Source organism: Mycobacterium sp. (assembly GCF_002863225.1).
Classification (GTDB): domain Bacteria; phylum Actinomycetota; class Actinomycetes; order Mycobacteriales; family Mycobacteriaceae; genus Mycobacterium.
Genome location: NZ_PKEK01000063.1, coordinates 1 through 57,671, shown reverse-complemented (window position 1 = coordinate 57,671; position 57,671 = coordinate 1). Strand labels below are relative to the sequence as shown.

The 57,671-nt window shown below is 67.0% G+C and carries 49 protein-coding genes and 1 pseudogene (1 of these 50 running past the window's edge); 24 read left to right on the top strand and 26 right to left on the bottom strand.

Features of this window, described 5'->3' with window-relative positions; genetic code table 11:
- On the bottom strand, positions 1 to 3,118 hold the 5' portion of the coding sequence (locus CYU59_RS20115) for a bifunctional nitrate reductase/sulfite reductase flavoprotein subunit alpha (RefSeq protein ID WP_293001933.1). The gene continues 902 nt to the left of window position 1, outside the view; only the first 3,118 of its 4,020 coding nucleotides appear in the window; its start codon is at positions 3,116 to 3,118; its stop codon lies off the left edge, out of view.
- A gap of 134 nt (positions 3,119 to 3,252) precedes the next feature.
- Positions 3,253 to 3,654, bottom strand: a complete 402-nt coding sequence (locus CYU59_RS20110; protein WP_293001931.1) for a pyridoxamine 5'-phosphate oxidase family protein — start codon at positions 3,652 to 3,654, stop codon at positions 3,253 to 3,255.
- Positions 3,655 to 3,816: 162 nt separating this feature from the next.
- Between CYU59_RS20110 and moaA the strand changes: the two genes are divergently transcribed.
- Together moaA and CYU59_RS20100 are read left to right on the top strand one after the other, a co-directional pair.
- Complete coding sequence (gene moaA, locus CYU59_RS20105; protein ID WP_293002000.1) at positions 3,817 to 4,827, top strand: GTP 3',8-cyclase MoaA; 1,011 nt, start codon at positions 3,817 to 3,819, stop codon at positions 4,825 to 4,827.
- Between the two features lies 1 nt (position 4,828).
- Positions 4,829 to 5,101, top strand: a complete 273-nt coding sequence (locus CYU59_RS20100) for a MoaD/ThiS family protein (RefSeq protein WP_293001929.1) — start codon at positions 4,829 to 4,831, stop codon at positions 5,099 to 5,101.
- A gap of 1 nt (position 5,102) precedes the next feature.
- Here the strand turns inward: CYU59_RS20100 and CYU59_RS20095 are convergent, their stop codons facing one another.
- The gene (locus tag CYU59_RS20095) at positions 5,103 to 5,528 is read right to left on the bottom strand and encodes a molybdenum cofactor biosynthesis protein MoaE (protein ID WP_293001926.1); all 426 of its coding nucleotides are present in this window, start codon (positions 5,526 to 5,528) and stop codon (positions 5,103 to 5,105) included.
- Positions 5,529 to 5,588: 60 nt separating this feature from the next.
- Here CYU59_RS20095 and glp point away from each other — a divergent pair, with 60 nt between their 5' ends.
- From glp to CYU59_RS20080, 3 genes are all read left to right on the top strand, one after another.
- Entirely contained in the window at positions 5,589 to 6,794 is a 1,206-nt protein-coding gene (gene glp, locus CYU59_RS20090) for a gephyrin-like molybdotransferase Glp (protein ID WP_293001997.1), read from the top strand.
- Between the two features lie 93 nt (positions 6,795 to 6,887).
- Positions 6,888 to 7,313: a cyclic pyranopterin monophosphate synthase MoaC gene (moaC, locus tag CYU59_RS20085; RefSeq protein ID WP_293001994.1), complete on the top strand. Its 426-nt coding sequence runs from the start codon at positions 6,888 to 6,890 to the stop codon at positions 7,311 to 7,313.
- The gene (locus CYU59_RS20080; RefSeq protein ID WP_293001924.1) at positions 7,313 to 7,792 is read left to right on the top strand and encodes a MogA/MoaB family molybdenum cofactor biosynthesis protein; all 480 of its coding nucleotides are present in this window, start codon (positions 7,313 to 7,315) and stop codon (positions 7,790 to 7,792) included. The genes moaC and CYU59_RS20080 overlap by 1 nt, the downstream gene beginning before the upstream one ends.
- Here the strand turns inward: CYU59_RS20080 and CYU59_RS20075 are convergent.
- The gene (locus CYU59_RS20075) at positions 7,783 to 8,964 is read right to left on the bottom strand and encodes a putative sulfate/molybdate transporter (protein WP_293001922.1); all 1,182 of its coding nucleotides are present in this window, start codon (positions 8,962 to 8,964) and stop codon (positions 7,783 to 7,785) included. The two genes, CYU59_RS20080 and CYU59_RS20075, sit on opposite strands and share 10 nt — an antisense overlap.
- Positions 8,965 to 9,127: 163 nt before the next feature.
- Here CYU59_RS20075 and CYU59_RS20070 point away from each other — a divergent pair, with 163 nt between their 5' ends.
- Positions 9,128 to 10,507: a nitrate/nitrite transporter gene (locus tag CYU59_RS20070; RefSeq protein ID WP_293001920.1), complete on the top strand. Its 1,380-nt coding sequence runs from the start codon at positions 9,128 to 9,130 to the stop codon at positions 10,505 to 10,507.
- Here the strand turns inward: CYU59_RS20070 and CYU59_RS20065 are convergent.
- Positions 10,504 to 11,244, bottom strand: a complete 741-nt coding sequence (locus tag CYU59_RS20065; RefSeq protein ID WP_293001918.1) for a DUF732 domain-containing protein — start codon at positions 11,242 to 11,244, stop codon at positions 10,504 to 10,506. The genes CYU59_RS20070 and CYU59_RS20065 overlap by 4 nt on opposite strands.
- Positions 11,245 to 11,434: 190 nt before the next feature.
- Positions 11,435 to 11,842, bottom strand: a complete 408-nt coding sequence (locus CYU59_RS20060) for a group 1 truncated hemoglobin (protein ID WP_293001915.1) — start codon at positions 11,840 to 11,842, stop codon at positions 11,435 to 11,437.
- Between the two features lie 162 nt (positions 11,843 to 12,004).
- Here CYU59_RS20060 and CYU59_RS20055 point away from each other — a divergent pair, with 162 nt between their 5' ends.
- The 5 genes from CYU59_RS20055 to dnaE all read left to right on the top strand — a co-directional run bounded on the left by CYU59_RS20055 (position 12,005) and on the right by dnaE (position 20,907).
- Positions 12,005 to 13,021, top strand: a complete 1,017-nt coding sequence (locus CYU59_RS20055) for an SDR family NAD(P)-dependent oxidoreductase (RefSeq protein WP_293001912.1) — start codon at positions 12,005 to 12,007, stop codon at positions 13,019 to 13,021.
- 7 nt (positions 13,022 to 13,028) lie between these two features.
- Complete coding sequence (locus tag CYU59_RS20050; protein ID WP_293001910.1) at positions 13,029 to 13,832, top strand: SDR family oxidoreductase; 804 nt, start codon at positions 13,029 to 13,031, stop codon at positions 13,830 to 13,832.
- On the top strand, positions 13,832 to 14,263 hold the full coding sequence (locus CYU59_RS20045) for an SRPBCC family protein (protein WP_293001908.1): 432 nt from the start codon (positions 13,832 to 13,834) through the stop codon (positions 14,261 to 14,263). The genes CYU59_RS20050 and CYU59_RS20045 overlap by 1 nt, the downstream gene beginning before the upstream one ends.
- 146 nt (positions 14,264 to 14,409) lie before the next feature.
- Entirely contained in the window at positions 14,410 to 17,292 is a 2,883-nt protein-coding gene (locus CYU59_RS20040) for an RND family transporter (protein WP_293001906.1), read from the top strand.
- Positions 17,293 to 17,367: 75 nt separating this feature from the next.
- Positions 17,368 to 20,907: a DNA polymerase III subunit alpha gene (gene dnaE / locus CYU59_RS20035; RefSeq protein ID WP_293001904.1), complete on the top strand. Its 3,540-nt coding sequence runs from the start codon at positions 17,368 to 17,370 to the stop codon at positions 20,905 to 20,907.
- 86 nt (positions 20,908 to 20,993) lie between these two features.
- Here dnaE and CYU59_RS20030 read toward each other — a convergent pair whose 3' ends face one another.
- A complete protein-coding gene (locus CYU59_RS20030) occupies positions 20,994 to 22,247 on the bottom strand; it encodes an amidohydrolase family protein (RefSeq protein WP_293001902.1) in 1,254 nt (417 codons plus the stop codon).
- Between the two features lie 12 nt (positions 22,248 to 22,259).
- Positions 22,260 to 23,081, bottom strand: a complete 822-nt coding sequence (locus CYU59_RS20025; protein WP_293001900.1) for a class I SAM-dependent methyltransferase — start codon at positions 23,079 to 23,081, stop codon at positions 22,260 to 22,262.
- A 34-nt stretch (positions 23,082 to 23,115) separates the two neighbouring features.
- Between CYU59_RS20025 and fadD11 the strand changes: the two genes are divergently transcribed.
- Positions 23,116 to 24,954, top strand: coding sequence for a fatty acid--CoA ligase FadD11 (gene fadD11 / locus CYU59_RS20020; RefSeq protein ID WP_293001898.1), 1,839 nt, complete (start codon positions 23,116 to 23,118; stop codon positions 24,952 to 24,954).
- Here fadD11 and CYU59_RS20015 read toward each other — a convergent pair.
- Positions 24,942 to 26,186, bottom strand: coding sequence for an acyl-CoA desaturase (locus tag CYU59_RS20015; RefSeq protein WP_293001895.1), 1,245 nt, complete (start codon positions 26,184 to 26,186; stop codon positions 24,942 to 24,944). The genes fadD11 and CYU59_RS20015 overlap by 13 nt on opposite strands.
- A 245-nt stretch (positions 26,187 to 26,431) precedes the next feature.
- Here CYU59_RS20015 and CYU59_RS20010 point away from each other — a divergent pair, with 245 nt between their 5' ends.
- Together CYU59_RS20010 and ilvA are read left to right on the top strand one after the other, a co-directional pair.
- A complete protein-coding gene (locus CYU59_RS20010) occupies positions 26,432 to 26,869 on the top strand; it encodes a nitroreductase family deazaflavin-dependent oxidoreductase (RefSeq protein WP_293001893.1) in 438 nt (145 codons plus the stop codon).
- 28 nt (positions 26,870 to 26,897) lie between these two features.
- Positions 26,898 to 28,202, top strand: a complete 1,305-nt coding sequence (gene ilvA, locus CYU59_RS20005; protein WP_293001891.1) for a threonine ammonia-lyase — start codon at positions 26,898 to 26,900, stop codon at positions 28,200 to 28,202.
- A 12-nt stretch (positions 28,203 to 28,214) separates the two neighbouring features.
- On the opposite strand, the gene CYU59_RS20000 is transcribed toward ilvA, so the two are convergent.
- The 9 genes from CYU59_RS20000 to CYU59_RS19960 all read right to left on the bottom strand — a co-directional run bounded on the left by CYU59_RS20000 (position 28,215) and on the right by CYU59_RS19960 (position 39,363).
- Positions 28,215 to 28,895: a GAF and ANTAR domain-containing protein gene (locus tag CYU59_RS20000; protein WP_293001889.1), complete on the bottom strand. Its 681-nt coding sequence runs from the start codon at positions 28,893 to 28,895 to the stop codon at positions 28,215 to 28,217.
- A 49-nt stretch (positions 28,896 to 28,944) separates the two neighbouring features.
- Positions 28,945 to 29,178 (bottom strand): hypothetical protein, encoded by a 234-nt coding sequence (locus tag CYU59_RS19995; RefSeq protein ID WP_293001887.1) that lies wholly within the window; start codon positions 29,176 to 29,178, stop codon positions 28,945 to 28,947.
- Entirely contained in the window at positions 29,171 to 29,632 is a 462-nt protein-coding gene (locus CYU59_RS19990; protein WP_293001885.1) for a hypothetical protein, read from the bottom strand. Before CYU59_RS19990 ends, CYU59_RS19995 begins: the two co-directional genes overlap by 8 nt.
- Positions 29,633 to 29,668: 36 nt before the next feature.
- Complete coding sequence (gene treZ, locus CYU59_RS19985) at positions 29,669 to 31,402, bottom strand: malto-oligosyltrehalose trehalohydrolase (protein WP_293001883.1); 1,734 nt, start codon at positions 31,400 to 31,402, stop codon at positions 29,669 to 29,671.
- Positions 31,395 to 33,689 carry a malto-oligosyltrehalose synthase gene (gene treY / locus CYU59_RS19980; protein ID WP_293001881.1) on the bottom strand — a complete coding sequence of 765 codons (2,295 nt, stop codon included), beginning with the start codon at positions 33,687 to 33,689 and terminating at the stop codon, positions 31,395 to 31,397. Before treY ends, treZ begins: the two co-directional genes overlap by 8 nt.
- 3 nt (positions 33,690 to 33,692) lie before the next feature.
- Positions 33,693 to 35,864, bottom strand: a complete 2,172-nt coding sequence (gene glgX, locus CYU59_RS19975; RefSeq protein ID WP_293001879.1) for a glycogen debranching protein GlgX — start codon at positions 35,862 to 35,864, stop codon at positions 33,693 to 33,695.
- A gap of 40 nt (positions 35,865 to 35,904) precedes the next feature.
- On the bottom strand, positions 35,905 to 38,058 hold the full coding sequence (locus CYU59_RS19970; protein ID WP_293001877.1) for an acyltransferase family protein: 2,154 nt from the start codon (positions 38,056 to 38,058) through the stop codon (positions 35,905 to 35,907).
- Positions 38,059 to 38,127: 69 nt separating this feature from the next.
- A complete protein-coding gene (ripD, locus tag CYU59_RS19965; RefSeq protein WP_293001875.1) occupies positions 38,128 to 38,634 on the bottom strand; it encodes an NlpC/P60 family peptidoglycan-binding protein RipD in 507 nt (168 codons plus the stop codon).
- A 285-nt stretch (positions 38,635 to 38,919) separates the two neighbouring features.
- Complete coding sequence (locus CYU59_RS19960; protein ID WP_293001873.1) at positions 38,920 to 39,363, bottom strand: hypothetical protein; 444 nt, start codon at positions 39,361 to 39,363, stop codon at positions 38,920 to 38,922.
- A 90-nt stretch (positions 39,364 to 39,453) separates the two neighbouring features.
- Between CYU59_RS19960 and CYU59_RS19955 the strand changes: the two genes are divergently transcribed.
- From CYU59_RS19955 to CYU59_RS19940, 4 genes are read left to right on the top strand one after another with little or no spacing between them, the layout of a single operon-like run.
- Positions 39,454 to 40,791 carry an adenosylmethionine--8-amino-7-oxononanoate transaminase gene (locus tag CYU59_RS19955; protein ID WP_293001871.1) on the top strand — a complete coding sequence of 446 codons (1,338 nt, stop codon included), beginning with the start codon at positions 39,454 to 39,456 and terminating at the stop codon, positions 40,789 to 40,791.
- 4 nt (positions 40,792 to 40,795) lie between these two features.
- On the top strand, positions 40,796 to 41,944 hold the full coding sequence (locus CYU59_RS19950; protein ID WP_293001869.1) for an 8-amino-7-oxononanoate synthase: 1,149 nt from the start codon (positions 40,796 to 40,798) through the stop codon (positions 41,942 to 41,944).
- Positions 41,941 to 42,621 (top strand): dethiobiotin synthase, encoded by a 681-nt coding sequence (bioD, locus tag CYU59_RS19945; RefSeq protein ID WP_293001867.1) that lies wholly within the window; start codon positions 41,941 to 41,943, stop codon positions 42,619 to 42,621. The genes CYU59_RS19950 and bioD overlap by 4 nt, the downstream gene beginning before the upstream one ends.
- Positions 42,621 to 43,130 (top strand): 2'-5' RNA ligase family protein, encoded by a 510-nt coding sequence (locus CYU59_RS19940; protein ID WP_293001865.1) that lies wholly within the window; start codon positions 42,621 to 42,623, stop codon positions 43,128 to 43,130. Before bioD ends, CYU59_RS19940 begins: the two co-directional genes overlap by 1 nt.
- A gap of 1 nt (position 43,131) precedes the next feature.
- On the opposite strand, the gene CYU59_RS19935 is transcribed toward CYU59_RS19940, so the two are convergent.
- Positions 43,132 to 44,319 carry an NAD-dependent formate dehydrogenase gene (locus CYU59_RS19935; protein WP_293001863.1) on the bottom strand — a complete coding sequence of 396 codons (1,188 nt, stop codon included), beginning with the start codon at positions 44,317 to 44,319 and terminating at the stop codon, positions 43,132 to 43,134.
- 67 nt (positions 44,320 to 44,386) lie between these two features.
- Entirely contained in the window at positions 44,387 to 46,672 is a 2,286-nt protein-coding gene (locus tag CYU59_RS19930) for an FdhF/YdeP family oxidoreductase (protein WP_293001861.1), read from the bottom strand.
- Positions 46,673 to 46,737: 65 nt separating this feature from the next.
- On the opposite strand from CYU59_RS19930, the gene fdhD reads away from it, so the two are divergent.
- From fdhD to alsS, 3 genes are read left to right on the top strand one after another with little or no spacing between them, the layout of a single operon-like run.
- Positions 46,738 to 47,568 (top strand): formate dehydrogenase accessory sulfurtransferase FdhD, encoded by an 831-nt coding sequence (gene fdhD / locus CYU59_RS19925; RefSeq protein ID WP_293001859.1) that lies wholly within the window; start codon positions 46,738 to 46,740, stop codon positions 47,566 to 47,568.
- Positions 47,558 to 48,322, top strand: a complete 765-nt coding sequence (gene budA / locus CYU59_RS19920) for an acetolactate decarboxylase (protein WP_293001857.1) — start codon at positions 47,558 to 47,560, stop codon at positions 48,320 to 48,322. Before fdhD ends, budA begins: the two co-directional genes overlap by 11 nt.
- A gap of 4 nt (positions 48,323 to 48,326) precedes the next feature.
- Positions 48,327 to 49,997: an acetolactate synthase AlsS gene (gene alsS, locus CYU59_RS19915; protein WP_293001855.1), complete on the top strand. Its 1,671-nt coding sequence runs from the start codon at positions 48,327 to 48,329 to the stop codon at positions 49,995 to 49,997.
- Positions 49,998 to 50,001: 4 nt separating this feature from the next.
- On the opposite strand, the gene CYU59_RS19910 is transcribed toward alsS, so the two are convergent.
- The 4 genes from CYU59_RS19910 to CYU59_RS19895 all read right to left on the bottom strand — a co-directional run bounded on the left by CYU59_RS19910 (position 50,002) and on the right by CYU59_RS19895 (position 53,872).
- Complete coding sequence (locus CYU59_RS19910; protein ID WP_293001853.1) at positions 50,002 to 51,348, bottom strand: hypothetical protein; 1,347 nt, start codon at positions 51,346 to 51,348, stop codon at positions 50,002 to 50,004.
- Positions 51,345 to 51,710, bottom strand: a complete 366-nt coding sequence (locus CYU59_RS19905; protein ID WP_293001851.1) for a hypothetical protein — start codon at positions 51,708 to 51,710, stop codon at positions 51,345 to 51,347. The genes CYU59_RS19910 and CYU59_RS19905 overlap by 4 nt, the downstream gene beginning before the upstream one ends.
- 5 nt (positions 51,711 to 51,715) lie before the next feature.
- On the bottom strand, positions 51,716 to 53,608 hold the full coding sequence (locus CYU59_RS19900; RefSeq protein ID WP_293001849.1) for a hypothetical protein: 1,893 nt from the start codon (positions 53,606 to 53,608) through the stop codon (positions 51,716 to 51,718).
- An 84-nt stretch (positions 53,609 to 53,692) separates the two neighbouring features.
- On the bottom strand, positions 53,693 to 53,872 hold the full coding sequence (locus CYU59_RS19895; RefSeq protein WP_293001847.1) for a hypothetical protein: 180 nt from the start codon (positions 53,870 to 53,872) through the stop codon (positions 53,693 to 53,695).
- A 195-nt stretch (positions 53,873 to 54,067) separates the two neighbouring features.
- Between CYU59_RS19895 and bioB the strand changes: the two genes are divergently transcribed.
- From bioB to CYU59_RS19880, 3 genes are read left to right on the top strand one after another with little or no spacing between them, the layout of a single operon-like run.
- On the top strand, positions 54,068 to 55,102 hold the full coding sequence (gene bioB / locus CYU59_RS19890) for a biotin synthase BioB (RefSeq protein ID WP_293001845.1): 1,035 nt from the start codon (positions 54,068 to 54,070) through the stop codon (positions 55,100 to 55,102).
- Between the two features lie 6 nt (positions 55,103 to 55,108).
- Positions 55,109 to 55,342, top strand: a complete 234-nt coding sequence (locus CYU59_RS19885) for a hypothetical protein (RefSeq protein WP_293001991.1) — start codon at positions 55,109 to 55,111, stop codon at positions 55,340 to 55,342.
- Between the two features lie 11 nt (positions 55,343 to 55,353).
- Positions 55,354 to 55,968 (top strand): DUF2567 domain-containing protein, encoded by a 615-nt coding sequence (locus tag CYU59_RS19880; protein ID WP_293001989.1) that lies wholly within the window; start codon positions 55,354 to 55,356, stop codon positions 55,966 to 55,968.
- On the opposite strand, the gene CYU59_RS19875 is transcribed toward CYU59_RS19880, so the two are convergent.
- Both CYU59_RS19875 and CYU59_RS19870 read right to left on the bottom strand, forming a co-directional pair.
- Positions 55,963 to 57,309 carry a lipase family protein gene (locus CYU59_RS19875; RefSeq protein ID WP_293001986.1) on the bottom strand — a complete coding sequence of 449 codons (1,347 nt, stop codon included), beginning with the start codon at positions 57,307 to 57,309 and terminating at the stop codon, positions 55,963 to 55,965. The two genes, CYU59_RS19880 and CYU59_RS19875, sit on opposite strands and share 6 nt — an antisense overlap.
- A 59-nt stretch (positions 57,310 to 57,368) precedes the next feature.
- A pseudogene (locus tag CYU59_RS19870) lies at positions 57,369 to 57,671 on the bottom strand (NUDIX hydrolase); the annotation flags it as partial.

Here is a 57,671-nt window from a genome sequence, read left to right as displayed (position 1 = left end):
GTGCCCCGTCGAGAGTGGTGAGCTCAAGAAACTCGCTGACGGTTTCGCGCCGGTTCTTCGGCCACACCCCGAGCGCGTCGCCCGCTTTGTAGTGCAGCGTGTTCACCGGTAGGTGCACGCCGATGTCGCGCACGTCCTTGTCTGACCCGGCACCGCACAGTGCAGTATTGCCGGCGATCGTGGTGCGCAACGGATTCTTGCGCGAGTAACCCTGTTCGACAGGTCTTTTCGCAGCGGCCGGATTCGGCAGCGGTTGGCGAATCGCGGCAACGGCACGGTCGGTCCAGGCCTGGGCGGTGGACTCGAAGTCCGGCTCGCACGAGCCCCGGTCGCAGATGCGCCGCGCTCCGAGGTGCTCGAGCCGGGCGTCGAGCTTGCGCGCGAAACCGCAGAAGTCGTTGTAGGACGAGTCGCCGAAACCCAGCACCGAGAAGGCGAGGCTGTCGACGTCGCCCGGCTCGGCAGCGGCCAGCGCGTCCCACAGCGCAATACCGTTGTCCGGGGGATCGCCGTCGCCGGTCGTGGCGACGACGAACAGCACCGTGCCGGTCAATTCGGCGACCGAAACTTCCTCCGCGCCGCGAAGCCGTGCCGCGATGCCGTTGCCGTTCAAGTGCTCGACGCAGGTGGCGGCGTAGTCCTCGGCCGTACCGGTTTGTGACGCCCACACCACGGTGACCGACGGACCGGCTGCCGCGACCGGTGCTGAATCATCGGTGCGGCAGAAGATTCCGGCCAGCAGGCCGTCTACCCACATCCGGTTCTGCGGTGACAACGGCGATGCCGGCGGCAGCGCAGGCATCGTTCCCACCGGCGGATTCGCGCGAATGCCGGCCAGCAAACCCGACAGGAACACCCGCTCGGCGGCGGTGAACTCCGGCGAGGAGGGCAGTGCCCCGAGGGCCGCGGCAAAGGCGTCCACCGGCGACTTGGTCGGCTGCGCCGCGGGTTCTGTTGGCGCAGAACGTGGTTCGATCGGGGTGACCGACACCGCGCACACCTTGAACTCGGGCTGCAACGAGTCGGCGTCGACCGCGTCATTGGTGACCGCGTTCACCGCTGCATCCACGCCGAACGCGTCAGCCCAGTGCATCGGTGCGAAACACACGCCGGGGCGTACCGCGTCGTCCACCGCGGCCGGCAGCACCGCGCGGCCCCGGCGCGACCGTATCTCGACCCGATCGCCGTCGCGCACGCCGAGGCGGCCGGCGTCGTCGGGATGCAACTGGAGAAAGGGTTCCGGGTTGAGCTTGTTGAGCTTGGCGACCCGGCCGGTCTTGGTCATCGTGTGCCACTGGTGCGCCAGCCGCCCGGTGGTGAACACCAGTGGGAACTCGTCGTCGGGCAGTTCGGCGGCCGGCAGATGAGGCCGCGGCAGAAACCGGGCCCGGCGGCTCGGGGTCGGAAAGGCAAGGGCCGGAGCGGTTCCGGTGTCGTCGGTGTGGAGGTCTTGACTGACGCCGTCGTTGCGGTAGCGGATCGGATTGCGATCGCCGCTGCCGGGCGCGGCCGGCCATTGCACGGGACCGCGGCGCAGCCGGTCGTAGTCGACGCCGCGCAGGTCCCAGCCGGTCCGGGGATTGTGGAACGCGGCGAGCTCAGCGAAAACCTCAGCGGCGGAATTGAACTCGAGACCCGGATAGCCCATGGCGGTCGCCACCCGGCAGATCAGCTGCCAGTCCGGCATCGCGTCGCCGGGCGGCGGCATCGCGGCCCCGCAATGGGTCAGCGTGCGTTCGCTGTTGACCATGACACCCTCCGCCTCGGACCACAGCGCGGCGGGCAACACGACGTCGGCGTACTCGGCGGTTTCGACGCCGGTGAACGCGTCTTGCACTACCACCAGCTCCGCCTGCTGCAGACCGGCGATCACCGAGGCCCGATTGGCCACCGAGGCAACGGGATTGGTGCAGATGATCCAGGCGGCCTTGATGTCGCCGTCAGCCATCCGGCGATACATGTCGATCGTTCCGGTGCCGGCCTCGGCGCGTATCGTCCCCGGATCCAGGCCCCAGCGGTTTTCGACGAATGCGCGGTCGGCGGCGTCCAGCGTGGAGCGCTGCCCGGGCAGACCTGGACCCAGGTAGCCCATTTCGCGTCCCCCCATCGCGTTGGGCTGACCCGTCAGCGAGAACGGGCCCGCGCCCGGCCGGCAGATCGCCCCGGTCGCCAGGTGCAAGTTGCACAGCGCGTTGGTGTTCCAGGTGCCGTGGGTGGATTGGTTGAGGCCCATCGTCCACAGGCTCACCCAGTTCCTGGTCCCACCGATCAGTTCGGCGACCGCGCGGAGATCCGTCTCCGGCACACCGGTGACGGCGGCAACGGTGTCGGGCGGATACTCGTCGAGCATCGCGTCCAGCGCATCCCAACCCTCGGTGTAGGCAGTGACGAAGTCGTGGTCGACGCCGCCCGCGTCGCGCACCAGACGCAGCAGCCCGTTCAGCAACGCCAGATCAGTGCCGGGGCGCACCGGCAGGTAGATGTCGGCTTTGGCCGCGGTGGCCGTACGGCGTGGGTCGACGACAACCAGCTTCGCGCCGGCGCGGACCCGGTCCATCATCCGCAGATACAGGATCGGATGGCAGTCGGCCATGTTGGCGCCGATCACCACGAACAGGTCCGCGGTGTCCAGGTCGTCGTAGCTGCCGGGCGGGCCGTCGGCGCCCAGCGACTGCTTGTAGCCGGTGCCGGCGCTGGCCATGCAGAGCCGGGAGTTGGACTCGATCCACTGCGTGCGCAGATACCCCTTGGCCAGCTTGTTGGCCAGATACTGGGCTTCGATGGTCATCTGCCCGGACACGTAGAGGGCGATGGCGTCGGGCCCATGCTGGTCGCGGATCGAACGCAATCGCTCGGCAACCGTGTCGATAGCGGCGTCGACCGGGGTGGGCACCGCTTCGGCATCGCGATCCGGGCGGATCAGGGCGGTGGTCAGGCGCCCACCGGCGCGCAGCATGTCCGCGGTGGTGTTGCCTTTGGTGCACAGCCGGCCCCGGTTGGCCGGATGCTCCGCGCGGCCGGTGGCCTTGGTCACCACGTCGCCGGTGACGTGCAGGTCCATGCCGCACCCCACGCCGCAGTACCCGCACACTGTGGCGACCTTTGCTGACGAAGCCATGCCACCTTCTCGCCCAGCGCCGCCACGGCGGCGACGATCGAACTCCATGGTGGCGTGGGCGTGTTTCCTGGCTCGTCGCTGCGGTTACGCCCCGATCAACACGACCTGTCGGCGGGGGAGACGCCGTTGTGAGGTTATGGCCGTGAGAACACCACGCAGTCGTGGCGGACGTCTCCACCCGCTGCGGGATCGGCTTTGCGATGTAGCAGTGCGCGAGTCGGCATCACCCGCAATGTCGCGGTGTCGGCAGATTCGCTCGTGTCGGTCAGCTGTGTGACGCCGTCGACGATCAGCGAATAGCCACCGCCTTCGGTCGGTGGCCACAGCAGGGTTACGGCACTGCGGTTTTCGACGTTGCGTCGGGTCTTGCCGCCGACCAGACCCACGACGATCAGCTGCCCGTCCAGTTCGGGCTCGACGTCGACGGTGTGCACGCGGTAGTCGTCGTCGACGGTCACGAGGTACGCGGCGTGATATCCGCTCAAGGCGTCGGCCAGCCGCTCGAAGTCGACTTTCTTGTCCGCCTTGGCACCCATCGGGCCAGCGTAGGCCTCGGCCGACGGGTGAGGCCCGCAGGCCAGTGGATAATGGCAGGCGTTGCTCCCGATGAGGATGAGGCCATGATCACGACGCTGGGTGTGCCGCTGGTGCGCGATCGCGCCGGCGGTCGTCCGGGCGGCCCCTCGGCTCAGGCCCCTATGGCAGGACCGCTGATCGACCGCTACGGTCGCGTCGCCACCGACCTTCGGGTGTCGCTGACCGATCGATGCAATCTGCGCTGCACCTATTGCATGCCCGCCGAGGGCTTGCAGTGGTCGGCGGCGCAGGAGTTGCTGCAACCCGACGAGATCGAGCGCCTGCTGCGGATCGGCGTCACCCGGTTGGGCATCACGAAGGTGCGGTTCACCGGCGGAGAACCGTTGTTGGCCAAGCACTTTGCGGATGTGATCGCCGCCGCCGCGAGATTGCGTCCCCGGCCGGAGCTCGCGTTGACCACCAATGGAGTGCTGCTGGCCAGGCACGCCGAGACGCTGGCGCGGATCGGGCTGGACCGGGTGAACGTCTCGCTGGACAGCATCGACGGCATGCGCTTCGCGGCGATCACCCGTCGCGATCGGCTCAGCGACGTGCTGGACGGCCTGGCTGCCGCGCACCAGGCCGGCCTGCGCCCGGTGAAAGTCAACGCCGTGCTCGACCCGCGGACCGGCCTCGACGACGCGGTGGCGTTGGTGCGGTTCTGCCTCGAACACCACTACCAGTTGCGGATCATCGAGCAGATGCCGCTCGACGCCGAGCACCAGTGGAGCCGGGCGGCCACCGTGACGGCCGGTCAGGTGCTGACCCAGCTGCGACGGCACTCGTTCACGCTGGAACCCGACCCCGCACCGCGTGATTCGGCGCCGGCCGAGCTGTGGCGGGTCACCGATCCGGCGACCGGACGCACCGGAAAGGTCGGCCTCATCGCGTCGGTGTCGCAACCGTTCTGCTCGACCTGCAACCGAACCCGGCTCACCGCCGACGGGCAGCTGCGCAGCTGCCTTTTCGCGACTGCGGAAACCGACCTGCGGGCGCTGCTTCGCGACGGCGCCGACGACGCCGGGATCGAGGCGGCATGGCGAAATGCCATGTGGGACAAGCCCGTCGGCCACGGCATCGACAACCCCGATTTCGTGCAGCCGGCACGGCCGATGAGCGCGATCGGCGGCTGAGATGACGGTCGAGACCGGTGAGCCGATCCGGGTGAGCGTGCGTTATTTCGCTGCCGCCCAGGCCGCCGCCGGATCGGAATCCGAGCAGCTGGATCTGAGTGGCGGCACGACGGTCGACGACCTGGTCGAGCAGCTCGGGGTGCGCAATCCCGCTCTGGCGAAGGTGCTGCCGCGGTGCTCGTTCCTGTACGACGGCGTGGCGGTTCGCGACCGGGCTCAGCCGCTGCAGCCGGGCATCACCATCGATGTGCTGCCACCGTTCGCCGGCGGCTGAGCTAACAGCAGTTCACCCACTCGTCGGTCCCGTCGGCGAACACCTGACGCTTCCAGACCGGCAGCCGCTCCTTGATGGCGTCGACCAGTTGCGCGCAGGTGGCGAACGCCGCCTGACGATGGTCGGCCGACACCGCGACGACCAGTGCGGCGTCGCCGATCCGCAAGACTCCGATCCGGTGGCTGGCCGCGACGGCGCGCGTTCCCGGCGATTGGGCGACGACGTCGGCGACCACCTCCGCGAGCACGTCGGCCGCCGACGGGTGAGCCGAGTATTCGAGCTCGGTGACCTGGCGCCCGTGGTCGTGATCGCGAATCTGGCCGACGAATCCGACCACCGCACCTGCGGCGTCACGGCTCACCAGGTCCTGGTGTTCGCCGAGGCTGATCGGCTGATCCGTCAGCGCGGCACGCACAACGAGCGTCATCGAGGTCCCACTATATTGAGGTCGTCGACGAAGCCGTGGTGGGAGGTGCAGGTCAAGCGCATGCGGTCGGTCGAGGAGCACCAACGGATCGTCGCGGAGCTGATCACCGCCCGCCCCGCTGTCAGCCTGGAACTGCGGCACGCCGAGCGACGGGTGCTGGCCGGGGACGTCACTGCGGCGTTGTCGTTGCCGGTGTTCGATAACTCCGCGATGGACGGATACGCGGTCCGCGCCGACGAGGTAGCCGGGGCCACGGCTGACCGGCCGGTGAAACTGCCGGTGCCCGAAGACATCCCGGCCGGCCGCACCGACCTGCCATCGCTCGAGCCGGGCACCGCGCATCGCATCATGACCGGTGCGCCGGTTCCGCCCGGTGCGACGGCGGTCGTGCCGGTCGAGGCCACCGACGGCCGCGTCGACGTCGTCAGCGTCACCGCTTCCGTTCCGGCGGGTAAGCACATCCGCCGGGCGGGTGAAGACGTGGAGGCGGGCAGCGTAGCGCTGCGGGCCGGCCAACTGGTCACGCCGGCGGTGATCGGGCTGGCGGCGGCGCTGGGATTGCCGGAGTTGACCGTCATTCCGCGCCAGCGCGTGTTGTTGATCTCCACCGGCTCGGAGTTGGTGGCGCCCGGCGCAGCGCTGCGGCCCGGGCAGATCTATGAGTCCAATGCACCCATGCTGGCCGCCGCAATCCGCGCAGCCGACGCCGAAGTGGTTGCGATCGCGACGGTCAGCGACGACGTCGCGCGGTTTGTCGAGGTGGTGGACCGGCACGCCGCCGAGTCCGACCTGATCATCACCAGCGGCGGCATCAGTGCCGGAGCCTACGAGGTGGTCAAGGACGCGTTCGGCCGATCCGGCGATCGGGGAGTGGAATTCGCGCGGGTGGCGATGCAACCCGGCATGCCGCAGGGCGCCGGCCGGGTGGCCGGCACACCCATCCTGACGCTGCCCGGAAACCCGGTCAGCGCGCTGGTGTGCTTCGAGGTCTTCATCCGCGGCCCGTTGCGTGCCGCGATGGGGCTGCCCGATGTCGACCGTCCGCGACGACCCGCGGTGCTGGCCGAGTCGTTGACCTCGCCGGCGGGCAAGCGCCAGTTTCGGCGTGGGGTGTTCGACCCCGGTGCCGGAACGGTGAGCAGTGAGGGCCCACCCGGCTCGCACCACCTGCGAGCGCTGGCTGCGGCGAACTGCCTGCTCGACATCCCGGCCGAGGTCACCGAGATGCCGGCCGGCGCCGCGGTGCAGGTCTGGGACCTGGCCTGATGAACTGTCAGAATGAGACCCGTGACGTCCGACGCCGCCGCTGACCCGCCGACCGGCGGGCTGTCGCACATCGATCACCGCGGAGCGGCCCACATGGTCGACGTCACCGACAAGGGGACGACCAAGCGGGTCGCGGTTGCCACCGGGTCGCTGCGCACCACCGCGGAGGTGGTGGGGCTGATCTCGGTAGGGGGACTGGCCAAGGGCGATGCGCTGGCCACCGCGCGAATAGCCGGAATCCAGGCCGCCAAACGCACCAGCGAGCTGATCCCGTTGTGCCACCAGTTGGCGCTCACCGGCGTCGACGTCGAATTCGGTGTCAGCGCAACCGATGTGGACGTCACCGCGACGGTGCGGAGCACCGACCGCACCGGGGTGGAGATGGAGGCGCTGACTGCGGTGTCGGTGGCCGCGCTGACGCTCTACGACATGATCAAAGCAGTGGATCCAGCCGCCCGGATCGACGACGTGAGGGTGCTGCGCAAGGACGGCGGCCGGCACGGAACCTGGGTGCGGTGATGACCGGGCGATCAGCGCGGGTGGTCATCGCCTCGAACCGGGCTTCGGCGGGCGTGTACGAGGATCGCTGCGGCCCGATGATCGCGGAATGGCTGGTGCAGCAGGGGTTTCCGCCGGTCACGCCGGTCGTTGTCGGCGACGGAGATCCGGTTGGCAGGGCACTGCGGGAGGCAGTCGCCGACCGCGTGGACGTGGTGATCACCTCTGGCGGCACCGGCATCTCGCCCACCGACGACACGCCCGCCCAGACCATCGCGGTGCTCGACTACGAGGTTCCCGGCCTGGCCGATGAGATCCGGCGCTCCGGTCTGCCGAAGGTGCCGACCTCGATATTGTCGCGCGGCGTCTGCGGGGTGGCCGGCCGCACGCTGATCGTCAACCTGCCCGGCTCGCCGGGCGGCGTGCGCGACGGCCTCGCGGTGTTGGGCAGCGTTCTCGAACACGCCCTCGATCAGCTTGCCGGCAAAGATCATTCGTGACGGGAGCGGCGCGAACGGATCGCGTGAACCGCCCACCACAACGCCAGCGCCCCGACCAGGGCCACCGCGAGGTTGCTCACGAACCCGGTGACGCCGACGGCGATCGCCAGCGCCCACTGCCAGCATCCCCGTAGGTCGCGCAACAACATGATGTGCAGCAGGCCCGCAACTGTCAGCAGACCGGCCAGGATCGGGACCGGGAACCCGGTCAGTGCCGCGGTGAGCGCGGCGCCCATCATCAGCGCGAGCGCGATCAGGATGCCGCCCAACATGATCGGGGCACCGCCGCTGCGCGCGCCGAAGGTGCGGTGCGCCGTCATACCGCCCGCGCCGTGGCAGACCGGCATGCCGCTGACGGCGCCGGCGAACAGATTTGCGATACCGATCGTGGTGGCCAATCGGCCCGGCCGGACCCGTCGGGCGGCGTCACCGAAGTAGGTGCGCGCGGTGTCGGCCGTGGCCAGGCAGGAATTGGCGAATGACAGCGGTACTTGTGGCAGCACGAGGGCCACCGCCGCCGCGGCGAACGCAGCCCGGCTCAGGTGTGGCACGTGCACTGCCGACGGGCCGAGCGTGAACGCGCCGTGGAAGGGCAGCACCATGGCCAGGACGGCAATCGCCAGGAACACCACGGTGATCTGACGCCGCCGCAGCAGCAGGGCAATGGCGATGACGGCCAGCGTCGCGCCACCCAACCACCAGATCGAATGCCGGTGATCGACGAAAGCCTTGGGAGTGGCCGACACCAGCCGCCAGGCAAGCTGACAGAACAGCAACCCCACCGACAGTTGTATCCCGCGAATGATCGGGAGCGGGAATACCCTTGCGACCCAATCCAACAGACCCGACGCGCCGAGCACCAGGAAGAGCAGGCCCATCAACACCGCGCCGGCTGCGATGTCGTCGGCACCGAAGCCGTGCGCAATGGCGATGGCTCCAAAGGCTTTCAACGGCTGCACCGGCACCGGCAGTCGATAGACCAGCCCGGCCGCCACATAGAGCAGACCCGAAGGCAGCAACACCGCAGTCGGCGTCAGTCCATTCTTGACGATCAGGGCCACCGCGATCGGAACCAGGACGCCCAGATCGCCTAGGGCTCCGGCGAATTCCGCCCGATCGAATCTGAACGGAGGCGAATCGGATTCGAGCTGCGAAGGTGCCGTGCCGACCATGCCAGCACTGTAATGCAGCGACTTCGGCACCGGCGGCCCGCTCACGACGTGCCGAGGCGGCGCGTGAGGGTGAATTCACGGCCGCGACACCAGGAGAAGCCGGGCGGCAACATCGCGCTCTTAGGTTCACCTCGAACGTATCGGAATCTCAGAGGAGAACGCGGTGGCGCGATCGCACACGATCACAGGATGGGACCCCGAGGATCGGGTCGCGTGGGATGCGGGTGGGAAGACCATCGCACGACGCAACTTGGTCTGGTCTGTCGCCGCCGAGCATGTCGGCTTCTCGGTGTGGTCGCTGTGGTCGGTGATGGTGCTGTTCATGCCGCAATCGGTGTACGGGCTGACGGCGGCGGACAAGTTCCTGATCGCGGCCACCGCCACGCTGGTCGGCGCGGTGTTACGGCTGCCCTACACCATGGCCACCGCCCGGTTCGGTGGGCGGAACTGGACGGTGTTCTCCGCGGTCGTTCTGCTGGTGCCGGTCCTGGCGACGGTCGCGGTGCTGGCGCAGCCGGGCCGACCGCTGGGGTTCTACCTGGTCTGCGCGGCGCTCTGCGGTCTCGGCGGCGGCAACTTCGCCTCGTCGATGACCAACATCAACGCGTTCTTCCCGCAGCGGCTCAAGGGGATCGCCTTGGGCGTCAACGCCGGCGGCGGCAACATCGGGGTGCCGGCGGTGCAGCTGATCGGCCTGCTCGTCATCGCCACCGCCGGAAACCGCCAACCGTATTGGGTGTGCGGGTTCTACGTTGCGGCGCTGGTGATCGCCGCGATCGGGGCGGCCCGCTACATGGACAACCTCGACGTGGTCTCGGTCGACGTCGCCGCCATGCGTGCGGCGGTACGCAGTCGCCACACCTGGCTGGTCAGCCTGCTCTACATCGGCACCTTCGGCTCGTTCATCGGCTTCTCGTTCGCGTTCGGCCAGGTGCTGCAGATCTCGTTCGCGGCCTCCGGTCAGAGTTCGGCGCAGGCGGCCCTGCACGCCGCCGAAATCGCTTTCGTCGGACCACTATTGGGCTCGATCGCCCGGATCTACGGCGGCCGGCTCGCCGACCGGATCGGTGGCGGAACGGTGACGCTGTGGGCCTTCGTCGGCATGATCGGCGGCGACACACTGTTGGCCGTCACGTCGATGTTCGCCGGCCGCCGGACCGGCGCGGTGACGATGGGCGCGTACGTGATCGGTTTCGTCGTGCTGTTCGTCCTCAGCGGGATCGGCAACGGCGCGGTCTACAAGATGATCCCGTCGATCTTCCACGCCGCGTCCCGCTCGCTCCAGGCCGACGAGCAGGCCCGGGCCGACTATTCGCGGTCGATGTCGGGTGCGGTGATCGGAATCACCGGTGCGATCGGCGGACTCGGTGGTGTGGCGATCAACCTGGCGCTGCGCACGTCCTACTTGGCCCACGGCACCGCTACCGCAGCGTTCTGGGACTTCGCGGTGTTCTATGTGGTCGCGGCGCTGATCACCTTCGGCGTCTACGTGCGACGCTCGTCGACCACCGCCGTCGCGCAACCGGCGTTGGCCGCCGCCTAGGGCGCAAGCCTGATGTGCCCCGGGGGCGAGGGCTGATCGGGCGTCGGAGGCGCCGGAGGCGCCGTGGCGCCGCCCCCCGCGCCACCGCCGGGTTCCACCGGGGCGGGAGCCTCGGGTTCGGGCGCCGGCGCCTGAGGTGGCTGCGGCTCCGTCCGCTGCGGCGGGACCTGCGACGGCGCGGACTGCACGCGGCGCGGAGGCGGTGCCGGGTCCTGCTTGGGCTGCGGCGCGATCTCCTGAGGCAGCACGGGCTGGGCGGGCACCGGCAACGGCTTTGTCGGCGCGATGTCGCCGGCGTGAATGGGCCCGGTTAGCGAAACCATCCGAATTCGTGGTCGCGTGCCATCGCCGGCGGCGATCGACGCGATCTTGCCCCTGTCGTACGGGCAATAAGCCTCGACCGATGCGTTGATGAATTGTGTGATGGTTCTCGTGATGCGGTCTTGAGGTTGCAGGCGGGCGAGGGGATTCTCGTTGAACCCGTTGTTGCGGATCAACTCGACCAAATCGCCGGCCGCCATGCCTTCGTCCAGTTTTGCGCAGACTTTTTTGGCGGTCCCGATCAAGCTGTTCGCATTGTCGACGGGCGGAATCTCCTTCTGGCCAAGGAGATCGAAGAACTTCTGGTCCTGATCGGGATCGGCCATCGCGGTCCGGCAGGGCGATATGGCGACCGTGGCCACGAGCGCGACAGCGGCGACCGCGGCGGGAACGTGTCGGATGATGGCGGAGAACATGGCCGAGTTTCTATCCTGCCGAGAATGCCGAAGAGCCTTGGTTCCCAATGTAACCTTCGCTGATCGATTCGGCAGGACGACTCAACCCGGTCCGAACCCGGCACGAAAAAGGTCCGCCGAGCGTGCTGCCACGCGATAAACCAGGCCGCTTGATCGCAGACCACGCACGCTCGGAGAAGTTCGAGAATTCTCAGACAACCGCCCTGGCGTCCTGAGCGGCGATCTCACCGGCGAGCGGCGCGATCGCGTGCAGGACGTCGGTGATCGTGTCGGGGTGCAGCCCGGCGGCGCACAGCGAGTCCGCCAGATGCGCGGCCACCATCGCGAAGTGATGCATGGTGATGCCGCGACCCTCGTGGACCTGTCGCATCGACGAACCGGTGTAAGGCCCGGGCCCGCCGAGCACGGCGCTGAGGAACTCGACCTGACGTGCCTTCACGCACCTCATGTCCGACCCGGCGTAGAACCCGGCCAGGTGATCGTCGTCCAGCACCCGGCAGTAGAAATCCTCGACGACGACCTCGAGGGCGTCGTGACCGCCGAGTTTCGCGTACAGCGACACCGTCCCAGGCCGGCGAAAGCGGGTGAGCATTCCCATGCCGGTCAGCAGAACACGGGGGAATTGCCCGACCGTTAGCGTGCCGTCACGACGCGATTACCCGGCGTAACAACCGGATTGCGGTAGAACCGCCTCAACTTCGCGGCGGTGTAGCAGACTCGGTGGAAGTCCAGGGCAGTCACCACGGAAAGCGTGACATTAATGAATTTGGGTGATCTGACCGGTTTCGTCGAGAAGCCGATCGCCGCTGTGTCCAACCTCGTCAACACCCCGAACGCGGCCGGCCGGTACCGACCCTTCTACCTGCGCAATCTGCTCGACGCGGTCCAGGGCCGCACCCTGCACGACGCCGTCGAGGGCACCATCACGCTCATCACCGGCGGGTCCTCGGGGATCGGCGAGGCCGCGGCCAAGAAGATCGCCGAGGCCGGCGGTGAGGTGGTGCTCGTCGCGCGAACCCGGGAAAACCTCGACAAGGTCGCCGACGACATTCGCAGCAGCGGCGGCACGGCGCACGTCTATCCCTGCGACCTGACCGACATGGACGCCATCGGGGCGATGGCCGACAAAGTGCTGGCCGACCTCGGCGGTGTCGACATGCTGATCAACAACGCCGGACGGTCGATCCGCCGTTCGCTGGAGCTGTCCTACGACCGCATCCACGACTACCAGCGCACCATGCAGCTGAACTATCTCGGCGCGGTGCAGCTGATCCTGAAATTCATCCCGGGCATGCGGGAGCGGGGATTCGGCCAGATCATCAACGTGTCCTCGGTCGGCGTGCAGACCCGGGCGCCGCGGTTCGGCGCCTACATCGCCAGCAAAGCCGCCCTCGACAGCCTCTGCGACGCGCTGCAGGCCGAGGTGATCGACGAGGACATCAAGTTCACCACAGTGCACATGGCGCTGGTCCGGACGCCGATGATCAGCCCCACGAAGATGTACGACAAGTTCCCGGCGCTGACTCCGGACCAGGCGGCCGGCGTGATCACCGATGCGATCGTGCAGCGTCCCCGGCGGGCCAGCTCGCCGCTCGGACAGTTGGCCGCCGTCGCCGATGCCGTCAACCCGGCCGTGATGGACCGGGTCCGTAATCGGGCCTTCAGCATGTTCGGCGACTCGTCGGCCGCAAAGGGTGATGAATCCAGCCGCAGCTCAACAACTTTCGATGGCAGAAGCGAGACCTTCGTGCGGGCCACCCGCGGAATCCACTGGTGAGGCGAACATGAGTCTTCCTAAACCGACCAATCAGGCGCCCATCGTCATCACCGGCGCCTCCTCGGGTATCGGCACCGAGCTGGCCCGCGGGCTGGCCCGCCGCGGCTACCCCCTGGTGCTGGTGGCGCGCCGCAAGGAGCGACTGGACGAGCTCGCCGACGAGCTGGGTTCGCAATTCTCGGTCGGCGCCGAGGTGCTGCCCCTCGACTTGTCCGATGCCGATGCGCGCCAACCGCTTTCCGAACGCCTGCGTGGTGAGTCGATCGCCGGCCTGTGCAACAGCGCCGGATTCGGCACCAGCGGAGTCTTCCAAGACCTGCCGGTCGAGCGGGAAAGCGAAGAAGTGGTACTGAATTCGCTGACCCTGATGGAGCTCACCCATGCCGCATTGCCCGGCATGGTCGAGCGGGGAGCCGGAGCGGTGCTCAACATCGCCTCGATCGCCGGCTTCCAGCCCATGCCGTACATGGCGGTCTACTCGGCGACCAAGGCTTTCGTGCAGACCTTCTCGGAGGCGGTACACGAAGAGCTGAGCGGAACGGGTGTGTCGGTGACGGTGCTGTGCCCCGGACCTGTGCCGACCGAGTGGGGCGAGATCGCCAACGCGGAGCGCTTCAGCATCCCGATCGCCCAGGTGTCGCCGCACGACGTCGCGGAGGCGGCCATCGCCGGAATGGTCGAGGGCAAGCGCAGCGTGGTTCCCGGCCTGGTGCCCAAAGCCGTCAGCATCGGTGGCCGGTACATGCCGCGCACCCTGCTGCTGCCCGGTCTGCGGCTCGGCAATCGCTTCCGCGGCGGGCCCAGCCACTGATGGCCAAAGTCGACGTCACGGCCGAAGTGCCGATGCGCCCGCAGGACATGTGGGAACGAGTCTCCGACCTGACCCAGCTCGGCGATTGGCTGACCATGCACGAGGGTTGGCGCAGCGACCTCCCCGACGAGCTCGGCGAAGGCACCCAGATCGTGGGAGTGGCCCGCGCCAAAGGTTTCCGCAATCGAGTGACCTGGACGGTCACCACCTGGGAGCCGCCGAACCGGATCGCGCTGTCCGGATCGGGCAAAGGCGGTGCCAAATACACCGTCACGCTCAGCGTCTCACCCACCAAAACGGGCTCGAAGCTGGGCATACGCCTCGATTTGGGTGGGCGGGCGCTGTTCGGCCCAGTGGGCGCGACCGCGGCCCGCGCCGTCAAAGGCGACGTGGAGAAGTCGCTGAAGCAGTTCGTCGAGCTGTACGGCTAGCCCGGCCTCGCAGGTCGCCGCGAACTCACCTCGCCCGAAGGGCCGCTATCCACAGCCAACGGCGGTAGCCTGACCGGGTGTTACGGGGGGCTCGTAGAGCGACGGTTGCTGATGGCACAGGTGTCTTCGGCTGGATCGGCGTGTGCGTGCGGCGCTGGCCCTGGGCGGTCATCGGATTCTGGATCGCGCTGACGGCTGTGCTGTCGGTGACGTTCCCGTCGTTGACCGAGATGGCGGCCAAGCGTCCGGTTCCGATTCTGCCGTCCGACGCCCCGGTGCTGGAGACGACCCGCCAGATCTCCGAGGCGTTCCACCAATCCGGGTCGGAGAACGAGAACGTGCTGCTGGTCGTCCTTACCGACGACAACGGGCTCAACCCTTCTGATCTGAGTACCTACCGCGCGCTGGCCACCAATCTGCGACCGGACACCCACGACATCGTCATGCTGCAGGACTTCGTCCGCACTCCGGCCCTACGCGAGGCGATGACCAGCAAGGATCACAAAGCCTGGTACCTGCCGATGGTGTTGTCCGGCGGCGTCGGCACACCTGAGCTGCACGAGGGCTTCGGCCGGGTCGCCGAGATCGTCAAAAAGTCCGTCGACGGCTCGACGCTGACCGCGCATCTGACCGGTCCCGCGGCCACCGGCGACGACCTGATGTACATCGGCATCCGCGACATGCACGTCATCGAGACTGCCGTCGTGGTGATGGTTCTGGTCATCCTCTTCGTCATCTACCGCAATTTCCTGACCATGATGCTGCCGCTGGTCACCATCGGTGTCTCGGTGGGTGTCGCGCAAGCGTTGGTCTCCGGCGTCGCCCAACTCGGCCTGGGCGTCTCCACCCAGACCATCACGCTGATGACCACGATGATGTTCGGCGCGGGAATCGACTACGCGGTCTTCCTGATCAGCCGATATCACGACTATCTGCGGCAGGGCCTGGACTCCGACGAAGCCGTCGAGAAGGCGCTGACGTCGATCGGCAAGGTCATCGCCGGGTCCGCGGCGACGGTGGCCGTCACCTTCCTCGGGATGATCTTCACCAAGCTGGGAGCGTTCCGGAACGTCGGTCCGGCGTTGGCCATTTCCATCGCGGTGGCGTTGTGCGCGGCCGTGACGTTCCTGCCGGCGCTGATGGTCCTTGCCGGACGGCGCAATTGGATCAAGCCGCGTCGCGATCTCACGGGCCACTTCTGGCGGGTCACCGGAATCCGCCTGGTGCGCAAGCCGGTGATCCATCTGGCCGGCAGCCTCACCGTGCTGCTGATCCTCGCCGGTTGCGCGATGTTCGCCCGCTTCAACTACGACGACAGCAAGACCCTGCCGTCCTCAGTCGAAAGCGCCGTCGGCTACGCCACTTTGTCGGAACACTTTCCGCTGAACGCGACCATCCCGGAGTATCTGGTCGTCCAGTCGACCGAAGACCTCCGCAAGCGTCCCGCCCTGGTCGAGTTGAAGCAGATGGAGCAGCGGGTCAGCCAACTGCCCGACATCGCGGCAATCCGCCCCGCTCCGGTGCCGTCGGCGAAATCGGACGACAAGAAGCACGCGGCCGACGGGAGCGCATTGCCCCGGCGCGACAAGGGCAGCCAGGGCGGTAACAAGGACCTCGAAGGTGCGGAGGGGTTCCCGAACGTCGCCGCGCTGTTGTATTCAGTGTCCAGCTCCGGAAACGTGGATCTCACACCGGATCTCAGTAGCCTCGATCTGCCGCCCGGGGTGACCCTGCCGACCGCGCCGCCGGCCGCGGAGAAGCCGGTCGACGACACCAGGACGTTCATCGACACCGTGCGTGGACTCGGCTTCGCGATGTCGGTCGACATCGCCGAGATCGCGAACACCGTCGGCGCGACGCCGGTGACGGTGCTCGACGTGGTCGCAACCGCGAACCGCGACGGCGGTGCGCTGAAGAAGATGTCCGAATTCGCCGAGCAGTTGTCGTCGTTCCCCGACGAGCCGTCCATCGAAGCGGCGTCGCGGGAGGTGCGCCGGATCGTCGAGAACGCCCGAACCGAGCTGCGCTCGTTGAGCAACGACGGCCCAGGCAACGCCGGCAGTGCCCCGCCGACAAAGGACGCGCACACCTACGCCGAGGCCATCCAGCAGATGATCGATGAGGTCAAGGCGCTGATCAAAGACACCTCGCAGACCGGGGGAGGTCTGAACAGCGCGCTGACCGCATTCATCTCACCGGACGGGCACACCGCGCGATACCTGGTGCAGACCAACCTCAACCCGTTCGCCACCGAGGCGTTTAACCAGATCCGCCAGATCACCGACGCGGCTCGCGGGCCGCATCCCCGCCCGATGATGAAAGCGGCGTCGATCTCCGCGTCGGGTGTCACCGCGATGCTTCGCGATACCCGTGCCTACTACGGCGACGACATCAACCTCATCATCGTGATGACCATCCTGATCGTGTTCTTCATCCTGGTGGCGATATTGCGCGCCGTGATCGCACCGCTGTATTTGATTGCGTCCGTGGTGCTTTCGTATCTGTCGGCGCTCGGCATCGGCGTGATCGTCTTCCAGTTCATCCTCGGTCAGTCGCTGACCTGGAGCATCCCCGGCCTGACCTTCATCGTGCTGGTCGCCATGGGCGCCGACTACAACCTGCTGCTGATCTCGAGGCTGCGCGAGGAGTCGCCGCACGGGATTCGCTCCGGTGTCATCCAGACCGTGCGCTCGACCGGTGGTGTGATCACCGCTGCCGGCGTCATCTTCGCCGCCTCGATGTTCGGCATGCTGTTCGCCAGCATCAGCACCCTGGTGCAATGCGGTTTCATCATCGGGGTCGGACTGCTGCTGGACACCTTCCTGGTGCGCACCATCACCGTGCCCGCGGTCGCGGTGCTGGTCGGCAAGTGGAACTGGTGGCCGTCCAAGCCGCCGCTCCCCGCACCGCGGAAGCAGGCGCCGAAGCCGGCATCCGCGCCGGAAACGTCCGGCGACCCCACCGACGAGATCGGCCCGAGCGGCAAGCACGCCGTCAGCGACGCCGACACCGTCGCACTGCGCTCCTAAATGTTGTTTGGCGGCACGACACACTCCGCGACACGCCGGGTGCGCGTCGGTGTCCGGTCATAGACTGGCGTCCCTATGAGCAAGTCGTTCGTGCACCTGCACAACCACACCGAATACTCGATGTTGGATGGTGCCGCGAAGGTCTCGCCGATGCTGGCAGAGGCGCAACGGCTGCAGATGCCCGCCATCGGGATGACCGACCACGGCAACATGTTCGGCGCCAGCGAGTTCTACAACGGGGCCACCGCCGCCGGCATCACGCCGATCATCGGCATCGAGGCCTACATCGCGCCGGCGTCCCGCTTCGAGACCAAGCGCATCCTGTGGGGAGACCCGGGACAGAAGAGCGACGACGTCTCCGGTAGCGGCTCCTACACGCACATGACGATGGTCGCCGAGAACGCCACCGGCCTGCGCAACCTGTTCAAGCTGTCGTCGCTGGCGTCCTTCGAGGGTCAGCTCGGCAAGTGGGCGCGGATGGACGCCGAGCTGATCGCTGAGAACGCCAGCGGCATCATCGCCACCACCGGCTGCCCGTCCGGTGAGGTGCAGACCCGGCTGCGGCTCGGCCATCACCGCGAGGCGCTGGAGGCGGCGGCCAAGTGGCGGGAGATCTTCGGGCCCGAGAACTTCTTCCTGGAGCTGATGGACCACGGCCTGTCCATCGAACGCCGGGTGCGCGACGGGCTGCTGGAAATCGGTTGTGCGCTGAACATTCCGCCGCTGGCCACCAACGACTGCCACTACGTCACCCGGGACGCCGCACACAACCACGAGGCGTTGCTGTGCGTGCAGACCGGTAAGACGCTGACCGATCCGGCCCGGTTCAAATTCGACGGTGACGGCTACTACCTCAAGTCGGCCGCCGAGATGCGCGAGCTCTGGGACGGCGAAGTCCCCGGCGCATGCGACTCGACCCTGCTGATCGCCGAGCGGGTCAGCTCCTACGCCGAGGTCTGGGCACCCAAGGACCGGATGCCGGTGTTCCCGGTGCCCGAGGGCCACGACCCGGCGTCGTGGTTGCGGCACGAGGTGGCGGCCGGACTGCGCCGCCGTTTCCCCGACGCGACGCCGGACGGCTACGCCGAGCGTGCCGCCTACGAGATCGAAGTCATCTGCGACAAGGGTTTTCCGTCGTACTTCCTGATCGTCGCCGACCTGATCAACTACGCCCGCTCAGTCGACATCCGGGTGGGCCCCGGGCGTGGCTCGGCGGCCGGATCGCTGGTGGCCTACAGCCTCGGCATCACCGACATCGACCCGATCGAGCACGGACTGCTCTTCGAGCGGTTCCTCAACCCCGAGCGCGCGTCGATGCCCGATATCGACATCGACTTCGACGACCGCCGGCGCGGTGAAATGGTCCGCTACGCCGCCGAGAAGTGGGGGCAGGACCGGGTCGCGCAGGTCATCACCTTCGGTACCATCAAAACCAAAGCGGCACTCAAGGATTCCGCCCGAATCCACTATGGACAGCCGGGCTTCGCGATCGCCGACCGGATCACCAAGGCACTGCCGCCGGCGATCATGGCCAAGGACATTCCGCTGTCCGGGATCACCGACCCCAACCACGAGCGTTTCAAAGAGGCCGCCGAGATCCGCGGCCTGATCGACACCGACCCCGACGTCCGCACGATCTACCAGACCGCCCGCGGCCTGGAAGGCCTGATCCGCAACTCCGGCGTGCACGCCTGCGCGGTGATCATGAGCAGCGAGCCGCTGACCGACGTGATCCCGTTGTGGAAGCGGGCGCAGGACGGTGCGGTCATCACCGGCTGGGACTACCCGTCGTGCGAGGCCATCGGCCTGCTGAAGATGGACTTCCTCGGGTTGCGCAACCTGACCATCATCGGCGACGCGCTGGTCAACATCAAAGAGAACCGCGGCATCGACCTCGACCTGGAGTCGGTCGCCCTCGACGACCCGGCCACCTTCCAACTGCTGGGCCGCGGCGACACGCTGGGAGTGTTCCAGCTCGACGGCGGGCCGATGCGCGACCTGCTGCGCCGCATGCAGCCCACCGGGTTCGAGGACATCGTCGCCGTGCTGGCGCTCTACCGCCCCGGCCCGATGGGGATGAACGCCCACAACGACTACGCCGACCGCAAGAACGGCCGGCAGGCGATCAAGCCGATCCACCCGGAGCTCGAGGAGCCGCTGCGCGAGGTGCTCGCCGAGACCTACGGCCTGATCGTGTATCAGGAACAGATCATGCGCATCGCGCAAAAGGTGGCCGGCTACTCGCTCGCCCGAGCAGACATTTTGCGCAAGGCGATGGGCAAGAAGAAGCGCGAAGTGCTGGAGAAGGAGTTCGAAGGCTTCTCAGAAGGCATGCAGGCCAACGGGTTTTCAGCCAAGGCCATCAAAGCGCTGTGGGACACCATCCTGCCGTTCGCCGACTACGCGTTCAACAAGTCGCACGCGGCCGGCTACGGCCTGGTGTCGTACTGGACCGCCTATCTGAAAGCCAACTATCCCGGCGAATACATGGCCGGGCTGCTCACCTCGGTCGGTGACGACAAGGACAAGGCCGCGGTGTATCTGGCCGACTGCCGCAAACTCGGTATTACCGTGCTGCCGCCGGACGTCAACGAATCCGGCCTGAACTTCGCCTCGGTGGGCACCGACATTCGCTACGGCCTCGGCGCGGTACGCAACGTCGGCGCGAATGTCGTTGCCTCGCTGATCAATACCCGCACCCACAAGGGCAACTACACCGACTTCTCGGACTACCTCAACAAGGTCGACATCGCCGCGTGCAACAAGAAGGTCACCGAGTCGCTGATCAAAGCCGGCGCCTTCGACTCGCTGAAGCACCCGCGCAAAGGGTTGTTCCTGGTGCACACCGACGCGGTGGAATCGGTGCTCGGCACCAAAAAGGCCGAGGCGATGGGGCAATTCGACCTGTTCGGCGGCGACCCGGATGACGGGGGAGCGGGTGCCGATGCGGTGTTCACCATCCGCGTCCCCGACGAGGAATGGGACGACAAACACAAGCTCGCCCTGGAACGCGAAATGCTGGGGCTGTACGTGTCCGGGCATCCACTGAACGGCGTAGCGCATCTGCTGGCCACCCAGGTCGACACTCCGATTCCGGCGATCCTGGACGGTGATGTCGCCAACGAGACCATGGTGAAGGTCGGCGGCATCCTGGCTTCGGTGAACCGGCGGGTGAACAAGAATGGAATGCCCTGGGCCTCAGCCCAATTGGAAGATCTCACCGGTGGCATCGAGGTGATGTTCTTCCCGCACACCTATTCCGCGTTCGGCGCCGACGTCATCGACGACACCGTGGTGCTGGTGACCGCGAAGGTCGCCATCCGCGACGACCGGATCTCGCTGATCGCCAACGACCTGGTGGTGCCCGACTTCAGCAACGCGCAGGTGAACCGCCCGCTGGCGGTGAGCCTGCCGACCCGTCAATGCACCATCGACAAGGTGACCGCACTCAAACAGGTTCTGGCGCAACACCCCGGCACGTCACAGGTGCACCTGCGGCTGCTCAGCGGCGATCGGGTCACCACGTTGGAGTTGGACGCCGCGCTACGGGTGACCATGTCGCCGGCGCTGATGGGCGACCTCAAAGCGCTCCTCGGCCCGGGGTGCCTGGGCTAACCGGCTAGGCGCACTACGGCCGAGCGCCCGGCGTGCGGGGCGGTCGGGGTCGATCGCCCGACTGGCCGGGCACTCGACGGACAGCGCTAGGCGGCGTGGTCGCTAGTGGCCGGATCTTTGTAGATCACAACGTCTTTCATGACGAAGTCGACCTGGCCGGTGACCTCGATATCGGTGAACGGATCACCGGGCATCGCGACGAGGTCGGCGATCTTGCCTTCGGCGATCACTCCGACGTCGTCGAGTCGCAGCAGTTCGGCCGCCACACTGGTGGCTGCCTGTAATGCCCGCAGTGGCGTGATGCCGGTCGACACCATCATCGGGAATTCACGCCAATTGTCGTGATGCGGAAACATTCCGGCGTCGGTGCCGAATGCGATCCGGACATCGCTGGCGGCCAGATTCTCGGCCGCCTCCAGCAGTGCTCCACGGTATTTCGAGAATTTCCGGCGGGCGTGCTCCGGCAGCGCGGCCCACATCGGATCCTGATCGCCGTGCCGCGCCTTGGACACGATGACGTACTGGGTCGGCACCATGAACACCCCCGCGTCCCGCATCATCGTCAGCGTCTCGGCGGACGCGAGGTTGCCGTGCTCGATACTGCGCACACCGGCCCGAACGGCCCGCCGAATTCCCTCGTCGCCGTAACTGTGCGGAGTGACCGGAATGTCGAGGTCATGGGCGGTGGCCACCAGCACGTCCATCTCTTCCTGGCTGTAGGTGGCATGGCCGGGATCGTCCGACGGGGAGGCGAAACCGCCGGTGGCACTGAACTTTATCCAGTCGGCACCGCCTCTGGCCTGCTGCCGGACCCGGGTCCGAATCTCGTCGTCACCGTCGGCCGAGGCCAACTCCAGGTTCCGGCAGCACCCCTGGTATTCGTCGGCGACCATGCCGCTGAAGTCGCCGTGTCCGCCACGAGCGGAGATGATGTGCGGCGCCACCACCATCCGGGGACCGGTCACGAGTCCCGCCGCCACCGCGTTGCGAAGATCGACCGTGGGGTAATCGACGTCGCCGCAACCCAAGTCGCGGACCGTGGTGAACCCGTTGTCCAACAGTGCGCGCAGCACCGGCAGCGCTTTGAGCGCCTTGGCGGTGCTCGAGTCCAGAGCCTGCATCAGCCCGACCGGCGGCGCCAGGGTGACGTGGGTGTGGCAATCGATGAACCCGGGGGTCAGGGTGTGCCCGGACAGATCCACCACGCGCGTCTCGGCCGGCGCGTCGATCACCTCGGCGACGCGGCGAATCCGACCGTCTTGCACCAACACCTGGTGTGGTTGCGCCCGTGTGGAGATGCCGTCCCATACGCTCGCACCCGTGATCAGGGTCGCGGCCATCGTGGTCACCTTTCAGAAGCGGTAGCGCAGGATGCGCGCGGTGCGGGCACCGGATTTGGTCTTGCCCATCAGGCGGGTCGAGACCCGGGCGGCGGTCGGATACAGATCGACCTCCGGCACCTGCGACAAGCTCGTCTCCTCCACCAGTCGAAGCCGCGGGCTCCAGCTCTCCGGTACCCGGGCATCGTCGAAACCCCGGTACCGCCATTGTGTTCCGACGGCGCTGAAGACGACCTTCATGACAGCGATGTTGAGCGGGCTGACCCGCCCGTAGTCGTTGATCGCTATCTCGCCGGACTCGAAGTGCTCCGGAATGTGGCGAAAGAGGTTGACGATCACCGACTCCGAGACGAAAGCCAGCAGCCCGTCGGCAAACAGAAACGTCGGCCGGCCCGCAGGTATGTGGTCGGTCCACGAGTTGTCGGCCAGCGACGCGGGCACCGAGTGGGCGTGGGTGTCGGGCGGGACGACCCGGTTTCGAAGCGCGATCACATTGGGCAGGTCGACGTCGTACCAATCGACCGTGGGTGGTGGCGCGACCCGCGGCATGGGTGTCGCCAGCCCCGCCCCGAGGTCGACGACCACGGCGTCGGGATGCCGGGCCACGAAATCCCGTATCCGGTCATCGAGCAGCTTCGCGCGCAGCGCGGTCTGACGGATTGCGCTGGCGGGCACGCCCAAACCCGGAAAGTCGTAGTCGATTTTGGCGACGATGTCGTCGGCCAGGGTGTCGCCGAGTATGGGCCTGGTCCAACGACTGTCGACCGCGCGGGCGTACTGGGTGACGAACGCGGTCTGCTCGACGGGCGTCAAGTCGGTGATCGCAAATCCCATACCGGCAAGGTACTCCGGGACTAGCCTCGGCTGAGTGACCGATCAGACGACCACCTCTGACGCGCCCGCCACGTTGTGCGAAGCATTTCAGCGAAACGCGGCGGTCGATCCCGATGCGATCGCCCTAAGAACCCCGGGTGACGGTCAGACGATGACCTGGCGCGAGTACGCGGCCGGCGTTCGCGCGGTGGCGGCCGGATTGCACGGCCTGGGGGTTCGCCGCGGCGACACGGTGTCGTTGATGATGGCCAACCGGATCGAGTTCTACCCGGTCGAGGTCGGCGCGCAGCACCTCGGTGCCACCTCGTTCTCGGTGTACAACACACTGGCGCCCGAACAACTCAGCTACGTGTTCGACAACGCCGGAACCAAGGTCGTGATCTGCGAACAGCAGTACCTCGACGTGATCCGGGCCAGCGGCGCCACCCTCGACCACATCATCTGCGTCGACGGTGCTCCGGACGGCACGCTGTCGCTGGACGATCTGCACGCCGCAGGCAACGACGACTTCGATTTCGAGGCGACCTGGCGGGCGGTGCAGCCCGACGACGTGATCACCCTGATCTACACGTCCGGAACGACCGGTCACCCCAAGGGCGTGGAGATGACGCACGCGCACCTGCTTTTCGAGGCCCGTGCCCTCGACGCCGTTCTCGGTGTGCGGTTCGGCGATCGTGTGACGTCCTTCCTGCCGTCGGCGCACATCGCCGACCGCACGATGGCGCTGTACAACAACGAGGTGTCCGGCGCCCAGGTGACCGTGGTGTCCGATGCCCGCGAGATCGCCGCCGCGTTGTCCGATGTGCACCCGACGATCTGGGCTGCTGTCCCGCGGGTATGGGAAAAGCTTAAGGCGGCAATCGAATTCGCGACCACGCACGAGCCCGACGAGACCAAGCGCCAGGCTCTGCAGTGGGCGATGTCGGTCGCGGCGAAGAAGGCCGCCGCCCTGGTCGCCGGTGAGACGCTGTCCGAAGAGGTGGCGGCGGAATGGCGGCAGGCCGATGATCTGGTGCTGTCGAAACTGCGCGCGAAACTCGGGTTCGACGAGTTGCGCTGGGCGGTCAGCGGTGCGGCACCGATCCCGCGGGAGACCCTGGCGTTCTTCGCCGGTATCGGCATCCAGATCGCCGAGGTGTGGGGCATGTCGGAGCTGAGTTGTGTTGCGAGCGTGACCCATCCGGCGGATGCCCGGCTGGGGTCGGTGGGCAAACTGCTGCCCGGCCTCGAGGCCAGGATCGCCGAGGACGGGGAGTACCTGGTCCGCGGTCCGCTGGTGATGAAGGGCTATCGCGGCGAGCCGGCCAAGACCGCTGAGGCGATCGACCCCGACGGCTGGCTGCACACCGGCGACATCCTCGAGGTGGACGACGACGGCTACCTGCGCATCGTCGACCGCAAGAAGGAATTGATCATCAACGAGGCCGGGAAGAACATGTCGCCGGCGAACATCGAGACCACCATTCTGGCGGCCTGCCCGATGATCGGGGCGATGCTGACCGTCGGCGACGGCCGGCCGTACAACACGGCGTTACTGGTATTCGATGCCGATTCGGTCGGCCCACACGCGGCCGACCTCGGGCTCGCGGACGCCACACCCGATGCCCTGGCCGCGCATCCGGAGATGCTGGCGAAGATCGCTGCCGGCGTGGCGACCGGCAACGCCAAACTCTCACGGGTCGAGCAGATCAAGCGCTTCCGGGTGCTGCCGGCGCTGTGGGAGCCGGGCGGCGACGAGATCACCCTGACGATGAAACTCAAACGCCGGCCGATCATGGCGAAGTACGCCGCCGAGATCGACGAGCTCTACAGCAAGGAACCGGGTCCGGACGTTCACGAACCGGCCCGGGCATCGTCGGCTCAACCGGCGTAGCGGCGCGACCCGTCGGTCGCCAGCTCACGCTGGAGGCGCAGAGCCGTCGCCAATCCGCGTCGCCGGTCGTCCATGTCGTGATCCGTCGACCCCGAGCGGTCGGCGGCGCTCCGAAACCTGTTCTCCGAGGCTGTTTCCGGTGCGTCGTCGCAGGTTGCGGAGAGGTATCGATCCGGCAGCGCCAGTTTGCAGATGGTGCGCACGGTGAGTAGGTACTGACGCAGCAGCGGGCCGGTCGTGTACGGCAGGTCGTAGGCGAGGAACACCGCGCGCACCCGCTCGGCGACCTCCGGATACCGATTGTGTGGCAGATCGGGGAAGAGGTGGTGTTCGATCTGGTAGCAGAGATTTCCGGTCATGAACCGCAGCACCGGTCCCGCCTCGAAGTTCGCCGTACCCAGCATCTGCCGGAGATACCAGTGTTCTCGCGTCTCGTTGTGCAGCACCGACGCTGTGAACTTCTCCGCCCCGTCGACGAAGTGACCGCAGACGATGACGATGTACGCCCACCCGCTGCGTAAGCCGTTCGCGACGATGTTCGCGCCCAGCGTTCGTCGCCACCGACCACGACTGAGCGCCGGGAACAAGACGTAGTCCTTGATCGCCTGCCGGGACATCTTTTTCAGCAGCGCCGATCTCTGAACCGCCCGGCCGGCGTCGGTCGTCTCTTCCTGCTGAACCGCGACCACCCCGTACAACGCGATGCCCCATTCGAAGGCCATCCCGAGCAGCACGGCGAACAGTGGCTGCAGCAGGGCCGGGGGTCGCCACTTCTGGTCCCTGCTGACGCGCAGGATTCCGAATCCGAGATCGGCGTCGACACCGACGACATTGGTGAAGACGTGGTGCTGGTAGTTGTGGGTGTAGCGCCACTGCGAGGTGGGCGCCACGATGTCCCACTCCCAGGTGTTGGAATGGATCTCCGGGTCGTTCATCCAGTCCCATTGACCGTGCGAGATGTTGTGCCCGAGTTCCATGTTCTCGATGCACTTCGCCGCGGCCAGCGCGGTCGTTCCCACCGCCCAGCCGATTCGGCCCTTCGTTGCGGCGATGATCAATCGCGCAACGATGTCCAGGCATCGCTGAAAAGCTATGGCGCGCATCAGGTATGCCCGATCCTTGGCCCCGCGCGAGGATTCGGTGTCGCTGCGGATCGCGTCCAACTCGGCGGTGAGTGCAGTCAGGTCGGCCGCGCTGAGGTGCGCGTACTGGGGCACATCGGTGATCGCCATCGCCGGTCAATCAGAACTGGAAACGGCGGCGGAGGGACAGCTCACATCATTCGAGCGCGAGTACCGCGACATGGTGCGTCTTGTCCCATCGTTGGGTAGATGTCACCCTCGCGGCCGCGAGGATCTGCACGACTACAGGTCAGCGAGCGGATCGATCGCAGACTGTACATCGCATACGCGGCGTTCCGGCGCAGGCGCGACGTGCTGGTGGACGCGCCCTGCCCACTCATGCCTAAAGTGGTGTCATGCCACTCGAAGGTGAATACGCCCCGTCCCCGTGGGACTGGTCCCGCGAGCAAGCCGAAAAGATCGCCGAATCCGGTGGAACCGAAGGCACCGACATGAAAGGCATGCCGGTCATCCTGCTGACCACCGTCGGCGCCAAATCCGGCAAGCTCCGCAAGACGCCGCTGATGCGCGTCGAGCACAACGGCGAGTACGCCGCCGTCGCCTCGCTGGGCGGCGCGCCCAAGAACCCGGTCTGGTACTTCAACATCACCAAGAACCCGCGGGTCGAACTGCAGGACGGCACCGTCACCAAGGACTACGACGCGCGCGAGGTCTTCGGCGACGAGAAGGCCGTCTGGTGGGAGCGGGCCGTGGCCGCCTACCCGGACTACGCCGACTACCAGCAGAAGACAGACCGGCAAATTCCGCTGTTTGTATTGACCCCTGTGCACTGAACGCGCAGCTTGGTGGCACCATTGACCAGTGTCCGCCGAACTGAGTCAAAGCCCGAGCACCCGGGGCTCGAGCCCTGAGAGTGGGGGGCCGCTGCGTGCGGCCGACATCGACGCGGCGGCCACCCGAATTGCCGGCGTGGTCACCCCCACACCGCTGCAGTTTTCCGACCGGTTGTCCGCGACCACCGGGGCGAACGTCTATCTCAAGCGCGAAGACCTACAGACCGTGCGCTCCTACAAGCTGCGCGGCGCCTACAACCTGCTGGTGCAGCTGTCCGACGCCGAACGAGCCGCCGGGGTGGTCTGCTCGTCGGCGGGTAATCACGCACAGGGCTTCGCCTATGCCTGCCGCACCCTGGGTGTCCGCGGTCGCGTCTACGTCCCGGCCAAGACACCGAAACAGAAGCGCGATCGCATCCGCTATCACGGCGGCGACTTCATCGAGCTGATCGTCGGCGGATCGACCTACGACCTGGCCGCCGCGGCGGCGCTCGCCGACGTGCAACGCACCGGCGCGACGCTGGTGCCGCCGTTCGACGACCCACGCACCATGGCGGGCCAGGGCACCATCGCTGTCGAAATCCTGGACCGGCTCGACGATGAACCAGATCTGGTGGTGGTCCCGGTCGGCGGTGGCGGCTGCATCGCCGGCATCACCACCTACCTCGCCGAGCGGACCAGTAAGACATCGGTGCTCGGCATCGAACCGGCGGGCGCGGCCGCCATGATGGCCGCCCTCGCCAACGGTGCACCGGTGACCCTCGACCACGTCGACCAATTCGTCGACGGCGCCGCGGTGAGCCGGGCCGGCACGCTGACCTACGCCGCTCTGGCCGCGGCCGGGAACATGGTCTCGATCACCACGGTCGACGAGGGCGCGGTGTGTACGGCGATGCTCGACCTCTATCAGAACGAGGGGATCATCGCCGAGCCCGCCGGCGCACTCGCCGTGGCCGGGCTGCTCGAAGCCGACATCGAACCGGGCTCGACGGTGGTGTGCCTGGTGTCGGGCGGTAACAACGACGTGTCGCGGTATGGCGAGATACTCGAGCGGTCGCTGGTGCACCTCGGCCTCAAGCACTACTTCCTGGTCGACTTCCCTCAGGAACCCGGCGCACTGCGCCGCTTCCTGGACAGCGTGCTGGGACCCAACGATGACGTGACGCTGTTCGAATACGTCAAGCGGAACAACCGCGAAACCGGCGAGGCGCTGGTCGGCATCGAGCTGGGCTCGGCGGCCGACCTGGACGGGTTGCTGGAACGGATGCGAGCCACCGAGATGCAGATCGAGGCGATCGAGCCGGGTTCACCGGCCTACCGCTACCTGCTCTAGTTGCTGCGCGGCTCAGCGGGTGTCGACGACACGTTGAGCGACTTCGGCCAACTTCACGTTCATCTGCTGGGACAGCTTTCGCAGCATCTCGAATGCGGCCAGAGAATCGATGCTGAAGCGCTCCATCAGCATCCCTTTTGCCTGGCCGATGACGTCGCGGCTGAGCAGGGCGGCCTGCAGCTGCTGGCTGTCGCGGCTGGCCAGGATGGCCGCGGCGGCGTGCGCGGCGAGTATCGACCCGATCACCTCGGAGTCGGCATCGAAATTGTTCGGATGCCGTGAAAAAACGTTCAACGCGCCCGCGGTCCGTTCCCCGGTGTAGAGCTTGAAGGAGATGCTGCTGCGAACCCCGAGCTTGCAGACCTCACGCGAGTAATCGCCCCACCGGGTCTCGGTCTCGAAGTCCTCGGTGCGGACCACGAGATCCTTGATCGCCGCATCGACACAAGGCCCGGCGTTGTGCTTTTCCTGGAGCCGGTCGACTTCGTAGATGAGGTCGGACGTGCCGGACAGCGACTCGAATTTGCCCCCCTTGGAGACCAGCAGCACTCCGGCGGTATCGGCGCCATCGAGCAGCTCGACCGCGGTGGCGGTGACGCCACTCAGGACAGCTTCGATGTCGCGTGGTGCGGCTACAGATCGGGCCAACTCGGCCATACGCTGCGCCAACTCGTGCGCCGGTAGATTCGGCATATCTCAAGCAGTTCCCGTAACTGCCTGGAACTACACCGGAACGCAGAGGTCAGCGAATGTCCTCGACGGCTTTCTTCGCCTCGGCCAGGCCGGCACCCGTCAAGGTGCGGTACTCCTTGATCGCGGCGATCAGGTTGCCGCGACGGGCGAGTTCGACCACGGCGGGCGGCATTCCCGCGGCATTCGCCTCGGCGAACGGCACGTAGCCCTCCGGAAACAGCATTTGAAGTTGCTTTTCGATGTAATCCAGACGGGCCCGGGCGCCCTCGTCAACGTCACTCACATCCGAAAGCTACCGGATGACGCATCCGCTGGCCCAGCACTGCCACCGTCTCGTCGTTGGCACGGAAGATCGGCTCCAACGGCACGTCGAATCGCTCGGCCATGTCGATCAACGCCTTCGACCAGACCAGCTCGACAGTCGAGGCCGGGCCGCGTCCGGGGCCGGACAGCAGCAGCGCCACCGTGGTGTCCGGGTCCAGGTCGTCGAGCAATGTGCGCATCGAGGACATCAGGTTCCAGACGATTCGCCCTCGGGGGTGCGGCTGGATCGCGATACGGCTGAGCTTCTTGGTGAAGCAGCGGTCCGGCCCGATAAGGCCGAACCACAACAGCCGGGTGCCGAACCCCAGCGGCCCCATCAGTGCACGCCACCGCTCGCGCAGGTCGTGGGTCGAATGCACCGGATCGCAGGCGGTTTGGATGGGCGGGATCGGCAACACGTCAGGCTGGGTCATCCGCGCATCATGCGAGGTCGTGAACGAGGACGGTAGTCAGCTATCCACAGCGCGCAAAATCACGAACGAGTGCGGCGGCAGCTCAGTGCTCTGTTCACCGACTTCGAACAGCTCCGAACCCAGCACCACGTTGCCGGTGAAGGGGACCGTCGCGGGGTCGACGCCGAGATTGCAGGCCACCGTCAGGGCGCCCCGACGCAGTGCGATCCAGCGACGCTCTTCGTCGTAGTCGACGATCAGGTTGTCCAGCCACGGATCATTCAGATCGATCTCGTTGCGCCGCAACACAATCAGCTCTCGATAGATCCGGAGCAATTTCGCGTGCTCGTCGTGGTCGACCTCGGACCAGTCCAGCTTCGACCGTTGGAAGGTCTTTGGGTCCTGCGGGTCGGGGATGTCGTCGGCGTCCCACCCGTGGTCGGCGAATTCCCGCTTGCGTCCCTCGGCGGTGGCGCGGGCCAACTCGGGTTCGGGATGTGAGCTGAAGAACTGGAACGGCGTGGAGGCTCCCCACTCCTCGCCCATGAAAAGCATTGCGGTGTAGGGCGAGGTCAACACCAGCGCGGCCTTCACCGCGAGTTGACCGTAGGTCAGGTTCTGCGACGGCCGGTCGCCGAGAGCGCGGTTGCCGACCTGGTCGTGGGTGCAGGTGTAGGCGACCAGTCGGGTGGCCGGGGTCCCGGACAGCTCGGTGGTGTCCAGCGGCCGGCCGTGGCGTCGCTGCCGAAACGACGAGTAGGTGGCTGCGTGGAAGAAACCGTGGCGCAACGTTTTTGCCAGCGCGGCCAGTGAGCCGAAGTCGGCGTAATAGCCTTGCCGCTCACCGGAAACCGCGGTGTGGATGGCGTGGTGGATGTCGTCATCCCACTGTCCGGTCATACCCAGGCCGTGCTCCGGCCGGGGGGTGATCATCCGCGGGTCGTTCAGGTCGCTCTCGGCGATCAGCGACAGCGGGCGGCCGAGTTGCTCGGCCAGCGCCTCGGTTTCGGCGGACAGTTCCTCGAGGATATGGATCGCGGTGGTGTCGAACAGGGCATGCACGGCGTCCAGGCGCAGGCCGTCGGCGCCGAAGTCGCGCATCCACCGCAGCGCACAGTCGATGATGTAGCGGCGCACCTCGTCGGACTGCGCGTCGGCGATGTTGATGCCCTCACCCCACGGGTTACTCGCCGACGACAGGTAGGGCCCGAACCGGGGCAGGTAGTTGCCCGACGGTCCGAGGTGGTTGAACACCGCGTCGATCAGCACCCCGAGACCGCGGCGGTGACAGGCGTCGATGAACCGAACCAAACCGTCTGGGCCACCGTAGGCTTCGTGCACCGCGTACCACAGCACACCGTCGTAGCCCCAACCGTGTGTGCCGGAGAACGCGTTCACCGGCATCACCTCGACGAAGTCGACCCCGAGTTCGACCAAATAGTCCAGCTTGTCGACGGCCGCTTCGAAAGTTCCTGCCGGGGTGAAGGTCCCGATGTGCAGCTCGTAGATCACCGCACCCGCGACCGGCCGACCGGCCCAGCCGGTGTCGACCGGGTCCGGGCGTTCCCACAGCTGCGAGGCTTTGTGCACGCCGTCGGGCTGACGCGGAGACCGTGGGTCGGGCAGCAACTCGGTATCGTCGTCGAGCAGGAATCCGTAGCGGGCGTCTCGTGTCGCGTCAACGCTCGCTCGCCACCAGCCGTCCTCGCCGCGCGTCATCGGGGAGACCGTCCCGTCGACGTCGACGCGGACGGTCTCCGGTTTCGGTGCCCAGACCGCGAATTCAGGCATCGGTACGCTCCAACAACGCGACCGGGAGTTCGGCGAACAATTCGGCGGCAGGCACAGTTCCCTCGAATCTCGAGCCGGTGAGCGTGTTGGTCCAAGCGCCGTCCGGCAGCGTGACCGCGGTGTCGCCCCAGCCGGTCTGCTCGAGGCGCACCGTCCAGCGGGTCACCGCGACCAGTACGTCGTCACCACGTCGGTATGCCACCACGTGCTCGGCACCGGTGCCGGCAGCCAGCACCGGGCGGTAGCCGCCGTCCAGGAATGTCCGCGTGCGACTCCGTCGCAGCTGCAGTGCGGCTTTGACGACGCGAATCTTACTGTGCTGCAGCGACTTCAGCGCCTCGCGGCGAACCTGGTAGTCGACCGCGCGCCGATTGTCGGGGTCGACCAGGCTGTCGTCCCACAGCTCGGTGCCCTGATAGATGTCCGGGACGCCGGGCGACGTCAGCGACAGCAGCTTCTGGCCGAGCGCATCGTTTTCGGCGTGTGGCTGCAACCGCACGACCAGGGTGGTCAGCTCGCGGGCGATCGGGCCGTCCAGCACGGCGTCCAGCCAGCGATGGACGGCGCCTTCGAAGTCGGCATCCGGGTCATTCCACGTGGTGTGCCATGCTGCCTCGCGGATCGCCTTCTCGGCGTACGCATGCAGCCGCTCGCGCAGCTCGTCGGTGACGGTGCCGTCGGCGGGCCAGACGCCGAAGATGTTCTGCCACAAGAACAACCCGGTCGCCGGGTCGGGGGAGGGCGTCGACTGCTCCCAGCGGGCCACGAACTCGGTCCACAACGCCGGCACTTGCGACAGCACCCCGATCCGGGCGCGGACGTCCTCCCCGCGTTTGGTGTCATGCGTCGACAACGCCGTCATCGCGCGCGGCCACAGCCGGGCCCGGGCCGATGCGCGGGAATGAAACTCGGCGAGGCCGACCCCGAAGTCGTGCGGTTCACCACCGACCTCGTTCAGCGACACCAGGCGGGCATCGCGGTAGAACAGGCAGTCTTCGACGGCCTTCGCGGTCACCGCGCCACACAGCTGCTGCAGTCGTACCGCGGCCTCCCCGGACGGGTTGGCCACCGCGGCGGCTATGAGCTGCAACGGCACATCGAGTTCGGGTGCGGCGGAACGGGTTGCGGCCAGGGCCGTCGGCAGGATCGCCGCAAGGCTGAGGTAGTCGCTGCGGTACACATCGACGTGCGTCAGCAGTGCGGCGACCGCGTCGGGCAGTTGCGGATGGTCGGCGCCGGCTGCCGCGACGATGCACCGCCGCAGCCGGGCCAGCTCGCTGGCCAACGTGACGGTCGCCGAGGAGATCTTCAGCTCGGCGGCGGACAACTGGGAGTCGTCGACGCCGGCGGAGTCGAACAGCTCCGTCAACGCTTGTGCCCCTTGGGGATCGACGAACACGCCGCCGACCTCACGCAGCGCGTCGTACCCCGTGGTGCCGGCCACCGGCAGCGACAGATCCAGTGGTTCGTCGACGGCCAGGATCTTCTCGATCACGATCCAGGCTTCGGGCCCGGTCACTTCGCGCAGCCAGTCCAGATAGCCGGCCGGATTCGCCAGGCCGTCGGGATGATCGATCCGCACGCCGTCGACCAGGCCTTCGGTGAACCACCGCACCACCTCGGCGTGGCTGGCGTCGAATACCGCGCGGTCTTCTTGGCGCAATCCGGCCAGTGACGTGATCGAGAAGAATCGGCGATAGCCGACCACCCCGTTGCGCCAGCCGACCAGTCGGTAATGCTGGCGATCGTGCACCTGCGGGCCGGTGCCCTGGTCGGTGCCCGGTGCGATCGGCAGTGCCAGATCGCCCAGCCGCAACAGATCGCCGTCGACGGTCAGGTCGGCGACGTCGCCGTCAGAACCCAGCACCGGCAGGACAATCCGGCCGTCACCCAGTTCCCAGTCGATGTCGAAGAACGACGCGTATTGCGAGGTCTGCCCGTGCTGCAGCACGTCCCACCACCACGGGTTCTGGTCCGGGGCGTCCACCCCGACGTGGTTGGGAACGATGTCGACGACCAAGCCGAGGCCCCGGGCCCGCGCCGCCGCCGAGAGCTGCGCCAGGCCTTCCGGGCCGCCGAGTTCGGCGGACACCGTGGTGGGGTCGGCGACGTCATAACCGTGCGCCGATCCGGCCACCGGCGTCAGGATCGGCGACAGGTAGAGATGCGAGACGCCCAGATCGTCCAGGTAGTCGATCAGGTTCTCAGCGTCGGCGAAGGTGAATCCGAACCCGCTGTCAGCACCCCGCAGCTGCAGCCGGTAGGTGGACAGTACCGGAAATACCATGCGCTACTTCGTCTTACGAAATACGAGGAGGGCGCGTGAGGGCAACGACACCTCGTCGCCGTCGTTGACCACCAGGGTCACCGATCCGGTTGCGTCGGTGGTGTCCAAGACGGCCGTCCATTCCGAGGCGTAATCGTCAGGGGGAATGACGAAATCGACCTCGTGATCGTGAGCGTTGAAGCACATCAGGAACGAGTCGTCGACGACCCGTTCGCCACGCGCATTGGGTTCAGGAATCGCCTCGCCGTTGAGGAATACTGCGATGCTCTTGCCGAATTCGCCGCCCCAGTCCTGGGGCTGCATCTCTTTGCCGGCCGGTGTCAGCCAGGCGATGTCGCGCACCTCGTCGCCACTGCGGATCGGCTCACCGTCGAAGAACCGGCGGCGACGGAACACCGGGTGGCTCTTGCGCAGCGCGGTGGCCTTGCGGGTGAATTCCAGTTGATCGCTGTTCTTCTCGACCAGAGACCAGTCCATCCAGGACAACTCGGAGTCCTGGCAGTACACGTTGTTGTTGCCTCGCTGACTGCGGCCGATCTCGTCGCCGTGGGCGATCATCGGCGTGCCCTGGCTGAGCATCAGCGTGGCCATGATGTTGCGCATCTGCCGGCTGCGCAGCGTCCGGATCTCCGGGTCGTCGGTCGGACCCTCGACGCCGCAGTTCCAGGACCGGTTGTGGCTCTCGCCGTCGCGATTGCCCTCGCCGTTGGCCTCGTTGTGCTTCTCGTTGTAGGACACCAGGTCGTTGAGCGTGAAGCCGTCGTGGGCGGTGACGAAGTTGATGCTGGCTCCGGGTCGACGACTGGTCGCCTCGTAGAGGTCCGAGGACCCGGTCAGCCGGGACGCGAACTCGCCCAATGTCGCGGGCTCGCCCCGCCAGTAGTCACGCACAGTATCGCGATACTTCCCGTTCCACTCGGTCCACAAACCCGGGAAGTTGCCGACCTGGTAGCCGCCCTCGCCGATATCCCAGGGCTCGGCGATCAACTTGACCTGGCTGACCACCGGATCTTGTTGCACCAGATCGAAAAACGCGCTCAGGCGGTCGACGTCATAAAACTCGCGGGCCAAGGTCGAGGCGAGGTCGAAACGGAAGCCGTCGACGTGCATCTCGGTCACCCAGTAGCGCAGCGAGTCCATGATCAGCTGCAGGGTGTGTGGGTGACGAGCGTTGAGGCTGTTGCCGGTGCCGGTGAAGTCCTTGTAGAGCCTGAGGTCTTCGTCGAGCAGGCGGTAGTAGGCGGCGTTGTCGATGCCGCGGAAATTGACGGTGGGACCGAGATGGTTGCCCTCGGCGGTGTGGTTGTAGACCACGTCGAGGATCACTTCGATGCCCTGCTGGTGAAAAGCCCGGACCATCGACTTGAACTCGGTCACCGCGCCGCGGGCGCGCCGGTTGGCGGCGTATTGATTGTGCGGGGCGAAAAATCCGAACGTGTTGTAGCCCCAGTAATTTCGCAGACCCAGATCGATCAGACGGTGATCGTGCATGAACTGATGCACCGGCATCAGTTCGATCGCGGTGACGTTCATCGCCTTCAGGTGGTCGATGATCGCCGGGTGAGCCAGGCCGGCGTAGGTGCCGCGCAGCGCTTCGGGAATGGCGGGATGATTCTGGGTCATCCCTTTGACATGGGCCTCGTAGATCACCGTCTCGTGGTACGGCGTGCGGGGTGAATGGTCGTTGCCCCAGTCGAAATACGGATTGATCACCACGCTGGTCATGGTGTGGCCCAACGAATCGACCCCGGGTGGCGTGCCGGTCTCGGCGGGGTCCTCGGCGGCGACATCCAAATCGTAGGAGAACAGTGCCTGGGTGAATTTGAATTCGCCGTCGAAGCATTTGCCGTACGGGTCGAGCAACAGCTTGCTCGGGTCGCAGCGATGGCCTGCCGCCGGATCGAACGGGCCGTGCACCCGAAACCCGTAGCGCTGTCCCGGGGTGACGTCAGGGAGGTAGGCATGCCAGACGTAGCCGTCGACCTCGTCGAGGCGGATGCGGCTTTCCTGGCCGCCCTCGTCGATCAGGCACAGTTCGACCTTCTCGGCGATCTCGGAGAACAGCGCGAAGTTGGTACCGGTGCCGTCGTAGTTGGCGCCCAAGGGGTAGCTGCTTCCTGGCCACACGGTGGGCAGCGGCGGCGGGTCGCTGCCGATCGGGTCTGACGAAGGCATCACTCGACCTTAGTGGCGGCCGGTTCAGGCCGCCGTGCAGTCACCACCAACCGGTGGCGGGACCGAGTTGACGGCCCAGCTCATTGGTCATGGTTCGCATGTAGGTCGCGGACAGGTGATGAGCGTCGTGATATACCAACACGTTTCCCTCGACGGCCGGGCAGATGTCGGCTCGGCAGACCGCGTCGCTCATGTCCAGCGGCTTGAGCATCGGGAACTGCTCGACCCAATCCAGGGTGGGATTGCGGTCGGCGAGCACATCCGAGCGCTTGATGCCGCACGACACCGCGTCGCCACCCTTGGCCAGGCAGTCCGAGGGGTTGAACGGCTGGCCGTCTTTGACCAGCCAGGGAGTGTCGCGCATGGCCAGGATCGGAATGTTGTTGTCGGAGAAGGTCTGCCAGATCCCGACGTAGGTGCCGGGCATCACGTCACCGGGTTTGATGTTCCACGGCCGGGTCGAGGTGGTGAAGACGAAGTCCGGGTGGTCGGCCACCACCGCCGCCATCGCCTTGGGCACCCATTCGGCGCACTCGGGGTAGGGGTCGTTGTTGCCCATCACCCGCGGCATCTTCTCGGTCGACAGCGCGCAGCCCATCTTCAGGTACGTCGTCACCTTGAAGTGGTAGCGGCGTCCCAGGATGTCCAATGCGGTCAGCCAGTGCTCGGCATGCGAACCGCCGGCCAGCGCGATGGTCCGCGGGGCGTTCCGGTCGCCGTAGCTGCACTTGAGCACATCGGTGTTCTTGAAGTCGCTGATGCAGCCGTCACGGGTGGACGGCGGGTAGTCGGTCTGGGCCTCGAGCACGGTGGGTCGCATCCGCAGGGCCGGCACCCGCACGTGTTTGATCAAGGCGCGGGCGCCGGGATAGTCGTGGGAACTCAGAGCGGTCAGCTCTTTCCCGCTGGCGCGTTCGACGCTGACGTGCTCGCGCCAGGTGAACGCCGTCGCCGTGAGCGTGACGCCCAAGAGTCCGATCACCGAGCCCAACACCATGGTCGGGCGACGCAGCCGGGTCCGCCAGGGCACCACGACCACCGTCTCGGGTGCGGCGTTGCCGGCTTTGCGTTGGCGGAGCGGCTCCTCGATGTACCGGTTGGTCAGGTACGCCAGAACACCCGAGACCAGCAGCACCGCGGTGCCCTCGACGACGTTGGCGTGGGCATGACCCGTGTAGGCCAGCCAGAAGATCAGCAGCGGCCAATGCCACAGATACAGCGCGTATGCCATTTCCCCGAGCCGCACCAGCGGCGCCGTCGCCATCAACCGGTTGGGGAGCGGCAACGGCACACCCTCAGCCCGGTTGGCACCCGCCAGAATGAACAACACCGCCGCTCCCACCGGGACCAGCGCCCACGGGCCGGGGAACTGCCGGACGCCGTCGATCAGCGCGCCGCAGGACAGCACGGCCACCAAGGCGATCGTGGCGGCCGTGGTGCGCAACCACAACGGCCACCGGATGTAGGGGACCAGCGCCCCGACCAACGCTCCCAGCAGCAACTCCCACGCGCGGGCGAAGCTGTTGTAGTACGCCACCGCCTGGCTGGCCTGGTGGGCGAAGATCGCGTAGACGAACGAGGCGATCGCCAGCGTGCTGAGCACGACCACGAACATGGGGCGCAGCCGCTCGCCCAACCGACGTCGTAACAAATAAGCCAGGCCGAACACCAGCGCCAGGAACGCGATGTAGAACTGGCCCTGCACCGACATCGACCAGATGTGCTGCAGCGGGCTGACCGACTCCCCGGCTCGCAGATAGTCGGCGACCGTGCTGGCCAGCTCCCAGTTCTGGTAATAGCCGAGGCTGGCGAGACTCTGGTCGGCGAACGTCTCCCAGCGCGTCTCCGGCTGGATCAGGATGGTCAGCACCGCACAAGCGGCCAGCACCACCACCAGCGCCGGCAGCAGTCGGCGCACCAGCCGGACAACCTCGGGCAGGGGCGCCAGTGAGGCCGTCGGATTGAGCGCCGCCCGCAGCAGTTTCCCGCCGAAGAAGAAGCCGGACAGCGCGAGGAACACATCGACACCACCGGAAACCCGGCCGAACCACACGTGGAACATCGCCACGAGAGCGATGGCGATGCCACGCAATCCGTCGAGATCGTGGCGGTAGAAACTGGCCCGGCTTTCCGTCGCGTGCTGCGCTGACTGCACAGCGTCCGCGTCGGCCGAGCGGGTCGGGAAGATCGTCATGATTGACAGACAATCTACCTAACCCGTTGGCCGACGCGCGTTCCCGAATTCGGCCGGAGACCCGTGAGGTCAGGACTCCAGGATGCGAGTCAGGTACGGGGTCATCCCGCTGGTGCGTGCCGCGGTGACTACGACGGCGGGCTCGGTGGCCTCGATCATCTGGTTGTTCCCGAGGTACATCGCGACGCTCTGGGTGCCGCCCGGCCCGTAGCAGAGCAGATCACCGGGGCGCGCCTGTGCGGGTGCGACCTTGCGTCCGACCGCGCACTGCTCCGCTGACGTCCGGGGCATCTTCACGCCGGCCCCGGCGTAGGCGTACTGAATCAGGCCGGAGGCGTCGAAGCCCACCACGTCGGCCTTCAGCCCGGTGCCGCGGGTGGGCCCGGCGGCGTTGCCGCCGCCGTAGAGGAAGGGCACATTGCGCTGTGACAGAGCGCGCTGAATCGCGTAGCTGGTGGTCTGCTGGTAGCCGACCAGGGTGGGGCCGGTCGGGTCGGCGCTTGCGATGTGCGGATTGACCATCGGCAGCGTCAACAGCAGGGCCAGGCTGAACGGGACAGCGAAGCTGCGCTTCATGTTGATCACCTCTCCGCGGCTTCGGCGCGGTGACTTCACGCCTCTGCCGCATTCCGCCGATCCACCCTGCGGGCCGATGCGCCGGCCCGCCCCCGTAGGGGGCCGCGCCGCCCCGCGTGGTGAACCGCTGAATTCACAACAGTCACTAGCACCACTGTGGCAACAAACGGTCCGGCGAGCCACCTGATCGCGGCTCTGAGCGGGATTTTTTGTCTTAACGTGACCGAACAGTGATCGCAGAGCGGTGCAGGCGCCAAATCCTCGCCCGCAGTTGTGATTTCGCTCTCACTCGGGGGACTCGACGGTCCCGTTTCCGCCATGCCAGTAGGTGCTGCTGAAGTCGGTCAGCGCCGTGCCGGCGGTCGAGGCGAACAGAACGAGCGCGATGGCCAGCGGTGGCCAGAAGGACAGGTACCAACCCTTGAGCAGGGAGACCAGCGGCCCGAGCACCGCTGCGGCCACCGCGGCCCCGATCCCACCCCACACCACCGGATAGATGTAGTAGTCGACGCCGAACGGCGCGGGTGGGCAATCCCCGACGCAGACTTCCTTGAGGAAACCGAAAAGCCTTGAATACCAATTGGTTCCGAAGGCAAGCGTGGCCAGCAAGGCCAGCAGCAGAAACAGTGACGCGACGTCCCACGGGACCAGCCGCAGTCGCAGTACACGCGGCGGAGCGTCGTCGTGATCGGCGTGGGACGGGTCGTCGGACTGCTGCGGCGAAGCCATGGTGGCTCAATGCTGCCGGATGCCCGGCGTTTCTGCGACCGAACCCGGAGCTCGTCGGCGCTCGGCCGCGCTGCTTTACCCTCGTTCTCTATGACTTCCCGGGCCGCGTCGACTCCCGGGCTCACGCCCGAGCAGATCAGCGCGATCGATGCGGCTCACCTTTGGCACCCGTACAGCACGATCGGCGCCGAAGCGGTGCCACCGGTGGTTGCCGTCGGTGCCCGCGGGGTCTGGTTGACGCTGGTCCGAGACGGTCGGCCGATGCAGGCGATCGACGCGATGAGCTCCTGGTGGACCGCGATCCACGGGCACGGCCACCCAGAGCTCGACGAGGCCGTCAGGCGTCAGGCGGCCACGATGAGTCACGTCATGTTCGGCGGGCTCACCCACGAACCGGCGGCGCGGCTGGCCCAGCTGCTCGTCGACATCACTCCGGCCGGCCTGGACACGGTGTTCTTCTGCGACTCCGGTTCGGTGTCGGTGGAGGTCGCCGTGAAAATGGCGCTGCAGTACTGGCGCGGCCTCGGACAACCCGGCAAGCGGCGGCTGATGACGTGGCGCGGGGGATACCACGGCGACACCTTCACCCCGATGAGCATCTGCGACCCCGAGGGCGGCATGCACGAGCTGTGGGCTTCGGGACAGGAGTCGGTGCTGACGCCGCAGGTATTCGCACCGCAGGTGCCCAGCGATTACCTCCCGGCCTACGTCGCCGCGTTCGAGGCCCAGCTGGCCGAGCATGCCGCCGAGCTGGCCGCCGTGGTGGTCGAGCCGGTCGTCCAGGGTGCCGGCGGGATGAGGTTTCACGATCCCCGTTACCTGACCGAGCTGCGCGACATCTGCCGACGGCACGGCGTGCTGTTGATCTTCGACGAGATCGCCACCGGGTTCGGTCGCACCGGGGAACTGTTCGCCGCCGACCACGCCGGGGTCAGCCCGGACATCATGTGCGTCGGCAAGGCCCTGACCGGCGGCTATCTCAGCCTGGCCGCCACGTTGTGCACCGCCGAGGTCGCCCGCACGATCAGCAACGGCGAGGCCGGCGCGCTGATGCACGGTCCGACGTTCATGGCCAACCCGCTGGCCTGCGCGGTCTCGGTCGCGGCGGTGGAACTGCTGCTCGGCCAGGATTGGCGGGCCACCGTCGCCGAGATCGGCGCCGGACTGGCTGCCGGGCTGGAATCGGCGCGGGGGCTGCCCGGGGTGGTCGACGTCCGGGTGCGCGGTGCCATCGGAGTCATCGAGTGCGACCGTCCGGTCGACCTCGCCGTCGCCACGCCCGCGGCACTGGATCGCGGCGTCTGGCTGCGGCCGTTCCGCAATCTGGTCTACGCGATGCCGCCCTACATCAGCACGCCGGCGGAGATCGCGCAGGTCACCTCGGCGATGGTGGAGGTCGCCCGGCTCACCGGTTCTCGTAGGATTTAGCGCGATGACGCAGATCGAGACGTCCCCGTTGGCCTGGCTGGAGGCGCATGCCGAGCAGCGCCGGCAGGCCGGGCTGCGGCGTGCGCTGCGCCTGCGGCCGGCGGTCGCGGCCGAGCTCGACCTGGCGTCCAACGACTACCTCGGCCTCTCGCAGCACCCGGACGTCATCGAGGGCGGCGTGGACGCGCTGCGCACCTGGGGTGCCGGCGCCACCGGCTCGCGGCTGGTCACCGGCAACACGTCGCTGCACGAAGAGCTGGAAACTCGACTGGCCGAATTCACCGGTGCTGCAGCAGGTTTGGTGTTCTCGTCCGGGTATACCGCGAACCAGGGCGCGGTGGTCGGGCTCTCGGGCCCCGGCTCGCTACTGGTGTCGGACGCGTTGTCGCATGCGTCGCTGGTCGATGCCTGCCGGCTGTCACGCGGCAGGGTGGTGGTGACGCCGCACCGCGACGTCGACGCGGTCGACGTCGCGCTGGGTGCGCGCGTCGAGGAGCGCGCGGTGGTCATCACCGAGTCGGTGTTCTCCACCGACGGCGCGTTGGCTCCGCTGCGCCGGCTGCACGACGTGTGCCGCCGGCACCGGGCGCTGCTGATCGTCGACGAAGCCCACGGGTTGGGTGTGCGAGGCACTGGCGGGCGTGGTCTGCTGCACGAGGTGGGCTTGGCAGGTGCGCCCGATGTGGTGATGACCACGACGCTGTCGAAGGCGTTCGGCAGCCAGGGCGGCGCGGTGCTGGGATCGACCGCAGTCCGCGATCACCTGATCGACGCGGCCCGTCCCTTCATCTTCGACACCGGTCTGGCGCCTGCCGCGGCCGGTGCCGCGCTGGCCGCGCTGGAGGTCCTGCGGTCCGAGCCGTGGCGGCCCGCGGCGGTGCTGCGCCATGCCGCCACCCTGGCAGAGATCTGCGGCGTGCGGCAGCTGCCGCAGTCGGCGGTGGTGTCGGTGATTCTCGGCGAGCCGGAAGTGGCGCTGGCCGCCGCGACGGCCTGCCTGGACGCCGGTGTCCGGGTCGGGTGTTTCCGCCCGCCGACCGTGCCGGTCGGCACCTCGCGGCTGCGCCTGACCGCGCGTGCGTCGCTGGACCACGACGACCTCGAGCTGGCCCGCGCGGTGTTGACCGACGTGCTGGCCGCGGCCCGGCGTTGACGGTCCTGGTCGTCACCGGGACCGGGACCGGGGTCGGCAAGACCATCGCCACCGCGGCCCTGGCCGCTGCCGCCCGGCAGGCGGGTCTGGCCGTAGCGGTGTGCAAGCCGGTGCAGACCGGGATCGCCGCCGGGGATGACGACCTCGCCGAGGTCACCCGGTTGACCGGGATCAACAAGGTGGTCGGGCTGGCCCGCTACCCGGAGCCGATGGCGCCACTGGCGGCCGCGGAGCAGGCCGGGCGTTCGTTGCCCAGCAAAGACACGATGCTCAAACTCATTCGCGCCGTTGATCATCCGGGTCAGTTGACGCTGGTAGAGGGCGCCGGCGGCTTACTCGTCGAGCTTGCCCACGGTGGCGTGACGTTGCGGGATCTCGCTGCCGACCTCGACGCCGCGGTGCTGGTGGTCACCTCGGCCGAGCTGGGCACCCTCAACCACACCGCGCTGACGTTGGAATCGCTTGCGGCCCAAAAGCTTGCGTTCGCCGGCCTGGTGATCGGCAACTGGCAGTTGCCGCCCGGCGTGGTCGAGGCGTCGAACAGGTCCGCGCTGGTGCGCCTGGGGCCGATGCGTGCGGCCCTGCCCGCCGGGGCCGGACAGCTGAGCACCGCCGAGTTCGTCGCGATGAGCGTGCACGCTTTCGACCGCGACTGGGTGACCGGTCTGCTCCGCTGATGGCGCATTCGGTCGAGCTGCTCTTCGATCCCGATACCGAAGCGACCCTGCGCCGGATCTGGGACGACTTGGCCGGGGCGGATCTGCCGAGCCGCATGCCGGCGGGCCGCCCTCATGTGACAGTCGCCGTGGCCGAACGGATTTCGCCAGACGTGGACGAACTCCTGTGTCCGATAGCGCAGCGGCTACCGGTGCGGTGCGAGGTCGGGGCGCCGCTGCTGTTCGGCCACTCCAACGCGGTGCTGGCCCGGCTCATCGTTCCGACGGCCGAACTCCTGGAGTTGCACGCCGACGTACTCCGCGTCTGCGGCCCGCACCTGCTGCCAGGTCCGCTGCCGCACAGCCTGCCCGGGCAGTGGACCGCCCATGTCACGCTGGCCCGTCGGGTCGAGAGCGCCCAGGTGGGCCCGGTGCTGCAGATAGCGGGTCAACCCACCGAGATCGTGGGGCACCTCGCCGGCCTGCGCCGCTGGGACGGCACCGAACGCGTCGAATATCCGATCGGCTGACTCAGGTACCGCTGCTGCCCGGGCTCGCAGCGCCCCCCGCGGTGTAGGACGTCGCGCCGGTACCGGCGAGTGCGCCGCCGGACACGATCAGATATTCGTCGCGAATCGGCGTGCCGGCGAAGAAGTTCTCCAGAATCTCGCGGGTCCCCGCGGCGTAGCGGGCTTGCGCGGACAACGTCGTCCCGGAGATGTGCGGGGTCATCGCGTTGTTCGGCATCGTGCGCCACGGGTGGTCCTCGGGCGGGGGTTGCGGGTACCACACGTCGCCCGCGTAACCCGCCAGTTGTCCGCTCTCCAGTGCGGCCACCACCGCGTCGCGCACGCAGATCTCGGCCCGCGCGGTGTTGACGATGTAGGAGCCGCGGCGCATGGACGCCAGCAGTTTCTCGTCGAACAGGCGGTAGGTCTGCGGATGCAGCGGCGCATGGATCGACACCACGTCGACCGCGCGAACCAGCGACGCGGCGTCGGGGTGGTAGGTGACGCCCAACCGCTGCTCGAGGTCCTCCGGCAGTCGTCGGGTGTCGGTGTAGTGCAGGTTGACCTCGAATGGGGCCATCCGCCGCAGCACAGCCTGACCGATGCGACCGGCGGCGATCACCCCGACGTCCATTCCCTCGACGTCGTAGGCGCGCTCGACGCTGTCGGCGATATTCCAGCCGCCGTCGGCCGTCCACTGATGCGACGGAACGAAGTTGCGGACCAGTGTGAGTATCTGCATCACCGCATGCTCGGCGACACTGATGCTGTTGCAGAACGTGACCTCGGCGACGGTGATCCCGCGAGCAATGGCGGCGTCGAGATCGACGTGGTCCGAGCCGATCCCCGCGGTCAGTGCCAGCTTCAGATTGGTGGCCTTGGCGATCCGCTCGGCGGTCAGATAGCCGGGCCAAAACGGTTGCGAGATAACCACATCGGCGTCAGGCAGCTCCCGCTCGAACTCGGAATCGGGCCCCTCCTTGTCTGAGGTCACGATCAGTTGGTGGCCTCCGGCGGACAGAAAGTCCCGCAGCCCCAGCGCGCCCGATACGCAGCCCAGCAGCTCGCCGGGGGTGAAGTCGATGGCAGACGGGTTGGGCAGGGTCTGGCCATCCGGATAACCGTGGATGGCCGGGATGCCGTCGCGCGCATATGCCGGGGGATAGCCACCGACCGGATCCGGGTACAGCACCAGCAAAACCTTGGCCATGACAGTCTCCTTTGACACGTCAGAACCCAAAACCGTTGCGGCTCAAGTTCTATGAACGACGTGGTGCTCAGTCGGCTGCCGGCTCGAACCGGACGAAGACACCCTTCGACGTCGGGGTGTTGCTGACCTCCGCGACGCTGTCCAACGGTACCAGCACATTGGTTTCGGGGTAATAGGACGCTGCTGAGCCGCGCGCGGCCGGATACGCCACTACGCGAAACCCTTTGGCGCGCCGTTCGATTCCGTCGTCCCAGGTGCTGATCATGTCGACGAGCTGGCGGTCCGCCAAGCCCAACTGGTCGATGTCCGCGGGGTTGATCAGCACTACCCGGCGGCCGTTGTGGATACCCCGGTAGCGGTCGTCGAGGGCGTAAGGCACGGTGTTCCACTGATCGTGGGAGCGCATCGTCTGCAGGATCAGATGCCCTTCTGGCGGCCGGACGCGCTCGAAGGTGTTGCAGGTGAACACCGCCTTGCCCGACGGCGTCGGGAAGCGATGCTCGTTGACCGGGTTGGGCAGCCGGAAGCCGCCGGGTTTGCGAACCCGGGCGTTGAAGTCGTCAAAGTCGTTGACCACCCGTGAGATTCGGTCGCGGATCGAATCGTAGTCACTCTCGAAGTCTTCCCAGTGAAACCCGGGCCGGTCGCCGACGGTGCGCCGGCCCAGGCGGCAGATGATCGCCACCTCACTGAGCAGGTGCTCCGATGGCGGGCTGAGCCGGCCATGCGACTGGTGGACGATGCTCATCGAGTCCTCCACCGTGACGAACTGTTCCCCGGTGGCCTGCACGTCGCGGTCGGTGCGGCCCAGGGTCGGCAGGATCAGCGCCGTCTCACCGCAGACCGCGTGCGAGCGGTTGAGTTTCGTCGAGACGTGCGCGGTCAGCGTGCAGGCCTTCATCGCCTGCTCGGTCAATTCGCTGTCGGGAGTGGCGCGCACGAAGTTGCCGGCGAAGCCGACGAAGACCTTCGCCTGACCGTCCCGCATCGCGCGAATGGCGTTGACGGCGTCCAGGCCGTGCCGGCTGGGAGGGGTGAATCCGAATTCACGCTCCAGCGCATCCAGGAACGACTGGGGCATCCGTTCCCAGATCCCCATCGTGCGGTCACCCTGGACGTTGCTGTGTCCGCGCACCGGGCAGACACCTGCTCCCGGGCGGCCGAGGTTCCCGCGCAGCATCAGGAAATTCACGATCTCGCGGATCGTCGCGACCCCGTATTTCTGCTGGGTGATTCCCATCGCCCAGCAGACGATCACCTTCTTGCTGGCCAGGACCCGCTCGACGACCTGCTCGATCTCCTCGCGGGCAAGCCCCGTCGTCGCCTCGATCTCCGGCCAGGAGATCTCTGCCAGATGATCGGCGAACGCCGCGAAGCCGGTGGTGTTGGCGTCGATGAACTCGCGGTCGAGCACCGTCCCGGGCGCGGCGGCCTCGGCCTGGAGCAGCAACGCGTTCACCGCCTGGAACAGCGCGAGGTCGCCGTTTGGCCTGATGTGCAAGAACTGGTCGGCGATTGTCGTTCCGCGACCGATGATTCCGCGCACCTTCTGCGGGTTCTTGAACCGGATCAGGCCGGCCTCCGGCAGCGGGTTGATCGCGATGACCTGTCCGCCGTTTCGCTTGGTCTCCTCGAGCGCGGACAGCATCCGCGGCATGTTGGTGCCGGGGTTGATGCCGACGGCGAACACCAGGTCGGCTTCGTGGATGTCGTCCAGGCTGACGCTGCCTTTACCGATCCCGAGCGTCTCTTGCAGTGCGGATCCGCTGGACTCGTGGCACATGTTGCTGCAGTCGGGAAGGTTGTTGGTGCCCAGGACCCGCGCGAACAACTGCAGCAGGAACGCCGCCTCGTTGCTGACCCGCCCCGAGGTGTAGAACAGCGCCTCGTCGGGAGAGTCGAGTTCGCGCAGGTGCGTGGAGAGCACCTCGAACGCGTCGTCCCAACCGATCGGCTCGTAGTACTCGGATCCCGGCCGCTTGATCATCGGCTCGGTCAGCCGGCCCTGCTGGTTGAGCCACATGTCGGACTCGGCCAGCAGACGCGGGATGGAGTGCTCGGCGAAGAACTCCCGGGTGATCCGCTTGGTCGTCGCCTCGTCGTTGATGTGCTTGGCGCCGTTTTCGCAATATTCGTTGATGTGCCGGTGCCCGGCATCGGGCTCGGGCCACGCACATCCCGGACAGTCGGTGCCGTTCGTCTGATTGATGGCCAGCAGATTGATCGCGGCGCGGCGCGGCGAGGTCTCCTCCAGCGAGTACTGCACGGCATGCAGGACGCCGGGTACGCCAGTTGCCCATTGCTTCGGGGGAGTGACTTTCAGATTCTCGTCACTCGAATGCTCTGTGCTCATCGGATCCGTCTGCTCGGGTAGACGCTCAGCATAACGCCGCGCTCTGAGTTGGATACGCTCGCAGGATGGGTCGGGTTACCGCACGTCGGCCAGTCCGGCACTTGAGCGCCGAGACAACCGTACGGCGGCCGGAAACCCTCGTCGTGGAAGAGCCGCTCGAGATCCGGGTCGACGGCAGGCCGATCACGGTGACGATGCGGACACCGGGTTCGGATTTCGAATTGGCGCAAGGGTTTCTGCTCACCGAAGGTGTCATTGCGCGCCGTGACGACGTGGCGGCCATTCGTTACTGCAGCGGCGCCGGCCCCGACGGACTCAACACCTACAACGTCCTCGACATCACGCTGGAATCGTCGGTGCCCGCACCCGACACCGACGTGACCCGGAACTTCTACACCACCTCGTCGTGCGGAGTGTGCGGCAAAGCATCACTGGACGCGGTGCGACTCAGCAGCCGCTACCCGGTCGGCGATCACGTCCTACGCGTCACCGCGGACGCCTTGACGTCCATGCCCGATCGACTGCGGGGCGCACAGAAGGTGTTCGCCACCACCGGAGGCCTGCACGGTGCGGCGCTGTTCGACGCCGACGGCGTATTGCTGGCGGCACGTGAAGACATCGGCCGGCACAACGCGGTCGACAAGGTGATCGGCTGGGCGCTGGAGAACGATCGGATACCGCTGGAGACTGCCGTGTTGCTGGTGAGTGGGCGGGCTTCGTTCGAACTGACCCAGAAGGCGGTGATGGCGGGTATTCCGATGCTGGCCGCGGTGTCGGCGCCGTCCTCGCTGGCGGTCGACCTGGCGTGCGAATCGGGCCTGACGTTGGTCGCTTTCCTGCGTGGCGACTCGATGAACATCTACTCGCGACCAGACCGGGTCATCGATGGCCGCTGATTCGGGTCGCTTGCGCGACTGGTTGCACGCGCTGATCACCCATCGGCACGGCAGCGAGGTGTATCAGACCTCGACGATGGGCGCTCTGCTCGACGGCGTCTACGACGGTGCCGTGACCATCCGAGAGCTGTTGCGACACGGCGACTTCGGTCTGGGCACCTTCAACGGCCTGGACGGCGAAATGCTGGTGCTCGACGGGACCTGCTATCAGCTGCGCGGCGACGGCAGCGCCCACCCCGCCGAGCCGGATCAGTGCACTCCGTTCGCCGTGGTCACCTGGTTCGACGCCGATCATTCGTTCGAGGTGTCCGAGCCGGTCGATCGCGCCGGACTCAAAGAGCGGATCGACCAGTCCCTGCCGAGTACGAATTTGATTGTCGCGGTGCGGGTTACCGGCGATTTCTCAGTGATCCGCACCCGCACTGTCACCGAGCAGCACCGGCCATACCCGCCCTTCGCCGAAGCCACCCGAGACCAGCAGGAAGTGACCTTCCGGTCGGTGAGCGGGACACTGGCCGGATTCCGGATGCCCGACTACGAGCAGGGCGTCTCGGTGGCGGGATACCACTCGCATTTCATCGACGACGACCGGCGTCACGGGGGACACGCCCTCGATTACGACCTGACCCGCGGGCGGGTCGAGATCAGCGTGCGGTCCGACCTGCACCTGAGCCTGCCGAGCACCCCGGAATTCCTTGCCGCCGAACTGAACCGGCCGGACGCCGACGACCAGATCCGCCGCACCGAGGGGTAGCGAATTGACCAACGACGAGGTGCGATCAGCCCAGCGGGTGGTCGACACGCTCACCGCCTTCGGCATCCGGTACATCTTCGGCGTACCGGGCGCCAAGGTCGACGCCGTCTACGACGCGTTGCTGGACGGCGGACCCGAGTTGATCGTCTGTCGTCACGAACAGAACGCGGCGTTCATGGCCGCCGCGGTCGGCCGACTCACCGGGACACCCGGCGTCGCTCTGGTGACGTCGGGCCCGGGCACCACCAACCTGGCCACGGGTCTGATCACGGCCAACACCGAGCAGGACCCGATGGTAGCGATCTGCGGTGCCGTGCAACGGTCCGACCGGCTCAAGCACACCCATCAATCGATGGATGCCGTTGCCGCACTGCGACCGTTCACGAAATACACCGGCGAGGTCGACGACCCGGACAGCGTCTCCGAAACCGTTGCCAACGCCATCCGCAGCGCACTCACCCAGCCGTACGGCGCCGCCGCCGTCGTGCTGCCCGCCGACGTACAGTCCGCGCTGACGTCGGCGGCGGCCGTCGAGCCGACTCCGGTCCCGGCGTTGGGGCCCGCTCCCTCAGACCGAATTGCCGAGGCCGTGAACCTGATTCACGATGCGAGGCGCCCGGTGTTGTTCGTCGGTGTCCGGGCGGGGGAACCGGCCGCGTGCGCGGCGCTTCGCGAGTTACTCGCCGTCACCGACCTGCCGGTCGTCGAGACCTTCCAGGCGGCCGGGGTGGTCTCCCGTGAACTCGAGGACCATTTCGTCGGTCGCGTCGGAATGTTCCGCAACCAGCCCGGCGACATCGTCATCAGTCACGCCGACGTCTTGGTGACGGTCGGCTTCGACCCGGTCGAGTACGATCCGCGGCTGTGGAATCCGGATCCCCGTCGCGCGTTGATCCACCTCGACGAGCTGCCCGCCGACATCGACAACCACTATCAGCCCGCGCTCGAATTGCGGGGTGACATCGCCGCGACCCTGACCGAGTTGACCCGGGCGCTGGCGGGGCTGCGGCTCGGCGACGACGTGCGTGAGCGTGTCGCGGAACAGCGTGCGGTGCTGTCGAGGATCGACGAAGAGGCCCGGCGCAGTTCGCAGACCGAGAACGGGGTCAACCCCGCCGCCTTAGTGCTCAAACTGCGTGACCTCCTCGACGACGACGCGACCGTCGCCTGCGACGTGGGGTCGCTGTACATCTACATGGCCCGACACTTTCGGGTCTACCAGCCGCGCCGGTTGCTGTTCTCCGACGGCCAGCAGACCCTTGGTGTCGCGCTGCCGTGGGCAATGGCCGCCGCGCTGGTGCGACCCGGCACACCGGTGGTATCGGTGTCCGGTGACGGTGGATTCCTGTTCAGCGCACAGGAATTGGAGACCGCGACCCGGCTGGGGTTGAGTCTCGTTCACATCATCATGCGCGACAACGCCTACAACATGGTCGAGTTCCAAGAGGAGCTGAAATACGGCCGTGCCTCCGGCGTGCGGCTGGGTGACTACGACGTCATTCATTACGCTGCGGCGTTCGGCGCCAAAGGTATTCGGGTCAGCAGCCTGGCCGATTTCGAGCGGGCTGTCACAACAGCCCTGACCGAGCCGGGAGTGACGATCATCGATGTGCTCGTCGACTACAGTCGCAACGCCGAACTGTTCGCCGAACTGCATGACGACGTCCTGGAATGAGCGGTCAGGCGCTGAAGAGCAGATAAAGCCCGGTGAACGTGTAGCCGACCATGACCAGCATCATGGTGAGCTGGCCGGTGAGCTGGTGGCCTTTCGGCAGCAGCCGCAGCGCCTTGTCATGCGCCGCGATCACCGCGACGATGTGTCCGGTGACCACTGAGGTCACCTTGACCACGGCCAGCACCGTCGGATGCTGCGACAACACGTAGGCGACGTGTAAATGACCCAGCCCCAGTAGATTCCAGTCTTTGCCGAGCGGATCGGCCAGCGCGAAGATCGCCTGCTGACCGCGCTCGACGAGATACGACAGGTAATGCGCGAAGATGTAGCCCACCACGATCGGGATCAGTGAGTGGGCCAACTGGCCCGGCAATGCGCGACGCCGATCACGCTCGAGACCACCGCTGGCGCGCGCCGCCAGCGAGAAGGTCGTCGCCACCACGGCGATGAACACCAGCAGCCCGACGGTCCGCAGTGCGGACGACGTGACTACCACCGGCACACCGTGAACCGAACGCGTGAGGCTGTCCGAGAAATTGCGCCACGTCGTCGACGACGAGAAACTGTCGAACGCGGTCGAGCCGAGCAGCACCGCCAGCACCGCGACGATCCCCGGCCGAATCGGCAGCGACAACAGATGATCGAACGGGTTGCCGATGCCTATCCGCCCGCTTTTCGCGTCGCGGCGGAACGGCGAGAGCCGCGATACGGCCATGCTGTACACCCCGAACGGATCCGCGCGGGCGAACCAGCGCTGCCCGCACAGCCACCCGCCCACCAACAGCACCACCGCGTAGACCAGCAGCCACGTCCTGACCCACGGCAGCGCGGCGGGATTGGGGCTGGCCAACTCTAGCCACACGAACGCGAACAGGCCCAGGGCCGCCGGCCGGTAGCCCCACGACTCCGGGTAGGACCACCGCGGCGCGGGTGTAATCCGCTGCAGCAGTAGAAATACCGTGCGGACCGGTGAGATCACCCGCCATACCGGCCCGACCAGCAGTGAGACCACCACCAGTCCCACCCACAGCAACACATAGAACACGCCGAGCAGTGCGTTGCCCGACGTCTGCGGTCCGAACAAGCCCGCCATCAGCACCCACGCGGTGAACACCAACGTGCCGACCGCAGCTACACCGCGGGTGATGCGCGAGTCCACGAACGCCGTCAACGCCGCCGGCAGCGGGCGGGTCGGGTTGCCCGGATCAAACCGGGGCCGCTTCCAGGCGAACGCGACCAACGCGAACGTGAACGTCAGCGCCCACGCGGCGCCGATCACCGAAAAGGCATACGGCACCGGCAGATCGCTCGACCCGCCGAGGCCGTGGGCCAGGACGTGTGGTTCGGTCACGGATTCACATGAATGGTGGCGACGGTCCGGTCGAGATGGTGGAGTTCGACGTCGACACTGCCCGGCACGTCGACGCTGAACTGGAACGTCTGATTGGCCGCCGCGGCGACCTCGAACTTGTGGTCGGGCACCGAATGCACGTGCAACTCGTCAGCGACATCGCTGGTGACGTGCAACGTGATCGGCTGCTTGACCGTTACCTGCAGCGTCGCGTTGGCCGGGGTCACCTGACCGTGCGCGATGACGATGTCGACCGTCAGGCCGGCACTGCCAGGCGGTTTCGATTCGCCACCGCACCCCGCCAGGCCGAGCACCAGCGTCGAAACTGCAAGGGAGACAAGTGCTGTGCGAATCTGCGTCAACGCGGTCACGCTGCTCGCGGAGGCGAGTGCTCGACGGCCTCCTCGCCGGGCTCGTTGGGGGCGATCTCGGAATTGTTGATGCGTCCGGCACCCCAGGTGAGCGCGGTGATCACGCTCAGCGTGAAGAACAGCACCACGATTCCACCCGCGGTGAACAGCCAGGCAGGAACACCCGGATCCCGTTCGCGCTGCAGAATCGAGACCTCGAAAGCGAAGTTTCGGGTGCCGTTGCTCAACACCGGTATCTCCGGCACGGGGATTGCGGCGTCAGCCGGTGCCCAGATCGGTACCGCGGCCAGATCGCGCCCGTCGTGCACCCGCAGCAGGGTCTTCCAATCACCCCACACCGGAATTGGTTCCGTGGACACGTAGTGACCCGGCCCGACCTCCTTCAGTCGGTTGATCACCAGCCCACGGTGGTTCTCCATCTTGCCCTGCCACCCCAGAATGGTGACCCAGTCCGGGTGCTTGCCGGCCAGATCGGGCGGGTTCAGCTGGACGTCCGCCGACACCAGCCGCTGCCCTTGCGGGCTGGGCAGGTCGGTCAACTTGACGGTGGCGCTGTCCTGCTTCGGGACGTGGATGTGCAGACCGTTGGCGACGGTGCCGCCGATGACGAGCACCGTCAACGCGACCGCGGTGATGCCGAACGCACGTCCCGGCAGGCGTTGACTGGTCAACACCATTCCGAGCAACGCGGCGCACACGCCGATGCCGATCGCGACCGGTACCGCGGTCGGGAGGGCCTCCCGCCAGAGATCCACCGGCCACGGGTAGTGGTAAACGCGTCCGACCCACAGCGATTCGAGCCAAAGTCCGACCGTGCCGATACCCAGGCCCGACACCGCACCGAACAGGATCGGCCGTTTGAACAGCGGTGTGAGCGCGACCAATTCGACGACCAGGGCCGGGCCCAGATACAGCGGGAACCAGTTGATCGGTGCACCGAGTATCGGGCCGACAATGAGCGCGACGCCGCCGCGCAGCGCGATCGCGAACAACGCGGCAATGACGGCCGCGCCTTTGCCGAGCGTCATGCGGGCGACGATGCACCCGATCGCGGCTGCGGCCGCGATCAGCATCGGCTGGAACACCAATCGGAATTGCGGTACGCCGAAGTCGAATTCGATCTGGTAGACCGACATGCCGATCAGGAGGCCGCCCGCCGAGAGGTAACGCAGGCCCTTCACGAAGGGGCGGTCGTTACGAACCGGCGGACCGTCGGTCGGCGTCTCCTCGAGGTCCCGGGCTCCCTCGTACTCCAACATCAGGACCGCGAACAGCGAGAAGTTGGCGCCGCCGATCATCATCAGATGGGTTGGCCCCCACAGCGTTACATCTTGACCGAAAACGCGGTGCCAGATGTCGTCGAGCGGGAAGCCGATCATCGCGTACATGCCGCACGCGGCCATCAGCAAACCACCCACCGGGGCGTACCAGTTGCGTGTGATTCGTACCGCGGCCGGGCCGGGCTTGTCGTAAGGCAGGACCACTGCGATTGCGCCGGCCAGAAAGATTCCGAACAGGCCGATGATGATGAAGTAGTGCGCTGGGTTCGCCAGCGGACCGGGGTCGCGGCCATTTCCGATGTGCCAGCTGACATCCCAGATGAAGCCGAACAACGCGCAGATGATCGACGTCGTAAAGACCAAGATGGTCAGCGCGACCCACGGCGGGCGGTTGAACTTGTCTCCCAGCCGCGTGGCCACGGTGTTCAGCCAGGTGATCCGATGAGTGCGATGCGCCCACCCCACATACAGCAGCCCCGCGCCGATGATCCCCGCGGCGATCGTCAGTCCGATGACCTGGTTGAGGCCGGCGCCGCGCGCCGGTGGCTCAGCCGCAAGAAGTGTCAAATCCACCGTGATACCTCCCACATGCGCCGGCCCGCCCGACATTGTTACGGGCGCTTAACTTACCCAAGGGTAGGTAACCTGTGGGACCCACGCTCAAACTTCAGCGGATTTGCTGTCGGCGTGTTTTCAGTCCTGGTTGTCGTCGGCCGGGTCCGGGACGAGGGTGGGACCGGAATCGTCAGGTGTGCGCCGGTCTTTGATCGCGACGTAGAGCACGACGCCCACCACGACCACGGCCGGCAGGAACGCCGGCCCGGCGAGCAGCAGCCAGTGGTGAGCTACGTAGTGGACATGTGCACTGGCCATTTTCGATCGCTCCCGAACGTCCGCTGTCTACCGGGGTCGGGTACCCAGACCAGGCCGGGGCGACCACATGACGTTTGTGCAGGTGCACACCGCTAGCCTAGCCTGGGCACGGTTCGACGCCGGTTGTGTGAGGCCGGGACAGTCTGCAGCCCGCACGCACGGGCCGGACAAACACCAAGAACTAAGGAGTAGCTGGTGACTCAGGCGGCGACTCGGTCGACATCCGACACCGACAGCACCGACATCCTGGCGACGGCTCGTCGGCAAGTGCTCGAGCGCGGCGAGGGGCTGAGCCGGCAGCAGGTGCTCGAAGTGCTGCAGCTGCCCGACGAGCGGCTCGAAGAGCTGCTGGCGCTGGCGCACGAAGTCCGGATGGCGCACTGCGGCCCCGAGGTCGAGGTGGAAGGCATCATCAGCCTGAAGACCGGTGGCTGCCCGGAAGACTGTCACTTCTGCTCGCAATCGGGCCTGTTCGCCTCGCCGGTGCGCAGCGCCTGGCTCGACATTCCCAGCCTGGTCGAGGCGGCCAAACAGACCGCCAAATCCGGAGCTACCGAGTTCTGCATCGTGGCCGCGGTGCGTGGACCGGACGAGCGGCTGCTGGCGCAGGTGGCCGCCGGTATCGAGGCCATCCGCGACGCGGTCGACATCCAGATCGCCTGCTCGCTGGGCATGCTGAGCGCCGAGCAGGTGGAGCGGCTCGCCGAGATGGGTGTGCACCGCTACAACCACAACTTGGAGACCGCCCGCTCCTTCTTCCCCAACGTCGTGACCACCCACACCTGGGAGGAGCGCTGGGAGACGCTGTCGATGGTCCGCAAGGCCGGCATGGAGGTGTGCTGCGGCGGCATCCTCGGCATGGGTGAGACCCTCGAGCAGCGCGCTGAGTTTGCTGCCAACCTGGCCGAGCTCGACCCGGATGAGGTGCCGCTGAACTTCCTCAACCCGCGCCCGGGCACTCCGTTCGGCGACCTGGAGGTGCTGCCGGCCAGCGAGGCGCTCAAGGCGGTGGCCGCGTTCCGGCTGGCCCTGCCGCGAACCATGTTGCGGTTCGCCGGTGGCCGCGAGATCACCCTCGGCGACCTGGGCGCCAAGCAAGGCATCCTGGGCGGCATCAACGCGGTGATCGTCGGCAACTACCTGACCACGCTGGGGCGTCCCGCCGAGGCCGATCTGGAGTTGCTCGATGATCTGCAGATGCCGATCAAGGCGCTGAACGCCAGCCTGTAGAACGTGATGGTCCACGATCTGCCGGCACCGGTCGGGGCCGGCGTCTACAACGTCTACACCGGGACACCGTCGGCCGACGGCGCCGCGATCCCGACCGCCGCCCAGCTGGGTCTCGAGCCGCCGCGTTACTGCGCCGACTGCGGCCGCAGAATGGTGGTCCAGGTTCGTCCCGACGGCTGGTGGGCCAAGTGTTCGCGGCACGGGCTGGTCGACTCCTCGGAGTTGGAGGCGCGCCGGTGACGGGTGCGAAAATGGCCGGCGTGCCCCGGATTTCGCGCCGTCGGGCCGCCGTCACCGTCGCGGTGAGCCTGCTTCCGGTGGGTGTCCTGGTGGGTGGCCTGTGGGCGTGGCTGGCGCCGTCGGTCAAGGGCGTGGTGGTGTTGACCCGCAGCGACGAGCGACTCCACGACTATCTGGGCCCTGAGTCCGATCACTTCTTTGTCGCCGCGTTTCTGATCCTCGGGCTGCTCAATGCGGTCGCCGCGGTGGCGGCGGTGCTGGCCTGGCAGTGGCGGGCCCACCGCGGACCCGAGATGGTGGTCGCGTTGTGCGCGGGCATGGTCGCTGCCGCTGGCGCCGCCGTCGGCATCGGCGTGTACGTCGCCCATTTACGTTATGGCACAGTGAATTTCGCAACGCTGCCGCTGACTCACGACCACCCGCTGCGGTACTTCACGCAGGCGCCGCCGGTATTCTTCGGCACCTCGCGACTGCAGATCGCCTGCACGCTGCTACTGCCCGCGGCGACGGCGGCCCTGGTGTACGCGGTGCCGGCGGCGGCGACCGCCCGCGACGACCTCGGCGGTTACCCGCCCGTCGACACGCCGTATCCGCGAACCGAAAGTGTCACTGCGACACCATCATAGCGGACGGCGATGCACGGACTTGCCGGTGATGACCTTGGCCGCGATGACGGCCAGTCGAGCCATGCCGACGTAGGTCGTCGGGTTGAACATGGTCGGCCACTTCGTCCTGATGAGATGGTCGCTCAACGGGCGGCGAGCGAAGCGGTCCTGCAACCAGCGCAACGCCATCGGCGCCGACAGCGGGTGCAGCAGCAGGTGCTCGTTGAAGGCGTCGCGATGGTAGGTGACGTCGGCGCCACCGGCCGAGTACGCGTCGGCCAGCCGGTCGATGTCCTCGACGTCGATCAGGTAGTCGTGCACGGCCTGCACGATCAGCACCGGCGGTGTGGGCGCTTTGGCGCCCAGCCGAATGCTGTCGAACACGTGCTGCACCTCGGGCATGGTCAAGATCTCTTCGAGCGGGCGGTCGAGGTATACGCCGACGTCCTTCTTGACCATTCGTAGCACCGCCCCGACCGTCGTCATGCTCTCCAGTCGCTGGAGTAGCACCCGGCCCTCCTCGCTGGCGTGCTCCTGGATCACCCGGTTCAAGTCGGGGTAGACGTGCATCAGCGCGGCGATCACCATGGCCGGCAGACCGGCCAGGTACGTGCCGTTCAGTCGACGGAAGGTGTGGCCGAGGTCGCCAACCGGCGAGCCGAGTACCGCGCCCACGATGTCGATCTCGGGTGCGTAGTCGGCGCACAGCTCGGCGGCCCACGCCGTCGCGAGCCCACCGCCGGAGTAACCCCACAGGGCGACCGGCGCCGATGCGGACAGGCCCAGCCGTTCAGAGCTCAGCGCGGCCCGGACGCCGTCGAGAATGAAGTAGCCCGGCTCGAATGGCGCGCCCCACATCCCGGTTCGACCCTCGTGGTCGGGTATCGAGACCGCCCAACCCTCGGCCAGCGCGGCGGCGATCAGCAGGAACTCCAGCTGGGCCAGCGAGCCCAGCGCGTTCGCCCGCCGCCGCAGTGCGTAGGAGGGGAAGCAGCGGGACGACACGGCGTCGATCGCGCACTGATACGACAGCACCGGACAGGGCCGCTCGGGGCTGGCGTCGCTCGGCACGAGCACCGTCGTCGCCGTCGCCTCCGGCTGGCCGTTCATGTCGGTGGTCCGGTACAGCAGCTGGGTCGCCATGATCCGCTGCGGGACCAGGCCGAGGAAGGCCAGCTCGACGTCACGCGAACGCAGCACGGTTCCGGGTTCGGCATGCTGGAATCCCGGTGGTGGCTGGTAGAACGGGTCGTCGATCGGCAGTTTGGGACGCGCTTTGGCCTGCAGTTCCTCGTGGGGCGCACGACCGATCCATTCCGCACCGGTTTCGACTGCGCTCGCAAGGTTGCCAATGTCCATCAGGGCATTCTTGCTTAAGAACGCTTTAAGAATCCAGTTGGCCGACCGGTGAGTCGTGGAGGTCACCCCAAACCGGGAGGTCGCAGCGCCGCGAACTCGTCGGTGACGCGCAACTGGGAATCTGTGAATCGGTACAAGGCGGCCGGTCGGCCACCGCTGCGGCCGGACTGCGCGACGGTGCCGGTCGGCGTGATGACGCCCCGGCGGGTCAGCACGCGCTGGAGATTGGTGGTGTCGACTTGGTAGTCCAACGCGGCGCTGTAGATGTCTCGCAACGTTGACATGACGAATTCGTCGGGCGCCAAGGCGAATCCGATGTTGGTGTAGGACATCTTGGCGACCAGGCGGGTGCGGGCGTGCTCGAC

Bases quoted from the DNA above. Each gene is read 5' to 3' on its own strand.
- CYU59_RS20075 (WP_293001922.1), bottom strand. From the start codon at position 8,964: ATGGTCGGCACGGCACCTTCGCAGCTCGAATCCGATTCGCCTCCGTTC.
- CYU59_RS20095 (WP_293001926.1), bottom strand. From the start codon at position 5,528: ATGACGCTCGTTGTGCGTGCCGCGCTGACGGATCAGCCGATCAGCCTC.
- ripD (WP_293001875.1), bottom strand. From the start codon at position 38,634: ATGAAGCGCAGCTTCGCTGTCCCGTTCAGCCTGGCCCTGCTGTTGACG.
- CYU59_RS19950 (WP_293001869.1), top strand. From the start codon at position 40,796: ATGACGCAGATCGAGACGTCCCCGTTGGCCTGGCTGGAGGCGCATGCC.
- CYU59_RS20065 (WP_293001918.1), bottom strand. From the start codon at position 11,244: ATGTTCTCCGCCATCATCCGACACGTTCCCGCCGCGGTCGCCGCTGTC.
- CYU59_RS19880 (WP_293001989.1), top strand. From the start codon at position 55,354: ATGGCCGGCGTGCCCCGGATTTCGCGCCGTCGGGCCGCCGTCACCGTC.
- CYU59_RS19895 (WP_293001847.1), bottom strand. From the start codon at position 53,872: ATGGCCAGTGCACATGTCCACTACGTAGCTCACCACTGGCTGCTGCTC.
- CYU59_RS20060 (WP_293001915.1), bottom strand. From the start codon at position 11,842: ATGGGAATGCTCACCCGCTTTCGCCGGCCTGGGACGGTGTCGCTGTAC.
- CYU59_RS20015 (WP_293001895.1), bottom strand. From the start codon at position 26,186: ATGGCGATCACCGATGTGCCCCAGTACGCGCACCTCAGCGCGGCCGAC.
- CYU59_RS19935 (WP_293001863.1), bottom strand. From the start codon at position 44,319: ATGGCCAAGGTTTTGCTGGTGCTGTACCCGGATCCGGTCGGTGGCTAT.
- CYU59_RS19955 (WP_293001871.1), top strand. From the start codon at position 39,454: ATGACTTCCCGGGCCGCGTCGACTCCCGGGCTCACGCCCGAGCAGATC.
- CYU59_RS20050 (WP_293001910.1), top strand. From the start codon at position 13,029: ATGAGTCTTCCTAAACCGACCAATCAGGCGCCCATCGTCATCACCGGC.
- treY (WP_293001881.1), bottom strand. From the start codon at position 33,689: ATGGTATTTCCGGTACTGTCCACCTACCGGCTGCAGCTGCGGGGTGCT.
- CYU59_RS20025 (WP_293001900.1), bottom strand. From the start codon at position 23,081: ATGGGATTTGCGATCACCGACTTGACGCCCGTCGAGCAGACCGCGTTC.
- CYU59_RS20110 (WP_293001931.1), bottom strand. From the start codon at position 3,654: ATGGGTGCCAAGGCGGACAAGAAAGTCGACTTCGAGCGGCTGGCCGAC.
- moaC (WP_293001994.1), top strand. From the start codon at position 6,888: ATGGTCGACGTCACCGACAAGGGGACGACCAAGCGGGTCGCGGTTGCC.
- CYU59_RS19885 (WP_293001991.1), top strand. From the start codon at position 55,109: ATGGTCCACGATCTGCCGGCACCGGTCGGGGCCGGCGTCTACAACGTC.
- CYU59_RS20080 (WP_293001924.1), top strand. From the start codon at position 7,313: ATGACCGGGCGATCAGCGCGGGTGGTCATCGCCTCGAACCGGGCTTCG.
- fdhD (WP_293001859.1), top strand. From the start codon at position 46,738: ATGGGTCGGGTTACCGCACGTCGGCCAGTCCGGCACTTGAGCGCCGAG.
- CYU59_RS19900 (WP_293001849.1), bottom strand. From the start codon at position 53,608: ATGTCGGGCGGGCCGGCGCATGTGGGAGGTATCACGGTGGATTTGACA.
- CYU59_RS19930 (WP_293001861.1), bottom strand. From the start codon at position 46,672: ATGAGCACAGAGCATTCGAGTGACGAGAATCTGAAAGTCACTCCCCCG.
- CYU59_RS20100 (WP_293001929.1), top strand. From the start codon at position 4,829: ATGACGGTCGAGACCGGTGAGCCGATCCGGGTGAGCGTGCGTTATTTC.
- CYU59_RS19960 (WP_293001873.1), bottom strand. From the start codon at position 39,363: ATGGCTTCGCCGCAGCAGTCCGACGACCCGTCCCACGCCGATCACGAC.
- CYU59_RS20045 (WP_293001908.1), top strand. From the start codon at position 13,832: ATGGCCAAAGTCGACGTCACGGCCGAAGTGCCGATGCGCCCGCAGGAC.
- CYU59_RS19970 (WP_293001877.1), bottom strand. From the start codon at position 38,058: ATGACGATCTTCCCGACCCGCTCGGCCGACGCGGACGCTGTGCAGTCA.
- CYU59_RS19990 (WP_293001885.1), bottom strand. From the start codon at position 29,632: ATGACCCAGCCTGACGTGTTGCCGATCCCGCCCATCCAAACCGCCTGC.
- CYU59_RS19940 (WP_293001865.1), top strand. From the start codon at position 42,621: ATGGCGCATTCGGTCGAGCTGCTCTTCGATCCCGATACCGAAGCGACC.
- CYU59_RS20010 (WP_293001893.1), top strand. From the start codon at position 26,432: ATGCCACTCGAAGGTGAATACGCCCCGTCCCCGTGGGACTGGTCCCGC.
- dnaE (WP_293001904.1), top strand. From the start codon at position 17,368: ATGAGCAAGTCGTTCGTGCACCTGCACAACCACACCGAATACTCGATG.
- glgX (WP_293001879.1), bottom strand. From the start codon at position 35,864: ATGCCTTCGTCAGACCCGATCGGCAGCGACCCGCCGCCGCTGCCCACC.
- CYU59_RS20000 (WP_293001889.1), bottom strand. From the start codon at position 28,895: ATGCCGAATCTACCGGCGCACGAGTTGGCGCAGCGTATGGCCGAGTTG.
- budA (WP_293001857.1), top strand. From the start codon at position 47,558: ATGGCCGCTGATTCGGGTCGCTTGCGCGACTGGTTGCACGCGCTGATC.
- treZ (WP_293001883.1), bottom strand. From the start codon at position 31,402: ATGCCTGAATTCGCGGTCTGGGCACCGAAACCGGAGACCGTCCGCGTC.
- glp (WP_293001997.1), top strand. From the start codon at position 5,589: ATGCGGTCGGTCGAGGAGCACCAACGGATCGTCGCGGAGCTGATCACC.
- moaA (WP_293002000.1), top strand. From the start codon at position 3,817: ATGGCAGGACCGCTGATCGACCGCTACGGTCGCGTCGCCACCGACCTT.
- CYU59_RS20055 (WP_293001912.1), top strand. From the start codon at position 12,005: ATGAATTTGGGTGATCTGACCGGTTTCGTCGAGAAGCCGATCGCCGCT.
- CYU59_RS20030 (WP_293001902.1), bottom strand. From the start codon at position 22,247: ATGGCCGCGACCCTGATCACGGGTGCGAGCGTATGGGACGGCATCTCC.